Source organism: Flavobacterium calami, from assembly GCF_038290035.1.
Lineage (GTDB): Bacteria > Bacteroidota > Bacteroidia > Flavobacteriales > Flavobacteriaceae > Flavobacterium > Flavobacterium calami.
The window spans coordinates 140,607-198,277 of sequence record NZ_JBBYHS010000013.1; the positions used below are offsets into that span (position 1 = coordinate 140,607).

The 57,671-nt window shown below is 34.3% G+C and carries 44 protein-coding genes (1 of these 44 only partly in view); 24 read left to right on the forward strand and 20 right to left on the reverse strand.

All coding sequences use genetic code 11. From position 1 onward, the window contains the following. From AAEO57_RS13470 to AAEO57_RS13480, 3 genes are all read right to left on the reverse strand, one after another. Positions 1-1,197, reverse strand: the 5' portion of a protein-coding gene (locus AAEO57_RS13470) for an MFS transporter (protein WP_341693463.1). Its footprint begins 372 nt before the window's first position; only the first 1,197 of its 1,569 coding nucleotides appear in the window; its start codon is at positions 1,195-1,197; its stop codon lies beyond the left edge, outside the window. 191 nt (positions 1,198-1,388) lie between these two features. Then, the gene (locus AAEO57_RS13475) at positions 1,389-2,450 is read right to left on the reverse strand and encodes an HlyD family secretion protein (protein WP_341693465.1); all 1,062 of its coding nucleotides are present in this window, start codon (positions 2,448-2,450) and stop codon (positions 1,389-1,391) included. A gap of 5 nt (positions 2,451-2,455) precedes the next feature. After that, on the reverse strand, positions 2,456-3,793 hold the full coding sequence (locus AAEO57_RS13480) for a TolC family protein (protein ID WP_341693467.1): 1,338 nt from the start codon (positions 3,791-3,793) through the stop codon (positions 2,456-2,458). Positions 3,794-4,179: 386 nt separating this feature from the next. Here AAEO57_RS13480 and AAEO57_RS13485 point away from each other — a divergent pair, with 386 nt between their 5' ends. Continuing rightward, complete coding sequence (locus tag AAEO57_RS13485; protein ID WP_341693469.1) at positions 4,180-4,614, forward strand: PepSY-like domain-containing protein; 435 nt, start codon at positions 4,180-4,182, stop codon at positions 4,612-4,614. A 212-nt stretch (positions 4,615-4,826) separates the two neighbouring features. Here AAEO57_RS13485 and AAEO57_RS13490 read toward each other — a convergent pair whose 3' ends face one another. From AAEO57_RS13490 to AAEO57_RS13525, 8 genes are all read right to left on the reverse strand, one after another. Continuing rightward, positions 4,827-5,963 carry a peptidylprolyl isomerase gene (locus AAEO57_RS13490; protein ID WP_341693472.1) on the reverse strand — a complete coding sequence of 379 codons (1,137 nt, stop codon included), beginning with the start codon at positions 5,961-5,963 and terminating at the stop codon, positions 4,827-4,829. A 35-nt stretch (positions 5,964-5,998) separates the two neighbouring features. Further along, positions 5,999-7,075: a peptidylprolyl isomerase gene (locus AAEO57_RS13495; RefSeq protein WP_341693474.1), complete on the reverse strand. Its 1,077-nt coding sequence runs from the start codon at positions 7,073-7,075 to the stop codon at positions 5,999-6,001. A gap of 17 nt (positions 7,076-7,092) precedes the next feature. Beyond that, the gene (gene gldI / locus AAEO57_RS13500; RefSeq protein WP_341693476.1) at positions 7,093-7,731 is read right to left on the reverse strand and encodes a gliding motility-associated peptidyl-prolyl isomerase GldI; all 639 of its coding nucleotides are present in this window, start codon (positions 7,729-7,731) and stop codon (positions 7,093-7,095) included. A 6-nt stretch (positions 7,732-7,737) separates the two neighbouring features. Beyond that, positions 7,738-8,742, reverse strand: a complete 1,005-nt coding sequence (locus tag AAEO57_RS13505) for a DHH family phosphoesterase (RefSeq protein ID WP_341693477.1) — start codon at positions 8,740-8,742, stop codon at positions 7,738-7,740. A gap of 194 nt (positions 8,743-8,936) precedes the next feature. Further along, entirely contained in the window at positions 8,937-10,205 is a 1,269-nt protein-coding gene (locus AAEO57_RS13510) for a voltage-gated chloride channel family protein (protein ID WP_341693541.1), read from the reverse strand. Between the two features lie 138 nt (positions 10,206-10,343). After that, a complete protein-coding gene (locus AAEO57_RS13515) occupies positions 10,344-10,730 on the reverse strand; it encodes a RidA family protein (protein WP_341693478.1) in 387 nt (128 codons plus the stop codon). A 165-nt stretch (positions 10,731-10,895) separates the two neighbouring features. After that, positions 10,896-11,201: a chaperone modulator CbpM gene (locus AAEO57_RS13520; protein WP_341693479.1), complete on the reverse strand. Its 306-nt coding sequence runs from the start codon at positions 11,199-11,201 to the stop codon at positions 10,896-10,898. After that, positions 11,194-12,108 (reverse strand): DnaJ C-terminal domain-containing protein, encoded by a 915-nt coding sequence (locus tag AAEO57_RS13525; RefSeq protein ID WP_341693480.1) that lies wholly within the window; start codon positions 12,106-12,108, stop codon positions 11,194-11,196. The genes AAEO57_RS13520 and AAEO57_RS13525 overlap by 8 nt, the downstream gene beginning before the upstream one ends. 317 nt (positions 12,109-12,425) lie before the next feature. Between AAEO57_RS13525 and AAEO57_RS13530 the strand changes: the two genes are divergently transcribed. The 8 genes from AAEO57_RS13530 (at position 12,426) to yidC (ending at position 23,513) form a co-directional block, all read left to right on the forward strand. Further along, on the forward strand, positions 12,426-13,142 hold the full coding sequence (locus tag AAEO57_RS13530; RefSeq protein WP_341693481.1) for a hypothetical protein: 717 nt from the start codon (positions 12,426-12,428) through the stop codon (positions 13,140-13,142). A gap of 127 nt (positions 13,143-13,269) precedes the next feature. After that, positions 13,270-14,799: a glutamine-hydrolyzing GMP synthase gene (guaA, locus tag AAEO57_RS13535; RefSeq protein ID WP_341693482.1), complete on the forward strand. Its 1,530-nt coding sequence runs from the start codon at positions 13,270-13,272 to the stop codon at positions 14,797-14,799. A gap of 64 nt (positions 14,800-14,863) precedes the next feature. Beyond that, a complete protein-coding gene (locus AAEO57_RS13540; RefSeq protein ID WP_341693484.1) occupies positions 14,864-16,768 on the forward strand; it encodes a LysM peptidoglycan-binding domain-containing protein in 1,905 nt (634 codons plus the stop codon). Positions 16,769-16,863: 95 nt separating this feature from the next. Beyond that, positions 16,864-18,948 carry a PBP1 and LysM peptidoglycan-binding domain-containing protein gene (locus AAEO57_RS13545; RefSeq protein WP_341693486.1) on the forward strand — a complete coding sequence of 695 codons (2,085 nt, stop codon included), beginning with the start codon at positions 16,864-16,866 and terminating at the stop codon, positions 18,946-18,948. Then, positions 18,948-19,349, forward strand: a complete 402-nt coding sequence (locus AAEO57_RS13550; protein ID WP_341693488.1) for an OsmC family protein — start codon at positions 18,948-18,950, stop codon at positions 19,347-19,349. The genes AAEO57_RS13545 and AAEO57_RS13550 overlap by 1 nt, the downstream gene beginning before the upstream one ends. A gap of 81 nt (positions 19,350-19,430) precedes the next feature. Further along, entirely contained in the window at positions 19,431-19,667 is a 237-nt protein-coding gene (locus AAEO57_RS13555; protein ID WP_341693490.1) for a DUF3820 family protein, read from the forward strand. A 235-nt stretch (positions 19,668-19,902) separates the two neighbouring features. After that, a complete protein-coding gene (locus tag AAEO57_RS13560; RefSeq protein WP_341693492.1) occupies positions 19,903-21,516 on the forward strand; it encodes a CTP synthase in 1,614 nt (537 codons plus the stop codon). An 80-nt stretch (positions 21,517-21,596) separates the two neighbouring features. Further along, positions 21,597-23,513 carry a membrane protein insertase YidC gene (yidC, locus tag AAEO57_RS13565; protein ID WP_341693494.1) on the forward strand — a complete coding sequence of 639 codons (1,917 nt, stop codon included), beginning with the start codon at positions 21,597-21,599 and terminating at the stop codon, positions 23,511-23,513. A 76-nt stretch (positions 23,514-23,589) separates the two neighbouring features. Here the strand turns inward: yidC and AAEO57_RS13570 are convergent, their stop codons facing one another. After that, positions 23,590-24,720, reverse strand: coding sequence for a GTP cyclohydrolase (locus AAEO57_RS13570; RefSeq protein WP_341693495.1), 1,131 nt, complete (start codon positions 24,718-24,720; stop codon positions 23,590-23,592). A 63-nt stretch (positions 24,721-24,783) separates the two neighbouring features. Further along, a complete protein-coding gene (locus tag AAEO57_RS13575) occupies positions 24,784-25,707 on the reverse strand; it encodes a transporter (protein ID WP_423972148.1) in 924 nt (307 codons plus the stop codon). A 231-nt stretch (positions 25,708-25,938) separates the two neighbouring features. Here AAEO57_RS13575 and AAEO57_RS13580 point away from each other — a divergent pair, with 231 nt between their 5' ends. The 5 genes from AAEO57_RS13580 to AAEO57_RS13600 all read left to right on the forward strand — a co-directional run bounded on the left by AAEO57_RS13580 (position 25,939) and on the right by AAEO57_RS13600 (position 32,185). Next, on the forward strand, positions 25,939-26,232 hold the full coding sequence (locus tag AAEO57_RS13580; RefSeq protein ID WP_341693543.1) for a DUF4834 family protein: 294 nt from the start codon (positions 25,939-25,941) through the stop codon (positions 26,230-26,232). A 51-nt stretch (positions 26,233-26,283) separates the two neighbouring features. Beyond that, positions 26,284-28,755, forward strand: coding sequence for a YfhO family protein (locus AAEO57_RS13585; RefSeq protein ID WP_341693499.1), 2,472 nt, complete (start codon positions 26,284-26,286; stop codon positions 28,753-28,755). A gap of 52 nt (positions 28,756-28,807) precedes the next feature. After that, positions 28,808-30,094: a glycosyltransferase family 4 protein gene (locus AAEO57_RS13590; protein ID WP_341693501.1), complete on the forward strand. Its 1,287-nt coding sequence runs from the start codon at positions 28,808-28,810 to the stop codon at positions 30,092-30,094. A 46-nt stretch (positions 30,095-30,140) separates the two neighbouring features. Further along, positions 30,141-31,613 carry an oligosaccharide flippase family protein gene (locus AAEO57_RS13595; protein ID WP_341693502.1) on the forward strand — a complete coding sequence of 491 codons (1,473 nt, stop codon included), beginning with the start codon at positions 30,141-30,143 and terminating at the stop codon, positions 31,611-31,613. A gap of 272 nt (positions 31,614-31,885) precedes the next feature. Next, the gene (locus AAEO57_RS13600) at positions 31,886-32,185 is read left to right on the forward strand and encodes a hypothetical protein (protein WP_341693503.1); all 300 of its coding nucleotides are present in this window, start codon (positions 31,886-31,888) and stop codon (positions 32,183-32,185) included. Between the two features lie 80 nt (positions 32,186-32,265). Here the strand turns inward: AAEO57_RS13600 and uvrA are convergent, their stop codons facing one another. Then, positions 32,266-35,064, reverse strand: a complete 2,799-nt coding sequence (gene uvrA, locus AAEO57_RS13605; RefSeq protein WP_341693505.1) for an excinuclease ABC subunit UvrA — start codon at positions 35,062-35,064, stop codon at positions 32,266-32,268. 187 nt (positions 35,065-35,251) lie between these two features. On the opposite strand from uvrA, the gene AAEO57_RS13610 reads away from it, so the two are divergent. The 9 genes from AAEO57_RS13610 to AAEO57_RS13650 all read left to right on the forward strand — a co-directional run bounded on the left by AAEO57_RS13610 (position 35,252) and on the right by AAEO57_RS13650 (position 49,722). Then, positions 35,252-38,053 carry a triple tyrosine motif-containing protein gene (locus tag AAEO57_RS13610; protein WP_341693507.1) on the forward strand — a complete coding sequence of 934 codons (2,802 nt, stop codon included), beginning with the start codon at positions 35,252-35,254 and terminating at the stop codon, positions 38,051-38,053. A 241-nt stretch (positions 38,054-38,294) separates the two neighbouring features. Continuing rightward, on the forward strand, positions 38,295-41,381 hold the full coding sequence (locus AAEO57_RS13615; RefSeq protein ID WP_341693509.1) for a SusC/RagA family TonB-linked outer membrane protein: 3,087 nt from the start codon (positions 38,295-38,297) through the stop codon (positions 41,379-41,381). A gap of 11 nt (positions 41,382-41,392) precedes the next feature. Next, complete coding sequence (locus AAEO57_RS13620) at positions 41,393-42,898, forward strand: RagB/SusD family nutrient uptake outer membrane protein (RefSeq protein WP_341693511.1); 1,506 nt, start codon at positions 41,393-41,395, stop codon at positions 42,896-42,898. Between the two features lie 8 nt (positions 42,899-42,906). Further along, on the forward strand, positions 42,907-44,532 hold the full coding sequence (locus AAEO57_RS13625) for a hypothetical protein (RefSeq protein ID WP_341693513.1): 1,626 nt from the start codon (positions 42,907-42,909) through the stop codon (positions 44,530-44,532). 11 nt (positions 44,533-44,543) lie between these two features. Beyond that, positions 44,544-46,211: a family 16 glycosylhydrolase gene (locus AAEO57_RS13630; RefSeq protein WP_341693515.1), complete on the forward strand. Its 1,668-nt coding sequence runs from the start codon at positions 44,544-44,546 to the stop codon at positions 46,209-46,211. An 83-nt stretch (positions 46,212-46,294) separates the two neighbouring features. Continuing rightward, positions 46,295-47,053 carry a glycoside hydrolase family 16 protein gene (locus AAEO57_RS13635; RefSeq protein ID WP_341693517.1) on the forward strand — a complete coding sequence of 253 codons (759 nt, stop codon included), beginning with the start codon at positions 46,295-46,297 and terminating at the stop codon, positions 47,051-47,053. Positions 47,054-47,376: 323 nt separating this feature from the next. After that, positions 47,377-47,961 (forward strand): RNA polymerase sigma factor, encoded by a 585-nt coding sequence (locus tag AAEO57_RS13640; protein WP_341693519.1) that lies wholly within the window; start codon positions 47,377-47,379, stop codon positions 47,959-47,961. Positions 47,962-48,011: 50 nt separating this feature from the next. Beyond that, on the forward strand, positions 48,012-48,155 hold the full coding sequence (locus AAEO57_RS13645) for a hypothetical protein (RefSeq protein WP_341693521.1): 144 nt from the start codon (positions 48,012-48,014) through the stop codon (positions 48,153-48,155). A 502-nt stretch (positions 48,156-48,657) separates the two neighbouring features. Continuing rightward, positions 48,658-49,722, forward strand: coding sequence for a tetratricopeptide repeat protein (locus AAEO57_RS13650; protein ID WP_341693523.1), 1,065 nt, complete (start codon positions 48,658-48,660; stop codon positions 49,720-49,722). Positions 49,723-49,736: 14 nt separating this feature from the next. Here the strand turns inward: AAEO57_RS13650 and AAEO57_RS13655 are convergent, their stop codons facing one another. Next, on the reverse strand, positions 49,737-50,393 hold the full coding sequence (locus AAEO57_RS13655; RefSeq protein WP_341693525.1) for an endonuclease III domain-containing protein: 657 nt from the start codon (positions 50,391-50,393) through the stop codon (positions 49,737-49,739). Between the two features lie 314 nt (positions 50,394-50,707). Here AAEO57_RS13655 and bcp point away from each other — a divergent pair, with 314 nt between their 5' ends. Beyond that, positions 50,708-51,160, forward strand: coding sequence for a thioredoxin-dependent thiol peroxidase (gene bcp / locus AAEO57_RS13660; RefSeq protein ID WP_341693526.1), 453 nt, complete (start codon positions 50,708-50,710; stop codon positions 51,158-51,160). A 69-nt stretch (positions 51,161-51,229) separates the two neighbouring features. Here bcp and AAEO57_RS13665 read toward each other — a convergent pair whose 3' ends face one another. From AAEO57_RS13665 to AAEO57_RS13685, 5 genes are read right to left on the reverse strand one after another with little or no spacing between them, the layout of a single operon-like run. Further along, on the reverse strand, positions 51,230-53,950 hold the full coding sequence (locus AAEO57_RS13665; RefSeq protein ID WP_341693527.1) for a DNA gyrase/topoisomerase IV subunit A: 2,721 nt from the start codon (positions 53,948-53,950) through the stop codon (positions 51,230-51,232). Positions 53,951-53,977: 27 nt separating this feature from the next. Continuing rightward, on the reverse strand, positions 53,978-54,568 hold the full coding sequence (locus tag AAEO57_RS13670) for a hypothetical protein (RefSeq protein WP_341693529.1): 591 nt from the start codon (positions 54,566-54,568) through the stop codon (positions 53,978-53,980). Further along, positions 54,569-55,636 (reverse strand): PDDEXK nuclease domain-containing protein, encoded by a 1,068-nt coding sequence (locus AAEO57_RS13675; protein WP_341693531.1) that lies wholly within the window; start codon positions 55,634-55,636, stop codon positions 54,569-54,571. A 9-nt stretch (positions 55,637-55,645) separates the two neighbouring features. After that, positions 55,646-55,768 carry a hypothetical protein gene (locus tag AAEO57_RS13680; protein ID WP_280115297.1) on the reverse strand — a complete coding sequence of 41 codons (123 nt, stop codon included), beginning with the start codon at positions 55,766-55,768 and terminating at the stop codon, positions 55,646-55,648. Positions 55,769-55,772: 4 nt separating this feature from the next. Continuing rightward, a complete protein-coding gene (locus AAEO57_RS13685; protein WP_341693535.1) occupies positions 55,773-57,641 on the reverse strand; it encodes a DNA topoisomerase IV subunit B in 1,869 nt (622 codons plus the stop codon). Positions 57,642-57,671: the final 30 nt, after the last annotated feature.

Sequence of the window (57,671 nt, forward strand, 5' to 3'; positions counted from 1 at the left end):
GCTCATCATTCGGGAATCTCCTAAAGGTTTCGGTACTTTCTCAGAAATATAAAGCGAAGCGGCAGGATACAAAAAACCAATGGCCAGCCCTTTGAAAATAAAAGGTGCGAAAAAATTACTGGAATCAATTTCGGGATAAAACCTGAAATAAAGAATGATATGGTACAGTCCGTAACAGGCAAAACCTGTAATCCAAAGGGTTGCCAGATAAATTCGTTTGAACAAAAGATAAGTCGAGAGCGGGATGGCTATAAAAAGCCCAATCAGTATAGCCAAATGAGTCCGGGCGACATAAATACTGTCAAAACCCAGAATGTTGGTCATAAAGCCGGTTACAATGCTTCCGGTACCATTCATCATTCCGGTATAAAAAAACAGTAGCGACCCCAATACAACATTCGGAAACTTATATACATCAGGATTAATTAGCGGTTCTTTGGTAAACCTTACGTGAATCAGATAAATTCCAACTAAAACCAATAAAAAAGCAGCTGCCAAACTTATCTTTGAATCAGAAAGCCAGTTTCGGGTCTGACCTTCAGCACAAAGAAAAAGAATGACCGTCAAAAAGAACAATAAAATTAGCCATCCCCTCCAGTCAAACTGAAAAACCGTTTTCATAGGCGCAACATCTTTTCTGTAAAAAATCCACGCCAGTACTATAGCCAGTAAAAAATTGGCATTCAAAAAATAAATTCCAAAAGTCCAATTATGAATACTGGTCATTTGTGTCCCGAAATATTGGTACAATTGCTTGCTTCCCTGAAGGATAAACTGAACAATGCCATATAAAATGGCCATATTAAAAGCAGGATTGTATTTTAAAACAATCGGGATAATGGTTACAAATATTCCGATAATTGATAAAATTGCCAGCAAAGCACGCCAAATCGTAAACCACTCAATTGTGTCTGCAAACAACAAAGCCGTATTACAGATAATAGACAAAAAACTAACCCATAAAACCATTGTCCGCATCGGAATCTGTTTTCCTATTTTCAGCCCTAAAGGCAAAAATCCGAGCATTGCAAAAAACGGAATGTAAGTTGAGTACGTAAACGCAGTTGTAGATGCCCCAAAATGTCCTAAAAGCTGCGAATTGTCATAAGAAGTTACATTCAAAGCATTGAAAAAAGGAATCGTAAGGATATAAAGTCCTACGAGGGTAAATACACTTCCTTTTTTTATTAGTGCCATAATCAATTTTAATTTTAGGAGCAGAAAGATTAGGTGGTTCTCAGCCGGCATCGTTCCCGCTATTCGTTACAATCTTTTGTAGAGACGGGTTTAAAACCCATCTTTACAAAAGGATTTTCACTGCTATCGGGGCTGGAAGCAGGCATTTTGCTTTTTTGCAATCATTTAAAAAATGCATAAAATCATATTTTTTATTTTTCAATTTCAACCGTTACATTCATTCCGGGCTTTACCTCTGCCAGTTCTTTCGCAGAAGCGTCGAAATCAATTTTTACAGGGATACGCTGTGTGATTTTTACAAAATTTCCGGTAGCATTATCAGGTTCGACCATCGAAAATTTAGCTCCTGTTGCCGGCGAAAAACCAACTACTTTTCCTTTAAACTCTTTGCCGTCAAGTGCATCTATCGTAATTGTAGCTTCCTGTCCCATTTTTATTTTTCCGATTTGTGTTTCTTTAAAATTGGCGTTAACCCACATTTTCTGATTGAGAACCAGTGTTGCCACCACCTGATTGGTATTGATAAGTTCGCCTACAGAAATCGTTCTTTCTCCCGTATATCCATCGGCCATTGCGATGATTCGGGTGTAGGACAATTGTAATAAAGCGTTTTCCAGATCTGCTTTTTTTCGGGCTACAGTTGCATTTGCAGACTCCAGATTGGTATGGCTTTGTTTGGTAACCGATTTGCTGGCCAATAATCCTTTTTCGCCGGCATTCAGATAAGCTTTGGTAGACTGTAGCTTAGAAACCACCTGATCGTACTGATTACGTGTTACTGCAGAATCGGCATACATATTTTTGAATCGTTCGTAGTCTTTTTGAGCTTTGTCAAGATCGGCCATGTCTCCTGTCAGTTTATCTCTTGATGCAGCTTCGTTGGAAACTGCGGTAATAATAGATTGCTCCAGAGAGTGCAGATTTCCTTCGGCGACAGCCAGATCAGCTTCGGCCTGTTTTACTTTTATTCTGTATTCCTCATCCTCAAGAACCACCAGAGTATCTCCTTTATGAACAAATTGGTGCGAATCAAAATTAATAGCCTTAACATGCCCCGTTGCTCTGGCCGTTACACTACTGATGTACGATTCGACCTGAGCATTATTGGTTGTTTCATACCGATGGAAGTCAAAAAACAGGCTCAATACCCAAATGCCTCCGGCTGTAATGAAGACAAAAGAAAGGACAGAGAGTATCGTATTTCTTCTTTTTTCGCTTTTGGCAGCTTCGTTTGTGTTGGTATCTTCATTCATAAAAATTAAAGTTTACCCATTGCATATTGCAGGGAATAATATTGAATAATAGCATCTATATTGGCATTGTTCAGTGAGATTTTGGCTTCGTTGAGCTGCAATTCTGCATCCACTATATCACTGATTAGGGCAAAATCATTGTCATAACGGCTTTTTACAATTTTGTAATTACTTAGTGCCAGATCCACGTCTTTTTTGAAAGTGACAATATTCCTGACACTTTCGGTAAATCTCACGTATGCGGCTTTTACATCCTGATTAATTACATCTTTGGTGGCTTCGAGAGCAATGTTGCTTTTGTCTATCTGAAGTTTGTCGGCACCGGTTTTGTGTTTTAGATTATAAAAACTCGAAACATCCCAGCTAAGCGAAACACCTGCAGCCCAGTAATTAAGGATGTTATTCGAATAATCAGGCCATTGTGCCGGATATTGTGTATTAAAAAGCAGATTAGCATTGACAAAGGGCTTAAAACCGCTTTTGGTTATATCCAGAGAAGATTCGGCTATCCTAACATTGATTTCGGATCTTTTGATTTCGTAGCGGTTTTGATAAGCCTCATTGAGGCTTTCCTCTAAACTAACTTCTTCTTTCGGAATTAAAATACCGTCTAATACCGGTTTTAGTTTCGTATTTGTTGGCAATCCTGTTAAAATATCCAGATAGTTGCTGATTAACTCAATGGAATTGGAACTGCGGAAAACAGCCACTTCAAAATTTGATTTTTGCAATTCGGTTCTTAATAAATCACTTTTCAGATTCTGACCATTGGCTACCCTTGATTCTAATTGTTTGATTCGTAAATCGGTGTTGACAATATTTTGTTTGGTCACCTCAATTTGTTTATATAGTTTTTCAAGTGTAAAAAATTGCGTGGTGATAGTTTGTTTAATTTCAGATTCGGTCATTTTTGCTACCGATTCCTGCATATTGGCTATTAGTTTTTGCTTGTCAATCTGATTGTTGATGGCACCTCCGTAATACAAAGGCATACTTGCAAATACACTCGCAGAACCTTGCTGGTTATAATAATCGACAGTTACATTTTTTTCATAAAAGCCTTCATAAACTTTTGGATTACCAATATAATTATAGCCCATATTTAAGCCAATAGCAGGAGTTTTGGCAATTTTGGACTGGCTTAAGTTTTCATTGGCAACCGCAACATCTGTATTAGCAATTTTAAGCTGATTGTTGTTTTGAATCCCTAATTGAATAGCTTCGTTCAGGGTTATGATTCGTGCATCTGCAGGGATATTTTGCTGTGCATTTTTTTTTGCACAGATGAAGAAGGCTAAAAGAAAAATTAAAAAGTCTAATTTTTTGTATCGAAAATTAATCATTTGTCTATGTTTATTTAGGACCAAATACAATCAACTATAAAATTTCACCTTCTCAACCATGTTAAAATAACATTGTAAAAATGGCTTACGCTTATAAAATTACAAATAAAATGTTAAAATCTGATAAAATAGACATACTTATTATATTCTTTTTTAAAAATAATTATTTGAAAGTTAATCAGTTAAGTGATTTTGGTCTGTTTTCTTTGGGAATGTCTTCCAATAAAGAATTGTGCTAATTTTTCTGCTTTTGAAATATTGAAAACAGAAGTTTTTGTACTTGTTTACGGTATCAAAACAGGACTGTGAAAGGTTTCTTAAAGTCTGGTAATCAAAAGTTTTTATGTTGTAAATTAGTGATTATGAAATTTTTAATAAGATATATCATGAAAACAAAAATAAGTACTGTCGTATTATTACTTGGATTTGTAATAGCGACGAATGCACAAAAGAAGATAGAGGTTGCTGAATTGCCAAAACCAGCGCAGGAGTTTTTAAAAAAGTACTTCAGCGACTCAGCAGTTGAAAGTGCCAAAAAAGATGCAGAGCACGGCGAAAAAGGATACGAAGTAAAACTGAAGGATGGAACCGAAGTAGAATTTTGGAAAGATGGTTCTTATCGTGAGGTTGACGGAGGCGATAAACCAATTCCGACAGCATTTATTCCACAAAATATAAAAAATTATGTGGCAAAGCATTATCCAAACGAGAAAATTACCCACATTGACTACGGACATAAAGACCTTGATGTAGATTTAACTAATAAAATAGATCTTGAATTTACGAAGGAAGGTAAATTTATTAAAGGAGAAAAAGATTAAAAATTTATATAGGTAAGTTAAAATTAGTTGTCTGGCGGAGTCCATTCGACTTTGCTCAGGATAAACTTAGTCGAAGCCCTTTTTAATTTAAAAGCTTTTGATAAATCCCGGGTGAAACAGAAGATAACATCTTTTTTTTATCTTACTGGTACAAAAAAACAAAACTCCATTTATTTCTAATGGAGTTTTGTTTTTATAGATTTTAACAAACTTTATTGTTGTTTGGCAGAAGTTTCGATTTCAAAAACTAAAGTAGCATTTGGCGGAATCACACCTCCGGCACCTGCTTCGCCATAAGCTAAATTTGAAGGTAAAAAGAAGATTGCCTTATCTCCGTCTGTCATCATATCAAGCGCTTCAATGAATCCCGGGATCATTCCGTCTTTTTTGCCTACAGTAAAAGGAAAAGCTTTGTAGCCGCCCTGAGCATCTCTGTTGGCATTATATTTTCCGTATGCTTTTTCTACATTTGGCATACTGCTGTCAAAAAGATTTCCGTCTTCAAAATATCCTGCATAGTGAAAATAAATGGTAGATCCATCAGCTCCTTTTACACCAGTTCCTTTTTGTGTAATCACATATTTTAAACCAGATGCTGTTGTGGTAGCTTTTGCTTTAGTTGCTGCAAAATAAGCGGCTTTGTCTTTAACTATTTTTTGAGCTTCTAATTTTTTTGCTTCATCTTTTTTAGCATCGTCAGCGATAACTTTTAAGGCGTCGAATTTTTTGGCAGCAGCACCTTTACGGGTAATGGTAATTTTTGTCATAATATCGTCCTGAACAATTTTGTTTACATTGTCCATTCCGGAAACCACATGTCCAAAAATAGTATGCTTTCCGTTTAACCACGGAGTTTCTTTGTGAGTGATAAAAAACTGGCTTCCGTTGGTAGCTGGTCCGGAGTTGGCCATTGCCAAAATACCGCCTTTGTCAAAAATTAATTCTTTTACGAATTCATCTTTAAAAGAATAGCCAGGACCTCCTGTGCCATTTCCATCAGGGTCACCTCCCTGAATCATGAATTCGTTGATTACTCTGTGAAACTTTAAACCATCATAAAATGGTTTCCCTTTAAGTTTTTCTACTTTTACATTAGGGTTTTTACCTTCTGCCAAAGAAATAAAATTAGCAACAGTAACAGGAGCTTTTACATATTCTAAAGTTAAAACGATATCACCTTTTGTTGTTGAAATCGTAGCAAAAATACCCTCGTTCGGATTTGCCTTTGGAGCTGTTTTTTGCGCTGGTTTTGTTGCTGCAGTTTTAGGTTTGGCAACAGGCTTTTTTGTGGTTTGTGCCTGAATGTTAAATACTGCCAGGCAGCATAAAAATAGAAATTTAAATTTCATTGTGTTTAATTTTAATCAATTTGGTTAAAAAAAAATTATGGTTTTTCAAGTAACTGAACTTCGAAAATAATATTCGCATTTGGAGGAATAACACCACCAGCCCCAGTTTCTCCATAAGCTAAATGCGATGGAATAAAAAGTACTGCCTTGTCTCCAAAAGAAAGTTTTTCAATTCCTTCGATAAATCCGGGAATCAGACCAGATTTGCTTCCGGCAGTAAAAGGAATAGGCTGATACCCGTTTGCATCTGCTTTTTCCTGAATGAAGTTTCCAAATGTTTTGGCTACATCTGCTGAACTGGTATCAAATAAAGTTCCGTTTTCTAAGAAACCAGAATAAGGAATGTATACCTGAGTTCCGTTTGCTGGTTTTTTACCTGTTCCTTTTTCAATAATTACATATTCTAATCCAGAAGCTGTTTTGGTAGCTTTTGATTTTAAATCTGCATAATAAGCTACTTTTTCTTTTTCTGCTACTGCATATTTACTTCTTTCTTTGGCTATTTCAGCAAAATAATCATGAAACACTTTTACAGCATCAAACTTTTTAGCCTCTTCACCATTTCTGATAATAGTTACAGAAACAACTTTATCGTCCTGAAGTATTTTGTTTACTACTTCCTGATCTTTTGCATCAACTACATGACCAAAAATAGTATGCTTGTTATTTAGCCAGGGAGTTTCTACGTGTGTGATAAAAAACTGGCTGCTGTTTGTTCCGGGACCGTTATTAGCCATTGCCAAAAGACCCGGTTTGTCAAATTTTAAATCGCTAAATTCATCCTTAAATTTATATCCAGTATCTCCAGAGCCTGTTCCTTCCGGATCTCCGGTCTGAATCATGAAGTTTTCAATAACCCTGTGAAATTTTAATCCGTCAAAAAAAGGTTTCTTTTTCAGGTAATCTTTGGTTACAAATTCATTTTTTCCTTCTGCAAGGGTTATAAAATTAGCAACAGTTATAGGTGCTTTTTTGTAATCTAGTTCAACTATAATATGACCTTTGTTTGTTTCGATGTCGGCATACAAACCATCAGGCAGATTGCTGTGTTCGTTTTTGCAGGAGTAAAATGAGGTAACAGCTAACAATAATAATAAAATTCTTTTTTTCATTTTTAAAGATGTTGTTTTTATGGGGTTAAGGTATCTTTTTTAGTTTCATTTACTGGTTTTGATGCTGTTCCGGTCGGATTTTTTGGCGTATTTGCAGGAGCAGCTGCAGGATCCGGCACAAAATTCCGAAGCGTAACCGTACACATTAATGGCTGATTGGTTCCGATTTTGTTATTGTCTCCGTGATAACCATAAGCAATATGAGATGGAAACAGAAAGGTAACAGTTTCATTTTTATGCATTAGCTTAATACCGTCACGCAGTCCCATCATGATATCCTGTTTGTCTACATAATAGGTTTGAGGTCCCAGTTCTGCTTCAGAATATATGATTTTACCGTTAATGTCTTTTATTTCTAAATTAAAATAAGCAATGTCTCCTTTTTTAGGAGTTTGGATATCGGCAGTATTTTTTTCGTCATAGTAGAGCCAATATCCTTTTCGGGTTGCATAATACTTAACTTTGGGATTGTTTTTGATGATTTTTTTTATCACATCTTCTTCACTTGCAACAAGTTTTTTGTTTCTGTCAGCCGATTTTTTCATAAACGTTCCCGAAGCCTGAGAAACAGGTCTTCTGGCTTCTTCGTGTTGTTTGCAGCTGATAAATAAAACAGTAAAAAGCAAAGTACATACACTTAGTTTTAAATAGCTCATATGGGGTTATATTTTTAGTTTAGTTACTAAATCTTCAAATTTTCTCACTGTTTCTTCCATCGAAGTTTCAGATCTTCCGCCGGCTGCATTACTGTGACCGCCGCCATTGAAATGATCTCTCGCAAATTGGTTTACATCGAATCCGCCTTGGGAACGGAAGGATATTTTAATAATGCCTTCTTCTTTGTTTTCAATAAAAATAGCGGTAAAAACAATGCCTTTGATGCTTAATCCGTAATTAACGATCCCTTCCGTATCGCCTTTTACATAATTAAAAGAATCAAGCTCTTCCTGAGTCAGTGATGTATAAGAGGTTTTATGGTCTTCAAAAATTTTCATATTTTGAAGTGCCTGACCTAATAATTGCAAACGGCTGAATGAGCTATTGTCGAATAATAAAACCGGAATTTCAGTATTTTCGGCACCCAAATCAATTAATTCGGCGACTATACGGTGAGTATTTCCTGTGGTTTTAGGAAAACGAAATGAACCTGAATCGGTCAGTATTCCGGTATAAATGCAGGTTGCAATGGTTTTATCGATATCTTCTTTTTGGTTTAAGAACAAAATGAAGTTATAAATCATTTCACAGGTGGAACCAAAGGAAGTGTCGGAGTAAGTATAAGCTGCATAATCATGCGGTTTTTCATGATGATCGATCATGATAAACGGTGCAGTAAGTCTGGCTAAAGTGTGTTCCATTTCGCCGGTACGATGGAGGGCATTGAAATCAAGAGTAAAAACCAGTTCAGCTTCTTCTAATATTCTGGTGCAGTTTTCAGTATCTTTTTCGAAGACTTTTACGGTTTCAGAACCCGGCATCCACGCTAAGAAACCAGGAAAATCATTAGGACTGATTACGGTTGGCTGATGATTGTTCTTTACTAAAAAATGATATAATCCTAAGGTAGAACCCATAGCATCGCCATCTGGACCTCTGTGAGGGATTATTGCAATTTTCTTTGGGGTTGCGAGTAATAATTTTATCGCCTCAATATCTTGTATTTTCATAGTGTGCGAATTTACATTTTTTTAATGTAATGTTGAAAACATTTCACAGATTAACACACTTTTACCAATTATGAGTTGGGAGTTATTAATTATTAGTTTGAATTGTAAATTTTGAAGCTGAAATTATTGTTTGAAAGGTAATTAAGATGTGTTTTTTTTGAATAAAGTAAGGAACAAACTGATTTATAATTCGGTTAGAAGTTTTGGAATTCGGAATTTTTTGTTTTGAAATTTATCTTTTGATACAATTTATATTTCGGACCTTTTACAATTTGTGATTTATATATTCCAACAGAACCGGATGAAAAGTAAGCAACAGTACAGGCAATGGCAATAAATATTCCGGGCTGAAGTCCGAATAATTCGATTCCCATGATGGTACAGGCGATAGGGGTATGGGTTGCGCCCGAAAATACGGCTACAAAACCTATTCCTGCCAAAAGGGCAATCGGCATCGGAATTACAAGTGATAAAGCGCTTCCTAATGTTGCGCCGACAAAAAATAACGGGGTTACTTCACCGCCTTTAAAACCGGCTCCTAAAGTAAAACCTGTAAAAAGAATTTTTAGTAAAAAGTCATACCATTCATTTGGGGTGGAAAAGGAATCCACAATTACAGGAACACCAAGTCCTGAGAATTTTGTAAATCCGAAACCTGCAATGGCAATCGCTAAAACAATTCCGCCAATTACAGGACGTAGTGGTGGATATTTAATGTTTTTTGAAAATAAGGAACTCCAAAAATGGGTGCTTCTTGCAAATAATAAAGCGGCAAGACCTGATAAAATACCCAGAATGATGGTGTAAAATAAAGAAGAAAAATTGATTTCTGAAACAAAAGGAATGTTGTATTGGGTGTGTTTTACCTGCCAAAATTCAACTGTAAAATAGGCAATGTAGGCTGTTAAAAATGAAAGAATAACACTTTTGAAATTTATTTTACTAAAATATAAAACCTCTAAAGCAAAAATAGCTCCGGCCAAAGGTGTTCCGAAGACTGATGCGAAACCTGCGCTGATTCCAAGAATAATCAGAATCTTTCTTTCGGAATTATTTAATCTGAAAAAAATTGTGAACTGATCGGCAATAGCGCCACCCATTTGAACCGCAGTTCCTTCACGACCTGCAGATCCTCCGAATAAATGTGTAAGCAAGGTTCCTAAAAGTACTAAAGGAGCCATTTTGAACGGAATTGTTTTCTGAGGATTTTCATATTCTTCCAACAGTAAATTATTCCCTTTTGTGACAGATTCACCCCAGTAATAATAAATTAAACCAACTAAAAATCCACCGAAAGGCAAAAGCCATACAATCCAGTTGTAATGGATTCTAAATTGCGTAACCCACTCTAAAGAAACTAAAAAAAATGCCGAAGCAGATCCTGACAACAGACCAATTAATGTACAAATGAGAATCCATTTTGGAATGGAAAGCAGTAATTGTTTTGGATTTTGAAAAGTCATTAAACCAAGGGTGATGTTTTTAGCCACGAATTTCACGAATTTTCATGAATATTGAATGCTTTAGCACAGAAATAAATCTTTTTTTAATTCTGTAACTAAAAATTATTTGCGCAAAAAGGTGAAATTCGTGGCAAAATATTATTCCTGCACCACAGCTGTAAATTCAATTTCAACCAGATATTCAGGTGCAACTAATTTGCTGATTTCATAAAAACCGGTTGTTGGTTTTACGTCTTTAAAGAAAATAGCGTGTGCTCTTGCTACATCTTCAAAAGTAGAAATATTGGTAGTAAAAATTCGGGTTCTGATCACATCTTTCATTCCAACATTCAAATCTTCCAATACTTTTTCAATACGTTCCAGGATGTTATAAGTCTGCGCATAAGCATCGTCAGCTTTTACTTTTTCGCCGTCAACAATCGCTACTGTACCCGAAACTTCAATGATGTTGCCAATTCTTACGGCACGGCAATATCCCATTTTGTCTTCCCAAGGAGATCCTGTTAAGATGTTTTCTCTTTTCATTTTTTGTTTTTTATTGAATTTGTTTTGTGAAATTTTAAGTACAAATTCAGGTTAATTAAATACGCTGCAATTTATAAAATATGCCAGTCAAAAGAGCCAAAATTGTTTGAAATGATTCTGTAATTCATTCTTTTTTGTGATATTTTACATGAAAATAAAGAAGAGTTATTCTGTCTCATTTTGCTCAAAAAGCCTTAGTTTGTTTTTTGCTGTATTTAAATTTTGCTGTAAAACTTCAATTTTGTTTAATAAATGTGCAATGGCATCAATACCTTCCAGATTTATTTTGAGATCGTAATGCAGCCGAATCATTTTTTCTATAACAGGAAGTTGTTCAGGTTCTAAATATTCGTCTTCATCCTGAATGATAATTTCCACCAGTCCATAATTATTTAGCTCGGTTATAAACGTATTTTCAATTTCGTGGTACAGACAAAATTGCTTTATCTGAATTAAATTTTTGCTATTCATGACTTCCTATTTTAGATAATTGCTGAAATAATTCTTTTTCTTTTTGAGATAAACCGGTTGGGATTTTTAATTTGTAAGTGATGAATAAATCGCCAAATTGGTTTTCTTTTTTGTACACCGGAAAACCTTTTCCTTTTAGTTTGACTTTTGTTCCGGTTTGTGTTTCAGGAGAAACTTTTAGTTTGACTTTTCCGTCAAAAGTATTTACCTGAATTTCGCCTCCCAAAACAGCTGTGTACAAATCAAGTTCAGTTTCTGTATACAAATTGTTGCCTTCGCGTTTAAAGGCTGAATGATTTTCAATTTGAAACGTGATGTATAAATCTCCATTAGGGCCTCCGTTTGCGCCTGGTCCGCCATGTCCGGGTATTTTTATGATCTGACCGTTTTCTACTCCCGCCGGAATTGTAATCCGGATATTTTTTCCGTTAACTGTTAAGCTTTGTTTGTGAGTGGTATAAACAGAGGCTAAATCCAATTGCAGTTCTGCATTGAAATCCTGTCCTCTGTATTTAGCCTGACCTCTGCCGCTTCTTGCAGATCCGTACATGGAATTGAAGAAATCTGAGAAATCACTTTCTGAAAAATCACCGCCAAAACCAGAAAAATCCTGACTGCTTTGCTGTCCTGAATATCGCTGTTGCTGATTCGGATCATAACCAGCTTTTTCGAATTCATCAGCATGTTTCCAGTCTTTTCCGTACTTGTCGTATTTTTTACGGTTTTCAGCATTGCCCAAAACTTCATTGGCTTCATTTATTTCCTTGAATTTTTTCTCTGCTTCCTTTTCATTCGGATTCAGGTCAGGGTGATACTTTCTGGCTAGTTTCCGGTATGCTTTTTTAATTTCGGCCTCACTGGCTGATTTTGTAACGTCCAGTATTTTGTAATAATCTATATAATCCATCTTTATAAATTTTTAGATAAATAAGTTTATATTGAAGTTAAGAATAAGTTGTTAACTATCAAAGGGATGTGGTGATTTTGAAACAAAAAATGAAGTATTGTTTCTGAATTGGTTTGGATTTTGGAATTTTAGAATTGGAAATCATTTTTGAATAGAAGAAGAATAAGTGGCAGGTTTTTTGTGTCTAAAAATTAGCCTAATTTATTGTTATAAAAGTCATAAAGTTGTAGCTGCAAATTAAATTATGCTATTTTTGCGATACGATATTATTGATTTTATAAAATAATTTTAAAAGCCGATTCGATAATACTTTTTCAATGAAGCATATTTTATTTTTCATATTATTTTTTACAACTCTGACAGTTTCTGCTCAGGGAGAATTTAACTCAGGTTTCAGGTCTATTCCTGCTCCAAAGTTTAGCACTAAACCCAATAAAAAAACACCAATTTCGGAAGTAAAAGATCCACAGACTGAAAAATCAGATATCCCCAGTATTAAAACGCCTAATGTTTTTGATAATACCAGCATAACCCCAAAATCTAAATTTCAGATCGGGGAAGAAAAAAGCAAGTTTACTATGTCGACAGAGAGTGATTTTGCAAATCCCGGAGATCGTTATGTTCCTAAAATGGAAAAAGATTTAGATAAGGCCTTAAAAGAAGCAGGACTCAAAGAAGGCAGGGGAGAGCTGGTCAAGAAAAATATTTCTTTGGGTGAAATTAAAACCAAATCGGCTTATTTCATTGTAAAATTAAGGGATTTTGGTGCTATCGATGGTGATTTGGTTAAGATTTCTTCTAATGATCAGGTTATTCAAAATCAATTGTTTTTGGATAGTAATTACAAACAAATAAAAATTGTGCTTGTAAACGGTTTTAATAAACTTGATTTTGAAGCATTAAATATAGGCTCTTTGGGAGGGAATACTGCCGAAATTCAGGTCTATGATGATAAAGGAACTCTTGTAACCAATGATTACTGGAATAATCTTGCAGCGGGATTTAAAGCTACAATTATTGCAACGAAGGAGTAAGCTAAGTTGCTAAGATTCTGAGTTTTTTGTTATAAAGTTTAAAACTTAGCATCTTAGAACCAATCTCAGTACCGAAAAAAAATAAAATTCCATTTTTCAATTTCGAATTTAAAAAGTATTTTTGCGCATGCAACACAACGTACTTATTTTAGATTTCGGATCGCAATATACTCAGCTTATTGCGCGTAGAGTTCGCGAATTAAATATATTCTGCGAAATTTTTCCTTACAATCACATTCCAAGTGATTTATCAAGTTATAAAGCCGTAATTTTAGGAGGAAGCCCTTTCTCTGTTAGGGGAGAAGATGCACCACATCCTGATTTATCACAAATTAGAGGTAAAATGCCTTTGCTTGCCGTTTGTTACGGAGCACAATATTTGGCTCATTTCAGCGGAGGTGAAGTAGCAGCTTCCAATACAAGAGAATACGGAAGAGCCAACTTGTCTTATATTAAAGAAGGCGAAACTTTCTTTGAAGGAGTTTCAGAAAACAGCCAGGTTTGGATGAGCCACAGCGATAGTATCAAAGCGCTTCCAACAAATGCTGTAAAATTAGCGAGCACACATGATGTAGAATACGCCGCTTACAAAATTGAAGGCGAAACTACTTATGCAATTCAATACCACCCAGAAGTTTACCATTCAACAGATGGAAAAAAGATGTTGGAAAACTTCTTAGTGAAAATTGCTGAAGTTCCTCAAAACTTTACACCAAATGCTTTCGTTGACGAAATGGTAGCAGAATTAAAAGAGAAATTAGGAAATGATAAAGTCGTTCTTGGTTTGTCTGGAGGAGTAGATTCTACTGTAGCAGCAGTTTTATTACACAAAGCAATCGGACAAAATTTATACTGTATCTTCGTTAACAACGGACTTTTACGTAAAAACGAATTCCAAAGTGTATTAGACCAATACAAAGGAATGGGACTAAACGTTAAAGGTGTAGATGCCGGAGATCGTTTCCTTGGAGAATTAGCCGGAATTAGTGATCCTGAGACAAAACGTAAAACAATCGGTCGTGTGTTTATCGAAGTTTTTGATGATGAATCACACTTATTAGAAGACGTAAAATGGTTGGCACAAGGAACTATTTATCCAGATGTAATCGAATCTGTTTCGGTAAAAGGACCATCGGCAACTATTAAATCACATCACAACGTTGGTGGATTGCCAGATTATATGAAATTGAAAATTGTAGAACCACTTAGAATGTTGTTTAAAGACGAAGTTCGTAGAGTTGGAGCTACTTTAGGAATAGATCCAGAATTATTAGGAAGACACCCTTTCCCGGGACCTGGATTGTCAATCAGAATTTTAGGAGATATCACGCCGGAGAAGGTACAGATTTTGCAAGATGTTGATTCTGTATTTATCGAAGGATTAAAATCTTGGGGATTATACGATAAAGTCTGGCAGGCTGGAGCAATTTTGCTTCCTGTAAATAGTGTTGGTGTTATGGGCGATGAGCGTACTTATGAAAAAGTAGTAGCGCTTAGAGCGGTAGAATCAACTGATGGTATGACTGCTGACTGGGTTCACTTACCTTACGATTTCTTAATGAAAGTATCAAACGATATTATCAATAAAGTAAAAGGCGTGAATCGTGTTGTTTACGATATTAGTTCAAAACCACCTGCAACAATTGAGTGGGAATAGTAGCATAATTTAAAATTAAGGTCTTACATTTGTAAGGCCTTAATTTTTTAATAACCTACTATTTATGAGAGAACTTTTAACGATTTCTCTTGTGTTTGTTTTGTCTTTTAACAGAATAACTGCGCAAGATTCAATTATTGAACACAAAATTCAAAAGGGTGAAACTGCTTATTTTATTGTCCAAAAATATAAGGTTTCTGTAGACGAAATCTATAAACTCAATCCCGAATCGCAAAACGGAATCAAGGACAATCAAATTATAAAGATTCCGGTTCATTCTTCAGAAAAAGCAAAATCAGACCAACAAAGGACTCATATTGTTGGTGAAAAGGAAACGATTTACGGTTTATCAAAAAAATACAAAGTTTCGCAGGAAGCGATTCTGGAAGCCAATAAAGAAATTCTTGCGAGCGGACTTCAGGTTGGGCAGGAATTAATTATTCCGCAAAACTCAAATCTTTCTAAAACTGAAAATACAGCTGTTTCAAAAACGACGCATCTTGTTGTGGCAAAAGAATCTTTATTTAGTATTGCCAGACAATATAACGTTTCAGTTCAGGATCTGGAAAATACGAATAAAGATATTCTGTTTAATGGATTACAAATAGGACAAAACATTATAATTCCGAACAAAAGAAAAACTTTAGACGGAAGAGTTCGTGTTATTAATAAAGAAACTGTTTTTCATGTGGTTGAACCAAAAGAAACCAAATTTTCAATTTCAAAAAAATACGGAATTTCAATAGATCAGTTAGAATCTCAAAATCCCGAAATCGTAAACGGATTGATTGTTGGAAATAAACTGGCTATCAATACGAAAGGAGTTAAACCGGCAAACGAGACTGAAGAATTGATGCTGGCTTTGGCAGAAAAGCAAGTTGTGGTTGAAAAAACCAAAGCAAAAACGGTCGAAATAGAAGATTTGAAAGACAGACTTGTTGTTCAGAAAGAAATGAATCAGAAAATTATAAAAATTAATGATCTGAAGGTGAATCTGAATGATATGAATGGTTCTAAAGAAAATTCGGTTGAAAAATTGCGTCTGGTTTTAGAAGCCAATAAAAATGTGCAGGATGTTTTAATGGCAAAATTAGATTCATTGGTAAATACGATGAACAATGATTTGGTCGAATTAAAAAGAATGGATGTTTTAAACGTGGATGAATCAAAACGTCTGGAAAAACAGTCATACGAAAGCATTGGAAAAACGAGCGAACTATCATCTCAATTAAAAAAGGAACTGGCTGAAAACCGAAAAGCGTATGCAGGTTTAATGAATAAAGTCGAGAAAATCGCTGTTGAAGAAAATCAGGAATACAAGAAGAAAATCCGCGAAAGCGAAAAAAAGAATAATGTAACATCGATACAGCAAAGGCTTTCATTAGAAGAAATTAAACGTTACAAAATTGAACAGGAGCTTGGCGATGCCAAAAACCAACAGTTAATTTCAAAAATTGATTCGCTGGATACCCAAAAGCAAATTGAAGTAAAACGTCACATTAGTAAAGCCTCTTATTATAGTATGGAAGCAAGAAAATTTGACGACAAACTGGCTTTGGTAAAACTGAAAAAGTATCAGGATGAAGCAATTAAAAAATCAGGATCTGCAGAAACTTCAAAAGCAGTATCAGTGGAAGAAATGAAACGTGAACTAAAAGAAAATCCTTTTAAGAACGAAAAAAATATAAAAATTGAAGTTTTTGATAATCTAAAAGAAGTTCCAAATGGCTATTATCTGGTTTTAGGTATATTTACGGATGCAGTGCCAAGAGATCAATTGATTATGAAACTGATTGATTCGGGTGATTTTAATGCCAGTTTCTTTTTTAATATCAACAGTCTTTCTTATTATGTTTATTCAGATAAGTATAATAACATGGAAGAAGTTTTGTATCAATGCAAGAAAAAAGAAGAAAACGAGTTATATAAAAATGTAATTATTGCTAAGGCAGAAATCGATCTCAGGTAATAATTAGTAAAGAATTAACTTTCGGACTGATTTTTGTTTTAAGCAGAAATTAGTATCTTGTTCGCATTAAAGAATAATTGTTTTTAATATCTATTATGAAATATTTTTTCACCGTATTTTCTATTGTTTTTTTTATGACCTGTTCTGCTTTTTCTCAGGGAAAAGTGGTTAAATACACTGTTTCAGCAGGAGAAACAATCAATCAGATTGCTCAAAAATTTAAGGTTACACCTTACGATATTTATCAGCTAAATCCGGATGCCAGAACCTCATTGAAGCCTAATACGGTTTTATTGATTCCGAGTGTTAATGGAAAAGCAGACCTTATCAAAAAAGAGGAGTCTTCAGCTAAAAAGAGTGGAAATACCAAAGAAGTGATTCATGAAGTACAACCAAAAGAAACATTTTATAGTATAGGGAAAAAATATGGCGTTTCTGAAGACGATTTAAAGGCTGCGAATCCATTTTTAGAGAAAACAGGTGTTCAGATTGGTCAGAAACTGGTAATTCCTGCGAAAGGTTCCGCTGCAAAAAACACTTCTGCTTCCGATAAAAAAACGAAAGAAAAAGAATCTGAAAAATATGTTTATCATGATGTTGTGGCAAAAGAGACTAAATTTTCGATTGCCAAACAATACAAGACAACAGTTGAAGATTTAGAAAAAAGAAATCCTGAAATTGTTTCGAATTTGCCTGTTGGATACCGATTGACAATAAAAGGAACTGCACCAAAATCAGAAACTACAGCTTCAGTTGCAAATGCAGTAAAACCATCTGAAACAAAAAAAACTGCTCAAACTTCAAAAAAAGTGACCACTTATATGGAGTATCAGGTGAAGCCTAAAGAAACTTTTTACAGTTTAGGAAGAGTGTTTCATCTTACTCAGGAAGAGCTAACAGAATTAAACCCATCGCTTTCTGAAGGGGTAAAAGAAGGTATGGTTTTAAAAGTTCCTTCAGGTTATGTGGCTCCTGTGCCTATTGTTGTGAAAGAAGAATCAGGACAAACTGAAAAACCGGTAGAAAATAAAGGAGGAATTCAAATTCTTGAAAAAGTAAAATCAGAAACCGTTTCTGCTGATCCTGAAGTGGTTGAATTAAGTAAAAAGCGTGGTCAGAACGAACGCAAAAAGCTGGTTCTGTTATTGCCTTTCAATATTGCTAAGATGCAAAATGATACAGTGGGTTTTGCTAATCGCGTCAAAACGGATAAGTTTTTAAATATGACCCTGGATTTCTATTCAGGAGCCATGATGGCAATTGATTCGGCAAAAACGTTAAAACTGCCTATCGATATTTCGATTTATGATTCGCAGGAGACCAAAAACACTTCAAACATTCCGAGTCTGATTACGCAAAACAAACTTCAGGATGCCGACGCAATTATAGGGCCTTTTTATCAAACCAATGCTGAGACAACGGCTAATACGCTGCGTTTGCATAATATACCGGTAATTTCGCCATTATCAAAAGATTCAGCCAATCCGATTGATAATTTGTACCAGTCAATACCAACAAATGATGTCGTCAGAAATACGGTTTTTGATTATATGCGTTCTAAAAACGGTAATATTGTAGCTGTAGTTGATAAGAAAAAAGAATCGGTTATTAATTATATCAAGCAAAATCAAAAAGGGGTTGCTTTTGCTTCTTTAACTGAAACAGGAGGCTTGGATGTTGCCAGTCTGAAAAGCTTATTACTTCCAAACAGAATGAATTATGTGGTAATGGAAACCGCTAATACTGCAATGGTAAAATATACAATTAAGGCTTTGATTGATGCCCAAAAAACATGTCAGATACAATTAGTAATTTTAGAACCTAATAGTACCCTGGATACTGACGAAATTTATTTTGAAAATCTGGTGAAATTAAAATTAATGTATCCGTCTGTTACGCGTGAAAGTGATGAAGCAAAAGTTTTGATTTTTGAAAAAGAATACAAACTGAAAAACAAAGTAAATCCAAATACTTATGCAACCCGCGGTTTTGATGTGACTTTTGATACCATGATGCGTTTGGTTCAGGGGAAAACATATCAGGAAACAGCAGATTTAATGACCACAGAGCAGGTTGATAATAAATTTCAATATTATAAAAAAGAAGATGGCGGACACGCAAATAAAGGTGTCTACATTTTATATTACGATTCAGACTTAACTTTAAAAGTAGCAAATTAATGACATCCAAAGTAACCTATTTAGGAGATTTAAGAACAAAATCAATACATGTACAGTCAGGAAGCGAAATCATTTCTGATGCACCATTAGATAACAACGGAAAAGGAGAAGCATTTTCTCCAACAGATACAGTTGCAAACGCTTTAGCAAGCTGTATGTTTACCATTATGGGAATTAAAGCCCGTGATTTAAATGTAGATTTAGTTGATTCGACAGCTGAAGTAACTAAAATAATGAACGCTGAGCCACGAAGAATTGGAGCCATCGAAGTTATTTTTGAATTAATAAGCAATGCCGATGAAAAAAGCAAAACAATTTTAGAACGTGCTGCAATGACATGTCCAGTATTTTTGAGCCTTCACCCGGATATTGAAAAAAGAGTTACTTTCAACTGGAAATAAAAATACAATTACAGCATTTAAAGAAGCAAGGAAGAAGATAAAACAATATTCTTTTTTCTTGCTTCTTTTTTCTTTTAAAAAATGGAACAAGACAAAAAACTTCTTATAAAATTAGCCCATACCAAAATGCCTTTCGGAAAATACGAAGGACGCTTTTTGATTGATTTGCCTGAATATTATGTAGTCTGGTATCATAATAAAGGTTTTCCCAAAGGTGAATTAGGACAGCAGCTTCAGCTTATTTATGAATTAAAACTGAATGGACTGGAAGATTTAATCCGGAATATTAAAAAGCAATATCCGAAACCTTTTTCTTAGTTTTTTGGATTGTTGGATTTTTAGAATATTAGATTAAACTTTCATTATAATAGTTTGAAATGGATTAAAGCATGAGGATATTTTAATACAACTTAAAGTTTCTTTTTAATTTGAAAAACAAAAAAATCCAGTAATCTAAAATTCTAAAAATCTAAGAAGTCTAATATTCAAATTGTCTAATTAAATTTGTACTTTTGCCAAGTTTTTTACACAACTACTTACAAACAACTACAGAATGAATCAAACAAAATATATTTTTGTTACAGGAGGTGTGACCTCTTCATTAGGAAAAGGGATTATTGCGGCATCTTTGGCAAAATTGTTACAGGGAAGAGGATACCGTACTACTATTCAGAAATTTGATCCATACATTAACGTAGATCCGGGGACACTAAACCCGTATGAGCACGGAGAATGTTATGTGACAGATGATGGAGCTGAAACTGACTTAGACTTAGGACACTACGAGCGTTTCTTGAACGTTCCTACTTCTCAGGCTAATAACGTTACTACAGGAAGAGTTTATCTTTCTGTTATTGAAAAAGAAAGAAGAGGAGAATTTTTAGGAAAAACGGTTCAAGTTGTTCCTCATATCACAAACGAAATCAAAGACAGAATGCAATTGCTAGGAAAATCTGGCGATTATGATATTGTAATTACTGAAATTGGTGGTACTGTTGGTGATATCGAATCTCTACCTTATATAGAATCTGTTCGTCAATTGGTTTGGGAGTTAGGTGAAAATAACGGAATCGTGATTCACTTAACGTTAGTTCCATTCTTGGCAGCTGCAGGTGAATTGAAAACTAAGCCAACACAGCACTCTGTTAAAACTTTAATGGAAAGCGGTATTAAAGCAGATATTTTGGTTTGTAGAACGGAGCATGAATTGTCTCAGGAATTACGCCAGAAATTAGCTTTGTTCTGTAATGTGAAGAAAGAAGCGGTTATTCAGTCCATTGATGCTTCTACTATATATGAAGTTCCAAACTTAATGCTGGAAGAAGGATTAGACGTGGTAGCTCTAAAAAAATTAGATTTACCTAAAAAAGCATCTCCTGATCTTAAAACTTGGAATACTTTCTTAAAAAGATTAAAAAGCCCAAAACAAACTGTAAACATTGGTTTGATTGGTAAATATGTAGAAATGCAGGATTGTTACAAATCTATTTTAGAGGCGTTCATCCATGCAGGTGCTGCAAATGAAACAAAAGTAAATGTGATTTCAATTCACTCAGAACATATTAATATTGACAATGTTGCTGAGAAATTAGGGCCTTTGGACGGAGTTTTAGTTGCTCCGGGATTTGGTGAAAGGGGTATTGAAGGGAAAATTGAAGCAGTTCGTTATGCACGTGAAAATAATATTCCGTTTTTCGGAATTTGTTTGGGGATGCAAATGTCTGTAATTGAGTATTCCAGAAATGTTTTAGGTTACGCTGAAGCGAATTCTACAGAGATGAATGATAAAACAAAACATCCTGTGGTAAATTTGATGGAAGATCAAAAAACAGTTACAGATAAAGGCGGAACAATGCGACTTGGAGCCTGGAAATGTGAGATTAAACCAAATACGCTGGCAAATAGAATTTATGGCGAAAAAACGATTTCTGAGCGTCACCGTCACCGTTATGAGTTCAATAATAAGTATAAAGATGAATTAACTAAAGCAGGTTTAATTGCTTCAGGAGTAAATCCTGATACTGGATTGGTAGAAATTGTAGAATTAGAAAACCATCCGTTTTTTATTGGTGTACAATACCATCCTGAATACAAAAGTACAGTTGCAAATCCACATCCTATTTTTGTAAACTTTGTGGCTGCTGCTGTAAATTTTCATAAAAAATAATATTAATATTCTAAGAGGATGTAACTTTTGAGTCAAACTCACAACTAATATCCTTCAATGAATTACTTTTTTAAATAATAATGGAAGAAAAAAAATTAGACCTTAATTCGATCATTGGTTTCGTATTGATATTCGGAATTTTGATTTGGATCATGTATCAAAATCAGCCTTCTGAAAAAGAAATTGCTGCAGAAAAAGCCAAGAAAGAATTGGTAGCTAAACAAGAAGCTCAGGCAAAAGCTGATAAAGCTAAAACTGCGTCATTACCAGCTGCAGCTGTAACTCCTGGAGATACAGTTCAACTGGCTCAATTGCAAAAAACTTTGGGAGGATTTGCTTATTCTGCAACACTTCCTTCTGCAAAAGAAGCTTTCACTACAATCGAAAATGAAAAATTGAGATTGAAGATTGCTAACAAAGGGGGGTATATTGTTGAAGCTACCTTAAAAGGGTTTGAAAAATTTCAAAAGGGTTCAAAACAATTAGTAGAGCTAATTAAGAATAACAATTCTAATTTGAATATTCAGTTATTGACTACAGATAACAGAACTTTGAACTCTAAAGATTTATTTTTTGAACCTGCTTTGACTAAAACAGGAACAGATCAGGTTTTGACTATGCGTTTGAAAGCCGGAGCTAACGAATTTTTGGAATACAAATATGTATTAAAAGAAAATGATTATTTAGTTGGTTTCGATATTCGTTCTCAGGGATTAAACCGTGTTTTAAATTCTGCAAAACCTTTGGATTTACAATGGGATTTAAAAACATACAGAAACGAAAAAAGTGTTTCTTATGAAAACCGTTATGCTGAGATTTATTATGAACATGAAGATGGAAAAATAAATTACGCTGGTTTAGGAAGTCATGAAGAAGAAACAGTTGAAAAAGTTAGCTTTATTGCTTATAAGCAACATTTCTTTACCTCTATTTTAGTTACAGAAAAGCCTTTTGTAACTACTAAATTAGAATCTACTAATTTGGTTAATGATGAGAAAATTGATACTGTTTTTACGAAACAGTTTAAAGCAAATATTCCTTTAGCATTTTCTAATGGCGAGATTGATTATAAAATGCAATGGTATTTTGGTCCGGCAGATTATAAGGTGTTAAAATCTTACGATAAAAATTTTCAAAAAATTATTCCATTAGGCTGGGGAATCTTTGGATGGATTAACAAATTGATATTCGTTCCGCTGTTTGGATTCTTAAGTTCTACAATAGGATTATCATTAGGAATTGCAATTATTATCTTTACAATTATTATCAAATTGGCCATGTCGCCAATTACGTATAAATCATTCCTGTCTCAGGCTAAAATGAAAGTTTTAAGACCTGATATTACAGAGTTGGGAGAAAAATACAAAAAAGACCCAATGAAAAAACAACAGGAAACAATGAAATTGTACAACAAAGCAGGAGTAAACCCAATGGCAGGATGTATTCCGGCATTGATTCAGCTTCCTTTTATGTATGCTTCGTTTCAGTTTTTCCCCGCAGCATTTGAGCTAAGGCAAAAAAGTTTCCTTTGGGCAGACGATTTATCATCTTTTGATTCTGTTGTAAAATTACCTTTCCATATTCCATTGTATGGAGATCATATCAGTTTGTTCCCTATTTTGGCTGCTATTGCTATTTTCTTTTACATGAAAATGACTTCAGGTGACCAGCAGATGGCGGCTCCTCAGCAGGAAGGTATGCCGGATATGGCAAAAATGATGAAAATCATGATTTATGTTTCGCCGTTAATGATGTTAATTTTCTTCAATAGCTACGGAGCAGGATTGAGTTTGTATAACTTTATTTCAAATTTAATTACAATAGGAATTATGTTTGTGATTAAGAACTATATCGTGGATAGTGATAAAATTCACGCTCAGATTCAGGAAAACAAACAAAGAGAGCCTAAAAAACCAAGTAAATTCCAGCAGCGTCTTCAGGAAGTAATGGAGCAGCAGGAAGCAGCTAAAAAAGAAGCTCAGAAAAAGAAAAAATAAATTTTTAAGTGAAAATAAAAGGTCGGAATAATTAAATATTCCGACCTTTTTATTTGAAATTTTAGGATTTAAATCTTTATTTCCATTCAGATAATTCCTTACGGTAGGTTTTTCTCTGGCAATGAATTATCGGGTCAAAATTCTTCCATAAAAGATGGATTGCATTATTCTCAAGCAATTCAGGTGTTCTGATACAGGTTTTTATTCCTTTTTTAGAGAATGTTTTGTAATATTCATCAAAAATTATAGCTGTAACTCCTTTGTTTTGGTACTCAGGACGAATTCCGATAAGGTAGAAAACGACATCTTTGCTGTATTTTCGTGCTCTTAATAAATGCAGGAATCCAAAAGGGAAGAGTTTTCCTTTTGCTTTTTGTAAAGCTTCTGTAAAGCTGGGCATTACAATGCTAAAAGCAACTAATTTATCATCTTTATCAACAACAAATTTTATATATTCCGGATTGATAAAACCAATATATTTCTTTTTAAAATACTCCTTCTGAACTTCAGAAACCGCAACAAATGAAGCCAGTTTTTCGTATGATTCATTAAATAAATCAAACATTTCGTCGACATGTGGCATAATGTCTTTTGTTTTAGTGAAGGTTAGGGATTTAAGTCCGTATCTTTTTTTGATAAGTTCCTGTGCTTTTGTAAAAAGCTCTGGCTTAACATTTGAAAAAGGAAAAACACTTTCGATATATTGTTTTTCTACCTTAAAGCCTAACTGTTCAAAATGGGCAACATAATAAGCATGATTATACCACGTAATCATGGTCCCAACCTGGTCAAAACCTTCTGTTAAAACACCAACTTTGTCTAAATTTGAAAATCCCATAGGACCTTCTATATGTTCGAGGTTATTCTGTTTTCCTAACTCGTACACTTTCTCAAGTAAAGCTTTGGTTACTTCAATATCATCAATAACGTCGAACCAGCCAAAACGCACTTTTCTTTTATGCTGATTATTCACTTCTCCCCAGTTAATAATAGCTGTAATTCGTCCGGCAATTTCATTATTTTTATAAGCCAGATAGAAATAAGCTTCTGCATTTTCAAAAGCTGGATTTTTTGTTTTGTCAAATGACTCCAGTTCATCTGCGATAATAGGAGGAACCCAATAAGGATTGTTTTTATATAAAGAGAAAGGAAACTTAATATATTCTGTTAATTCTTTCTTTGTTTTGGCTTCTTTAATTGTAATCATTAAATTCTTTTTTTGTTTGAATATTTTCAGATAATCAGTGTGATTTCATTTGAAAAATAAAACTTACTCATATTTTGCTTTTCTTTTTCTTTCTTTTTCCTGATAATCAACTTCTTCTGTTTTTTCTTTTTCTTCTTCTAATTTTTGGTCTTTTTTAGACTTTTGGTCTTTCGGTTTTTTTGCTTTTTTTCCTACCCGTGTTAATTCATCTTTGTGTTTGGCATCATAACGTATTGATAAGCCAATTCCTCCATAAAGTATTGATGGGCTGTTTTTTAAGTTTTTACTGATGGAAGCGTCTATTTGAACATTTCGTGCAAAAAAATAGGCTGCACCGCCTCTTAAAATAAGGTCGCTGTACAAATCACTTTTGTAGCCTTGGTTTTCAATAAAACCAGACCATCTGTTGTTGATGCCTCTGGTTAGCGTTACAGCATAACCATAACCAGAATAATCAGTGCCAACATAATCTGCAATAATGTTTGAAACCAATACCCATCTGCCATCACCAAAATGATTTTGCGTAATTAGCATTAGTTTTGGAGCAATATTAAACTCAGTAGAATAAAAATAAAGGTTGTTTGAATTATAAGCGTATGGATTGTCTTTAAAAACAAAATTAGCACCTGCAAAAACAGAAACTGCAGGAATTAATTGATGCCAGGTAAATTTTTTATTAGCGTTGTAGCTATAAATATTAACGTCTCTTTTATTGTTTTTAAAGGGGTCGTAAATAAGGTATTTGGCACCTAAAGCGGTTTGCCTGAAATTACTTTTTTTGAAAGTTGTTGCCGGAGTTGTAAATTTTTCATTCTGATACTGAATGTCAGCAATAAATTCAAGTTGTTCTGCGAAAAGACCCCAGCGAAGTGTAAAATCGGTACCAAAACCGTCGGCTTCATAATTTTGGACGTCGTGTTTTTCAGTAATTCCGTAAAAACCAATTTCGGCCTGGATTACTGATTTTCCCACAGAGAATGCGGACATGGTTTCGCCTGGGCGGTTTGAGTTTATGATATCAGTGTGTTGAGCAAAAAAATATTGTGGAAATATAAATAGGCAAGCTATCAAAAAGTTTTTAATTTTTAACATAGATGTATTTTATTAATTAAAAAGCTATAACGCATTTCAAATGTACTATATTTTATTATTTATTTAAGATTGATATTTTAATTTTAAACATCGGATTTACTAATTTTGAAAAAAAATTATATGATTATGCAAGAAGCATCTTTTACAAATTTGTTTAAAACGATAATGTGGATTATTGCGTTTTATTATATTTTTAAATTTTTAGCTAAAATATTTTTGCCTGTATTGGTAAAAAAGGCAGTAGAAAAAGCAGGAGAAAATTTTCAGAGGCAACAACAATACAATCAATATAATCAGGGTAATGCCTGGCAGAATACCAATACCAATAAGGACGAAATAATTATTGATACTACGAATGCTAAAAAATCCCGCGAAACCAAAAAAGTGGGTGAGTATGTTGATTACGAAGAAATAGATTAGATTTGTATCCTGAAATATTCGGGATTCATCATTTAACCAAACTGCCCAAAATTGAAAATAGTAAATAAATTCTATCCGCACGCCCTTGTATTAATGGGCTTTATTCTCGTTTCGTTAATTTATTTTTATCCTGTTCTTCAGGGAAAACAAATCTTTCAGTCTGATATTGCCCAGTATACCGGAATGGCAAAAGAACAAAATGATTTTAGGGCTGCCGAACACACTGAACCTTACTGGACAAATTCTGCTTTTGGAGGGATGCCAACCTATCAGTTAGGGGCGAATTATCCTTACGATTTTGTAGGTAAAATTGATGATGTTTTGCGTTTTCTGCCTCGTCCTGCAGATTATCTTTTTCTATATTTCTTAGGCTTTTACGGATTATTATTAGTTCTGAAAACAGATCCTTTGAAAGCCTTTATTGGTGCGATTGCATTTGGTTTTTCAACTTATTTAATTATAATTCTTGGTGTTGGACATAATGCAAAAGCTCATGCAATAGCCTATATGCCATTGGTTATTGCTGGTATTATACTTGTCTTTCAGAAAAAATATATTTGGGGAGGTCTGCTCACTATGTTTGCGGTTGCATTAGAAGTAAATGCGAACCACTTTCAAATGACTTATTACCTGTTGATTTTTGTATTGATTCTTTCGGGGTATTTTACTTTTATTTTTATTAAAGAAAAACAATTTAAAGAACTGGGTATCGCAATTGGGGTTTTGGCTGTTGCCGGAATCTTTGCTATTGGTGCAAATGCGACCAATTTGATGGCAACAAGCGAATATGCTAAATTTAGTACACGAAGTAATAGCGAGTTGACTTTTAATCCTGATGGATCTAAAAAGACCAATGAAAATGCTTTAAGCCGCGAATATATTACAGAATATAGTTATGGAATTGCAGAAAGCTTTAATCTGATTGCCCCAAGGCTTTTTGGAGGTTCAAATCATGAAAATGTGGGAACTGACAGTCGTATGTATTCGTTTATGATTGAGCAGGGTGTTCCTTCTGTACAAGCGCAGGATTTCGTATCAGGAATGCCTACATATTGGGGAGATCAGCCTATTGTGGCAGCTCCTGCTTATATTGGAGTTGTGGTTTTCTTTTTGGGAGTTTTAGCATTGTTTATTGATGACAGAAAAATAAAATATGTATTTCTTGGAGGTGCTTTGTTTTCATTAGTACTCTCCTGGGGCAAGAATTTTTCTGTTTTGACAGACTTTTTTATTGATTATGTCCCAATGTATGATAAGTTTAGAGCAGTTTCTTCTATTCAGGTTATTCTTGAGCTATGTTTTCCTGTTTTAGCTGTTATGGGATTGCAATCTTTTTTTAAGGCAAAAGAAGAGCCGAAATTGCAGCAAAAAGCTTTGATGCAAACAGGTGTTTTTGGTTTAGGTGTAATTTTAATTTTGGTAGTAGCTAAAAGTTTTTTCCATTTTACAGGTAGCAGCGACAGTTATTACTTAGAAAGTTATGGTCCTGGTTTTGTCGATGCATTGAAAGAAGACAGAATGACATTGTACTGGGCTGATTTGCTGCGCTCTGGGTTTTTTATTGTAGTGACTTTTACAATTTTGTGGTTGTTTGTCAAAAATAAAATGGCTCAAAACACGGCCTTAATTATAGTTGGTCTCTTGATGATTTTTGATTTATTTTTTGTAGATAAAAAGTATGTTTCTGCAAAAGATTTTGTCAGCCCGGCAGAAATTGCAGCTCCGTTTCAGGAGACTCCTTCAGATGCAGAAATTTTAAAAGACACAACCCATTACAGAGTTTTCGAGATGGATGGAAACATGTCAAGTGCAAGGGCTTCTTATTTTCATCATTCGCTTGGGGGATACCATGCTGCAAAGCCAAGAAGAATTCAGCAGTTGTTTGATTACCAGATTGCTAATAAAGATAAAAAAATGAATCTGGAGGTGCTTAATATGCTAAATGTTAAGTATGTAATTCAGACAGATAAAGAAGGAAAAGCAATTCCTACGATAAATCCAGATACAAATGGAAATGCCTGGTTTGTGAGTACAGCAAAACTGGTAAATAAAGCAGATGATGTGATGAAAGCTTTGGATTATGTGGATACCAAAAAAGTGGCTGTTTTCAATGTACACGAGTACGAAGTCAAATTTAAAAGTGCCCGTTTAAAAAAACAATGGGATACGACAGGAACCATAAATGTGGTAAAATACAAACCAAATTACATCAAATACGAATCAGATAATCAAAAAGACGGTTTGGCTGTTTTCTCTGAAATTTATTATAAAAATGGCTGGAATGCTTATATTGATGGTAAATTAACGGATCACTTTCCGGTAGATTATGTTTTAAGAGGGATGGAAATTCCAGGCGGAAAACATACAATCGAATTTAAATTTGAACCTCAGGTGATCAAAACCGGAAGCACAATTACACTGGTTAGTTCAATTGGAATGTTACTGCTTTTAATTGGAGGTGTATATTTTGAAAAATTCTTTCGCAAAGATTCCCAAAGAAATCATGGAGATACTCAAAAATAATTAAAAAAATCTTTACGATACTTATTGGAGACTTTGTGAATCTCTTTGGAATATGGAACAAAAAAAGCTTTTAATAATTACCTATTACTTCCCGCCAGCAGGAGGCCCCGGTGTACAGCGCTGGCTAAAATTTGTAAAATACCTGCCTGAATTTGATGTGCAGCCAATTGTGTATGTTCCTGAAAATCCAACTTATCCGATTGTTGACGAAGGTTTGGTAAGCGAGATTTCAGATAAAGCAATTATTCTTAAAAACAAAATTTGGGAGCCTTATCAGCTGGCATCTGTTTTTTCAAAAAATAAAACAAAAAAAATCAGTTCGGGTATTTTTCCGCAAAAGAAGAAACAGACTTTTTTGGATAAAACTTTTTTATGGGTTCGAGGTAATCTTTTTATTCCGGATGCCCGCGTTTTTTGGGTGAAGCCTTCAGTTTCGTATTTAGAAAAATATATCACCGAAAATAATATTGATACTATTGTAACTTCCGGACCGCCACATAGTTTGCACTTGATAGGCTTAGAATTACAGCAGAAATTGAAAGTGAAATGGTTTGCCGATTTTCGTGATCCATGGACAACTATTGGGTATCATAAAGCCCTGCGTTTGTCTTCCTATGCTGAAAAAAAGCATAAAAAGTTAGAAGATATCGTACTTAATTCGGCTGATGAAATCATTGTAACCAGTAAAACAACTAAAAAAGAATTTCAGGCAATAACTGAAAAACCTATTTCGATTATTACAAATGGTTATGATATTGAAAATATTGAGAAGCAGGTTTTGGATACCAAATTCACTCTTGCTCATATCGGTTCTTTTTTATCAGACCGGAATCCAATGTTTTTATGGGAATGCCTGGTTGAATTGTTAAGAGAGATTCCTGATTTTAAATTGCATTTAGAAATTAAATTAATTGGTGCAGTAAGTCAGGAGGTACTGGATTCAATTGCAGAATTTAAACTAAATGATTATTTGAATCTTCTGGGTTATGTATCGCATCATGAAGCAATCGCACATCAAAAAAAGTCACAGGTTTTGCTTTTAATCGAAATAAATTCTGAAGACACTAAGAGCATTATTCCGGGAAAATTATTTGAATACATGGTGTCAAATCGTCCAATAATTGCAATTGGCCCTCAAGGTTCAGACTTCGCGGATATTATAAAAGAAACAAATACAGGAGTATTTTTTGATTATTCTGAAAAAGCGAAATTAAAAAGTGTAATTTTGGACTTTTATAATCAGTTTTTGGCTGGAAATTTACAGGCTCATGGAGTTGGTTTACAGCAATATTCAAGAAAAAACCTGACCAAACAATTAGCACAATTGATAAAGGGATAAGTTTCAAAGCCAAAATAACCAAAAATTCTACAATTTACACTCAAATATGGGTATTGTCTTAAATCAGTCTTTCAAAAACACAATAATTACATATATAGGTTTCGGTATAGGAGCTATTAATACACTTTATTTGTATCCTATTTATTTAGGAGCAACTTATTATGCATTAACTAATTATATTCTTTCTGCGGCCAACGTTATCATGCCGCTGTTTGCTATCGGTATGCAAAATACACTGGTAAAGTTTTATTCGCAATATGAAACAGAAGAGGAAAGGGAGCAGTTTTTGTCATTTACAGCCTTGTTTCCTATATTAATGTGTATTCCTTTGGGAATCATCGGAATCTTTTTCTTTGATGATATAACTGAATTTGTTTCTAAGGAAAATCCGGTGGTAAAAGAATTCATGCTTTTAATTCCGTTTATCGGAATTTGCATGGCGTATTTTGAAATTTTTTATGCCTGGGCAAGGGTGCACATGCATTCTGTTTTTGGTAATTTTATTAAAGAAGTAGGTTTAAGGGTATTTTCAAGTTTTGCTTTAATTGGACTTTATTTCAAATGGATATCACTTGTTCAGTTCGTATACCTTACCGCAATAATCTATTTTGTTGCTTTTTTAGTGACCATGTTTTATGCGTTTTACATCAAAAGGCCTAATTTTCAGATTAGTATTCCTGAAAATGTAAAAAGTGTAATGGAGTATACTTTTTATATTATTTTGTCAGGAAGTGTGGCTAACCTGCTGTTGGACGGAGACAAACTGATGCTCAATCAATACATGGAAATCAAGAATATAGCTTATTATTCGGTTGCGACTTATATTGCTTTGGTCATTTCGGTTCCGAGTCGGGCCATGCATCAGATTGTGTATCCAATTACGGCAAAACTAATGCACGAAAATAAGCATGACGAACTGAATGTTTTATATAAGAAAACATCCATAAATCTTCAAATTGTGGGAGGATTTGTAATGTTATGCATTTTTGTAAATATAGATCAGCTTTATCAAATTGTTCCTGCTGAATATAGAGGAGGAATCCCGGTCGTTTTTATGATTGGTTTGTCTAAATATTTTGATTTGATTTTAGGAAATAATAATGCAATCATATTTAATACAAAATATTACCGAATGGTTTTATTTTTAGGCTTAGGTTTAGTTGTTCTGACTTTTATTTTGAATGTAATTTTTATTCCGCTTTATGGGATTATGGGGTCTGCTTTTGCTACTTTACTGTCTATAACTTTTTACAGTCTTGCAAAATTACTTTTTGTGGTTAAAAAGCTTCATCTTTACCCGTTTACCAAACAGAATATATACTCGCTGGCGGTCACTACAGCTTTATTTCTTGGGTTTTATTTTTGGGAATTTCCGGTTTATCCTTTAATCGGAATCGCTTTAAAATCAATTTTGGTGACTGTTCTATATCTGTACCTCAATTATAAATTTAGGATTTCTTCTGATATCAATCAGGTTATAGACAGTCTTTTCAAAAAAATCGGAATCAAATTTAATTAGTTGAGAAATAATTAAACAACTTTTTGCAGGCTAAAGTAATTTAGATAAAAGGGATAATCAATTGATTATATTGTTTTTGTATTTAAATTTAACAGTTGTTTATTTTGTATTTTATAAGATAAAAACTACCTTTATGTTCTCATATTATTAGCAAATTCTCTTTTATATTGAAAAATCGTTTGTAAATCACTAAAAGTGGGTATTGTTAGCAGTATTGGGTTTATGTAATTTTGTTAAAAAAATTAAGTCAGATTAATTTTAATTTAATAATTATGAAAAACAATCAATTCAGCCGGGAAGAAAGTTTGCAAGTATTCTCTAATATGATTTCAAAGAAAGTTCATAATGGATTTGTACTTGAAGAACGCAATGACAAAATGCTTTTTGCGGTGCTTTCAAAAGGAGGAAAAGCTGTAGATCATGGATTTAATTTTATAATTTTTTGTTTAACATTAGGACTGTGGTCAGTAGCATGGTTGTATCTTACAGTTGAAGCGTCTAAACAAAAAAAGATTTTAGTTGCTATAGATGAAGATGGCGTTCCTTTTGAAGAAAGATGTTTAGTTGCTTAGCAATTAGATGATTAAAAAAAATAGCCACGAGTTATCTCTTATTACAATTGAGTAAAAAGAAATAATTCGTGGCTACTTATTTAGTTTAGTTTTTCTTTTAAATAAATTCCAGTAACAGATTCCTTAATATTAGCAATTTCTTCTGGAGTTCCTGTTGCTAATAAGTGACCACCGTTTTCACCTCCTTCAGGTCCTAAATCAATAATCCAGTCTGCACATTTTATAAGATCAAGATTGTGTTCAATTACGATTATGGAGTGTCCTTTTTCGATAAGAGCATCAAATGAAGCCAACAGTTTTTTAATGTCATGAAAATGCAGACCCGTTGTAGGTTCATCAAAAACAAATAAAGCTTTGTCTTTTGTGGCTCCTTTTACTAAAAATGAAGCCAGTTTGATACGCTGGGCTTCTCCGCCAGATAACGTAGAAGAAGATTGCCCTAATTGTACATATCCTAAACCAACATCCTGTAGTGGTTGTAATTTTTGGGTAATTTTTGTCTGTTTGTTTTTTTCGAAAAAAGTTATGGCGTCATCAATAGTCATTGTCAGAATATCATTGATGTTTTTTTTATCAAAATTAATTTCCAGGATTTCTTTTTTAAATCGTTTTCCTCCACAGGTTTCACATGGTAAAGAAACATCGGCCATAAAAACCATTTCAACGTTTATCGAGCCTTCTCCTTTGCAAGTTTCGCATCGGCCTCCATCTACATTAAAAGAAAAATGTTTGGCCTGGTATCCTCTTATTTTAGATAATTTTTCTTTTGCATACAAATCACGGATATCATCATAAGCTTTGATATAAGTTACAGGATTAGATCTGGAACTTCTTCCAATCGGATTCTGGTCAACGTACTCAATGTGTTTTATCTGAGAAAAAGAACCTTTGATATCAGTAAACTGACCTGCTTTTTCAGAGGCGCTTTCCAGCTTTTTCTGCATCGCCGGAAATAATATTTTTTTTATTAAGGTACTTTTTCCACTTCCGGAAACTCCCGTGACTACAGTTAAGACGTCTAAAGGGAAGGTTACATTTACATTTTTTAAATTGTTTTCCCTTGCACCAATGATATCAATATGATTCTTGAACTTGCGTCTTTTTTTAGGTACAGAAATTTCTAAATCGCCATTTAAATATTTAGCTGTCAGAGATTCCGATTTTAAAATTTCCTCGTAAGTTCCCTGCGCTACCAAATTTCCTCCAAAAGTTCCGGCTTCCGGGCCAATATCAATAATCATATCGGCCGCTTTCATGATATCTTCGTCATGTTCAACCACTATAACGGTATTGCCTAAATCACGAAGAGAAAGCAAAACTTTGATTAATCGTTCAGAATCTTTAGGATGTAAACCGATACTAGGTTCATCCAGAATATACATAGATCCGACTAAACTGCTTCCCAAAGAAGTAGCCAGATTGATACGTTGCGATTCTCCTCCCGAAAGTGTAGATGAGTTTCTGTTTAATGTTAAATAATCTAATCCAACTTCTGTCAAAAACGACAAACGATTGTTGATTTCAACCATCAAACGTTTTGCGATTTGCTGTTCGTAAACATTCAAATCAATGTTTTTGAAAAAAGTAACCAAATGTTTGATTGGTAAGTCAACCAGTTCCGAAACGGTTTTATCATTAATTTTTACATAAGAAGCTTCTTCACGCAGACGTCTTCCGCGGCAGGCGTGACATTTGGTTTTTCCGCGGTAACGGGATAGCATGACGCGATTTTGTATTTTATAATTTTTTTCTTCAAGTTCTTTAAAAAAATCGTTTAATCCCTGAAAATACTGATTTCCTTTCCAGATCAGGTCTTTTTGTTCTTCCGTCAGCTCAAAATAAGGTTTGTGAATAGGGAAATCAAATTTATAGGCATGTTTTACCAGTTCATCTTTGTACCAGCTCATACTGTCCCCTCGCCAGGGATAAATAGCGTTTTCAAAAACAGACAGGGAGGTGTTCGGGACAACCAGATCAGCATCGATGCCAATAATATTTCCGTAGCCTTCGCAAACAGGGCATGCCCCGTATGGATTGTTAAAACTGAATAAATGTACGTTTGGTTCTAAAAATGTAATACCGTCTAATTCGAAATTATTAGAATATGAAAATTTTTTGTCTGAATTTAATTCCTGTAAATAACAAATTCCTTTCCCTTCAAAAAAAGCTGTTTGTACGGCGTCGGCAAGGCGATTGTAGAATTCTTCTTCCTCTTTGACTACAATTCGGTCAATGATTAATAAAATATCTTTATTGTCTAATTTATGGATATCTGTTGGTGTAAATTCATCCAAACGAACCATTTCGTTATCTACTAAAATACGAGCAAATCCTTGCTGTAAAAGAACTTTAAGTTTGTCTTCGAGCTGGCGCCCTTCTTCAAGATGAATTGGGGATAACAATAGCCATTTGCTATCCGGTTCAAAACTTTTTACATCTGAAACTACATCTGAAACTGTATTTTTTTTGACTTCTCTGCCTGAAACCGGAGAATACGTGCGTCCAATTCTGGCATATAAAAGTTTTATGTAATCATAAATTTCAGTAGAAGTACCAACAGTAGAGCGTGCATTTGTGGTATTTACTTTCTGTTCAATTGCAATTGCCGGAGCAATTCCTTTGATATATTCAACTTTTGGTTTGTCCAGTCTTCCCAAAAACTGACGGGCGTATGATGATAAACTTTCAACATAACGACGTTGTCCCTCTGCGTATAAAGTATCAAACGCCAGACTTGATTTTCCTGATCCGGAAAGCCCTGTTATGACTACAAGTTTGTTTCGGGGAATAGCAACATCTACATTTTTTAAATTATGTACCTGTGCTCCTTTTATAATAATATTATGTTTTGGGTCGAGTGTCGAAAGATCAATTTGCATAAAAAAGTCAATTTCTACAAAAGTAATCAATTTTGAATTGAGTTTTGTTAATGCAATTGTTCCAAATCTTTGCAGGGTTGCCTTAAGTAAAGGTTTTGGTTATAGCTTATTTTTATATTAAAATTTGCTGTTTTGATATAAAATAAGCTATTTTAGAACTGCTTTTTAACTAATACCGCCTTTAAATTTGAAAACCAAAATTACTCTTCTTTGTTTTTTGTTAATTTTTATCCTGCAGGCACAGGAATTACCGCCAATTGTAAAATATTCACCAGCTATTTATGGTGCAGGGAATCAAACCTGGATGATTTCGCAGGACGACCAAAATGTAATGTATTTTGCCAATAACGAAGGACTTTTAGAATATAACGGAACAAATTGGGAGTTGTATCCAACCCCAAATGAGACCATAATGCGCTCTGTAAAAGTAATAGACAATAAGATTTATACAGGCTGTTATATGAATTTTGGTTACTGGGTAAAGCAATCAAACGGAAAATTAAAATATACTTCGCTAAGTGATAGAATTAAAAATAAAATTCTGGATGATGAGCAGTTCTGGAATATTTTAAAGTACGATCACTGGATTTTGTTTCAGTCTCTAAACAGAATTTATATTTATGATACAAAAACAAAAAACTTCAGGATTATCTCTCCAAAAAACGGGGTTGTAAAATCATTTAGTACCCAAAATTCAATTTATTATCAGACATTAAATGAAGGTGTTTTTGAAATAGAGAGAGGCAAAGGAAAATTAATTTCGGATAATCTAGTTCTTAAAAAAAATACAATTGTAAATATATTTAATACTGATGAAGGTTTGCTGATTCAGACACAATTAAAAGGGTTTTATAAACTGATTGGAACAACTTTGACACCTTTTGCGACAGATGTGGATTCGCAGATAAAATCAGGTTTTGTTTACAGCAGTCAGCGTCTTCAAAATGGGGGGTATGCTTTGGGTATGGTATCTAACGGAATTTTTATTTTATCAGATAACGGAAAACTGAATTACCATATTTCGCAAAGTAAAGGGCTGAGTAATAACACGGCTTTGTCTTTGTTTGAAGATAAAGATCAGAATGTTTGGGCTGGGCTTGATAACGGAATTAACTGCATTAATCTGCAGACTCCGGTACATAGTTTTACGGATGATACCGGAGCCTTAGGAACTGTTTATGCTTCAATTGTGCATAACGGAATCCTTTATGTGGGAACTAATCAGGGGCTGTTTTGTAAAAAATACCAAAGTAATACTGATTTTCAATTTATCAATGGAACAAAAGGTCAGGTATGGTCATTGTTTGAATATGATAATACGCTTTTTTGCGGGCATGATTCGGGAACGTTTCTAATAGAGCAAACATCCGCCAGAAGTATTTTTTCAGGTTCAGGTACATGGAAGTTTGAATCAGTGCCAAATAAAAAAAATATATTGCTTCAGGGAAATTATTACGGAATTTCGGTTTTGGAAAAAAGCGATAATCAATGGAAGTTTCGAAATAAAATAGAAGGGTTTAATTATTCGTCACGTTATTTTGAAATTGCTCCAAACCAAGAAGTCTATGTCAGCCATGAATACAAAGGAATTTTTAGGTTTAAACCGGATCATTCATTTTTAAAAGCAAAAGAGTTTTATGCTTATCCGTCTCCGCAAAAAGGAAAAAATGCAAGTCTGACCAAGTTTAATAACGCTGTTTACTATGCTTTTAAAGGCGGGATTTTTAAATTAAATCCTGTTACAAAACAATTCGAAAAAGATAAACTATTGAGCTCTATTTTTGAAAAAGACGAATATACTTCAGGAAAATTAATTGTAGATCAGTCTAATAAAATATGGCTGTTTTCTAAAAACTACATTCATTATTTTTCAGCAAGTAAACTGAGTAATCAGTTAAAACAAAATGTGATTCCGATTCCGTCTTCTTTAACCAATTCGATGCTGGGTTTTGAAAATATCACCCAAATATCCAAATCAACGTATTTAATAGGTACTACAGATGGATATTATACACTGAATATTGATGATTTAAGTTTTAAAAACTATACGGTTTCTATTTCGGAGATTTCGATAAACAAACAAAACCAAACTTTAAAGAACGTTGTTTTGGGTAGTGAGGGAAGATTTAAATCGAATGAAAACAATATTACTTTAAATTACACTGTTCCGGAATATAATAAATACATCAATTCAGAATATCAGTATTTATTAGAAGGTTTTCAAAATGAATGGAGCGAATGGAGTACAAAATCATCTATTAATTTTAAAAATCTGTCTTCAGGTAAATATACTTTTAAAGTTCGTGCAAAATACGCCAATACACCTTTGAAAAACACCGCTGTTTATACTTTTGTAGTTTTAAAACCCTGGTATCTTACTAATCTGGCTTGTTTTATTTATTTGCTCATTCTTATTGTTATTGGTTATTTTATAAACAAGGCCTATCGAAATTATTATCGAAAGCAGGAACAGAAATTAATTGAAGAAAATAATCTTTTGCTGGAAATTAAAGAACTTGAAAATGAACAGCAATTAATGAAACTCCGAAATGAGCAGCTGTCGCAGGATGTTGATAATAAAAATCGTGAATTGGCGGTTTCTACCATGAGCCTGAATAGTAAAAATGAACTTCTGGCTTTTATTAAAGAAGATTTGAAGAAAACATCTCAGAAGGATAATAAAAATATTAAGTCGGTAATCAGGACTATTAATGATAATATTACCGAAGAAGATTCCTGGAAAGTTTTTAAAGAAGCTTTTGATAATGCAGATAAAGATTTCCTGAAAAGAATAAAACAAATTCACCCTTTGTTAACTCCGAATGATTTGCGATTGTGTGCCTACCTGAGACTGAATCTTTCTTCAAAAGAAATAGCTCCTTTATTTAATATTTCAGTAAGAAGTGTGGAGATAAAAAGATATCGTTTACGCAAAAAAATGGATTTGCAGCATGAAATTGGTCTGGTCGAATATATTCTGGCTGTATAGTACAGTAAAAATCAATCAAAAATACCTATACAACACCACAACATTGACTTTGTATTGTGTTTTTTACACTTAAAATGTTAAAGAAATTAACATTTGTACTTTGTGTTTAAATAAAGGTGTTTTTTAATTTATGTTTAATTTATTGCGTGTTTTTTTATGATGTATGTTTTTTGTTGAGGTTAATTTTGAGGTATTCTTAAATGGATATGATAATTTTAGCTTCAATAAAAACTAACTAATTATGAAACCAAAATTATTGTTAACAGTATTGTTGCTGTTTACTTCTTTTGCCTTTGCGCAAACCCTGGATGTAAACGGGACAGTACTTGATGCATCAGGTTTATCCCTGCCTGGTGTAAATGTAAAAGCAAAAGGTTCGTCACAAAGTACCACAACAGATTTCGACGGATCTTTTAAATTGTCAGGTGTCCCAAAAGGAACCTTAATTGTTTTAAGTTATATAGGTTTTCGAACTCAGGAAGTTGTTGTTTCGGGAAATAAAATTACGGTGAAAATGAGTGATGATGCAAAATCACTTGATGAAGTAGTAGTCATTGGTTACGGAAGCCAGAAAAAGAGAGAAGTAACCGGTGCAGTATCTGTTGTAGACAGTAAAACGCTGGATATTTTAAAACCTGCACGTATAGAACAGGCTTTACAGGGAACAGTTTCGGGAGTAAATGTTACAACACAATCCGGATCTCCGGGAGCAAAATTGGATATTAGAATCCGTGGTATTGCTACAAATGGACAAAACGGTCCAGTTACTATTATCGATGGTTATGTAGGAGATATGAGTCTGTTAAGTCCAAGTGATATTGAAACGATTACGGTTTTAAAAGATGCTCAGGCGGCTATTTACGGTACTATAGGTGCAAACGGAATCATTTTGGTGACTACTAAAATGGGGAAGAAGAATTCCAAAACAAGATTCTCTTTTAATACCTATACAGGATTTCAGGAAACATCCAGAAAATTACCCACTTTAAATGCTACAGAATACGCCTTATTGTTAAACGAAAGTTTTGCTAACGGCGGCAGGCAGCTTCCTTATCCAAACGTAAGCGGTTTAGGAAAAGGAACAGACTGGCAGGATGAAGTTTTCAGTAAAGCGGTGCCTATTATTAATCATGACCTGTCTGTTTCCGGTGGTTCAGAAAAGATTACGTATTCAATTTCCGGTTCACATTTAGATCAGGAAGGAATTGTTGGCGGAGATAAAGCAGGCTTTCTAAGAAATACAGCAAGATTAGCATTGGGAGCGGATTTGACTGATAAACTGAAAGTTAAAACAAATGTTATCTATACTTATTTTAGAAGAAAATTACTAAATGAAAATGGTTTAGGATCTGTACTGTTTAATGCACTGAATGTGCCTGCTACATTTGCTCCAAAAGATGAAAACGGTGATTTCACCAAAATACCGACGACATTAGGAAATGAAATTATTAATCCGTTGGCACAGATTGACAATACCTATAATGATTACAATTATAAAAAAATCAACGGAAATTTCGGATTGGATTATAAACTCTTCAACGGATTTGTTTTATCAGGCGCAATAGGTTTTAATACTTCGAACAGTGAATCAAAATCATTTGCTAAGCAAGTACTATATTGGGAAAATCCAAGTGATAAGGTATTTGATGTAGTAAGAAGTTCCGTAACACAACAAACAGTAAATGATAACAACTATTCTTTTGACCTTTTTGGAACCTATACAAGAAAAGTAGCTGAAAACCATAATTTTGTAGGGACTATTGGGACTACTATTTTTAAAGAATGGGGGAATTCTGCCAACGCAACAGGTTTTGACGTACCCAATAACTCTTGGGAATATGCGGATCTTTCTTTAACAAAAGGAATTCCTGTAGCATTAAACACAGGCGGCTACGTTTATGACCAAAGAAGACTTTCCTATTTTGGAAGATTACAATATGATTATAAAGGTAAATACCTGTTTTCTGCCATGCTCAGACGTGATTCGTCTACGAAATTCGGACCGGGGAATAAAGTTGGGTACTTTCCTTCTTTTACCGCAGGTTGGGTAATATCAGATGAAAACTTTTTCGGAGAATCAAAAACGATCAATTTCTTAAAATTTAGAGCCAGTTACGGTACTTTAGGGAATGACCAGATTCCAAACTATGGTTATCTGGGGCTTTTAACCGGTGAAGCAACTTATGTTTTTGATGGGAGTTTATCAAGCGGAACCGCAACAGGTCAAATACCTAATCCTGATTTGAAATGGGAAGAGGCAAAAAAGTTTGATGTTGGTTTTGATTTGAAATTATTTAAGGATAAAGTTTCGATAGTAACAGACTATTTTATTGACACCAGGAAAGACTTATTGATACCAAATATTCCGGTTTCGGGAATTACGGGTATTGGTGCTCCAGGTGCAAGTCCTCCCACGATGAATGCAGGTACAGTTAGAAATTCAGGAATTGAATTTGCGATTGATTATAAAGAAAAATTCTCGGACAACTTTAGTATGAGTTTAGGTTATAATGTAACATTTATCAAAAATGAAGTGCTGGAAGTAAATAACGGAACAGGTTTTATTGAAGGAGGAGCTTTTTCTATCGGACAGGTGCCTTCAAGAATGGAAGAAGCGTTACCAGGGCAAAAGAAACTGCCAATAGGTTATTTCTACGGATATAAAACGGATGGAATTTTTCAAAATCAGGCAGAAGTTGAAGCTCATCCTTCTCAATTAGCATTAGGAGCAGAAGCCGCTCCGGGAGATCTTAGGTTTGTGGATGTTAATGGTGACGGGGTAATTGATACAAAAGATAAAACAAATATAGGAGACCCTATTCCTGATGCAACCATGGGCTTCAATTTACAATTGAATTATAAAAACCTTGATTTTGCGGCTTACACATTTGCTTCGGTTGGAAATGAAATGGTACGCAATTACGAAAGAACAAATGCGTATGCCAATCGTTTAGATTATGTTTTAGATCGATGGACAGGTGAAGGAACGGGTAATTCTGTACCAAGGGTAACCACCAGTGCAACGGCAAATAATAATTTTTCTGATTATTTTGTAGAAGATGCGTCTTATCTAAGAATTCAAAATATTCAGTTAGGTTATACACTTGATCCTAAAATTTCTCAAAAAGCAGGAATTACAAAGCTAAGACTTTATGCAGGGGTAAATAATCTGTACACTTTTACCAAATACAAAGGTTTTGATCCGGGGGCTTCATTTGGACCAACCAATCAGGACGGAGTTTCTCAATCGCCTATTGGTGCCGGAATCGACTATGGATTCTATCCAGTTCCAAGAACTTATTTATTGGGCTTAAACGTTAATTTTTAATTGCAATTAAAATGAAAAAATATTTATTTACAATCATTATAACACTAACTCTTTTTTCGACAGTGAGTATTTCCTGTTCGGATGAGTTTGTAGATCCTAAGCCGGCATATTCGATAGATTCAGAAAATTATTTTAATTCAAAGGCAGATTATGAGCAGGCATTAATTGCTGCTTACGATTTGCTTCAGTCTTCTTATGCAAATGTTTTACTGGGAGAAATTGCTTCTGATAATACTTTGTGCGGTGGAGAAAGTCCTATAGATGTAATCGGATGGCAGCAAATTGACGATATGATTCACACCGAGACAAACAGCAATCTTAGGGATATTTGGAACTGGATGTTTGCAGGTGTTCAAAGAGCCAATTACATACTTGAGTTTCAAAATAAAACCGATTTTGAAGGGAAAACCCAGCTTTTAGCAGAAACCCATTTTCTTAGAGCATACTATCAATTTGAATTAGTAAAATGGTTTGGTGGTATTCCTATGAAAGGAGATGCCAGGTTTAGGATTGGAGATGAAAAAACAATTCCGCGTTCATCAGTTCCGGAAGTGTATGCTGCTATTGAAGCCGATTTGATTTTTGCAGTTGCCAATTTATCTCCAACGGCATCACAAAAAGGCCGTGTTACAAAAGGAGCGGCACAGGCATTATTAGGCAAGGCTTATTTGTATCAAAATAAATTTGCATTGGCAGCAACAACTTTAGAAAGTTTAATAAGTACTTCTCCATATTCTTTAGAAACAGATTATAATAAATTATTCGAAAATGAAGGTGAAAACGGACCAGAATCTGTTTTTGAAGTGCAATATACAGATGTTGAAGGTGCTGGTTTTACCTGCTTGCAATGCAGCGAAGGAAATGTAGCTGTAGGTTTTAGCGGAGTACGCGGCTATGACGGACCTCTTTTTACTTCCGGGTTTAGTTTTAATATTCCGACTCAGGAAAGTGCAGATGCTTTTGAAATTGGTGACAGACGCAAAGACGTAGCTATTTTGGATATTGCTGCCTGGGCTGCTGCTAATGCTTCTTATAATAATGGTAAGGGAATCAAATACGGAAAAGGAAATGAGGACACAGGATTTTTTAACCGAAAATATTTGCCAAGAAAAAGAAGCAGTAATGCCGCAGGAGATTTGAATTTAACGAATCCGAATAATTACAGAGCCATTCGTTATGCTGATGTTTTATTAATGGCTGCTGAAGCTTACAATAGAGGAGGTATTGATGATGGAAAAGCAAGAGGTTATCTGAATGAGGTAAGAAAACGTGCATTTGGAGATTCAAATCATAATATTTCTGCTTCAGGAGCTGCATTGACCGATTTTATTCTGGCTGAAAGAAGACTGGAGTTCTTTGGAGAAGGACATCGTTTCTTTGATTTGGTAAGAACAGGAAAAGCAGTTGGAACAATACCTGGTTTTGAAAAGGATAAAAACGAATTATTTCCGATTCCGATCGAAGAAATTCAATTTGCAAACGGAAACTGGAAACAAAATCCGGGCTATACTAAATAACATCAATTATGAAAAAAATACATTTTATTATAAGTTTTTTCGCTTTGACAATTTTATTAGGTTGTGCAAACGATAACAGCGATATTGATCTGGATGGTATAGCCTTACCGGAGAATATATCGGCTTTGACCACTGTAACACAGGATAATTCAGGTAAAGTTACTTTTTTGCCTAAAGGAGAAGGAGTTACCCAGTATAAAATAAACTATGGAGACGGTTCTGCTGAGTCAGATTACTTTTCTCCGGGCGGAACTGTTAGTCATATTTATAAAGAGGGGGTTTACAATGCTAAAATCATAGCAATGGGACTAAATGGAGAAAGTACAGAAACAGATCAGCAGGTTGTAGTTTCTTTTAAAGCCCCTCAAAATTTGCAGGTAGTTATAACGAATGATTTATCGGTATCTAAAAAAATAACGGTTAAGGCAACTGCAGATTTTGCTTTGTTTTATGAGGTGTATTTTGGAGAAACAGGAAAACCAGATCCAATTTCGGCAAATAACGGTGAATCGATTTCATATACGTACAAAGAGGCTGGTGTGTATACAATTAGAGTAGTTTCAAAAAGTGCTGCTGTTAAAACAACAGAATATACAGCCCAGGTTACAGCTACACTCGTTCTTAACCCGACAACTTCTGCACCAACTCCACCAAACAGGCAGGCTGCAGATGTAATTTCTATTTATGGTTCTAAATATACGAATGTAGCAGGAACTAATTATTTTCCGGATTGGGGGCAGGCAGGACAAGGCAGCAGCTGGACAGAATTTGATCTGAATGGAGATAAAATGCTGAATTATATTAAACTAAGTTATCAGGGAATTGCATTGGCAGATGGTACATCAATAGATGTTTCCGGTATGGAATTTTTGCACATGGATGTCTGGACTGCAGATTTACAGAAAATTGAAACGTCATTGATTAATGTTGGCCCTTCAGAAAAACCTGTAACAAAAGATCTTACAGCAAATCAGTGGACAAGTATTGATATTCCGATTTCAGCATTTACAAGCCAGGGATTATCGGTTGATAAAATTTTCCAGTTAAAACTGGTTGGAACTCCATGGGCGGGAGGTACTGTATTTGTAGATAATATTTATTTCTACAAAACAGCTGCTCAATCTGTGCAATTACCTTTAGATTTTGAATCATCGGCCATAACGTATGCCTGGGGAGGTTTTGGAGATGCAGGTTTTGGACCAATTCCGGTTGCTGTTGTGGCAAATCCAAGTAAAACAGGGACGAATTTGTCAGACAAAGTGGTTAAAATAGAAAAACCGTCCGGGGCTCAGGTTTGGGCAGGTGCGAGTCTGAATTTAGAAAACACAATCGATTTTACTAAAGGAACTACTGTGAAAATAAATGTTTGGTCTCCTAAAGCAGGGGCTGATATTTTATACAAAATGGAAGTTTCAACATCGCCAAAAGACGGAAATGGAAATCCAACTGTTTTTTTCGAGGCGCATGCAACAACTACAACGGCCAATGCATGGCAGGTACTAACTTTCGATTTGACAACAGCACCGGGTTTTAATACGGCCAATAAATACGACAGGGTAATTTTATTCCCTGACTTCGGACAAATGGGAACAGGTTCTACTTATTACTTTGATGACATAAAACAATCCAATTAAATTAAGAAATCATGAGCAAAAAAATAATCATAAAAATAGTATTCATATTTGCGATTGTCCTGATGATGGGTTGTCAGAAAGATGATTACGCATTTGGCTCCATAGAGGCGCCAGCCAATTTTCAGGTAACTGCGGAGATTGTAGGAAAAACGGCTGCTGCTCCAAACGGAGACGGATCAGGAACAGTAAAATTGACAGCAACTGCAGATAATGCTATTTCTTATAAATATGTATTTAGTGACGGAACTTCAGAAAATGCACCTGGAGGTAAATTTACAAAGCGATTTACCAAAACAGGAGTTAACACCTATACCATTACAGTTATCGCTACAGGCAGGGGAGGTATTGCTTCAAATGTTACACTGGATGTTGAGGTGTTGAGTAATTTTAGTGATGACGAAGCGGTAGAGTTTTTAACTGGCGGGACTTCTAAAAAATGGTATTGGTCGGCTTCAGAACCGGGACATTTGGGAGTAGGTCAAAATGATGCTGATGCGACTAAAAATTATTATGCCAATTATTATCAGGCAGGTCCATTTGAAAAGGCAGGCTCACCGGCCAGCAGTTGTTTGTATGAAAACGTATTGACTTTTTCTTTAGATGGAGAACAATTGAAATACGAGTTGAATAATGGTGGCTCGACCTTCTTTAATGCTGCATTTGCAAGTGTTGCAGGCGGAAGCTCACCTGATGATGCATGTCTGGCATACAATGCAGGCGGCGTAAAAACGGTATCGTTAAGTCCTTCAGAATCAGTTGTGACTAAAAACCCTAACCATGCAACTCAAACAAGAGGTACAATGTTAAACTTTTCGGATGGAGGTTTTATGGGCTACTATATTGGTCAGAGCTCTTACGAAATTTTATCTATTACGGCTAACCGAATGGTGGTAAGAGCTGTTATGGGAGGAAATCCTGCTTTGGCATGGTATCATATCTTCACCACTACGAAACCTTCTCAGGTTCCTGACACAGATGTTGATTATACTAATTTAGTCTGGTCGGATGAATTTAATACAGATGGTACTCCAGATACAGCAAAATGGGGGTATAATTTAGGAACCGGAGATAATGGCTGGGGAAATAATGAAAAACAAAATTATACCAATTCTGCCACCAATGTAATTGTTCAGGGCGGGAGTCTTAAGATTACAGCCAAAAAAGAAGCTTCGGGGGGTCAGGCTTATTCATCTGCAAGATTAGTAAGTGACAGTAAATTCAAGTTTACTTACGGAAAAATAGAAGTAAGGGCTAAACTTCCTACAGGAGCAGGAACCTGGCCTGCGATCTGGATGTTAGGGCAAAATTATGCAACAAAACCATGGCCTGCCTGTGGGGAAATTGATATAATGGAACATGTTGGCAACAATCAAAATGTTGTACTTGGGACATTTCATTATCCTGGACGTTCAGGTGGAAATGCAGATTCAGGCAGTAAGACAATTGCAAATGTTTCTACTGAATTCCATGTATACAAAGCAGTCTGGAGCCCGGCATCGATAAAAATATATGCCGATGACACTCTCATTCATTCCATTACAAATACAGCTTCTTTGCCGTTTAACAGTGATTTCTTTTTAATATTAAATGTGGCGATGGGAGGAAATCTTGGAGGAAATATTGATCCGGCGTTTACACAATCTTCAATGGAGATTGACTATGTAAGGGTTTATCAATAAATAAATTAATTAGTAAAATGAAATTGGAAGGCCGGTTTTGCTGGTCTTCTAATTGAATATTTTTTAAATAAAATAAATAATACATGAAAAAAGCAGTAGTGCTGTTTCTGGTCAGTAGTTTTTGCATGGCTCAGCAGGTAAAAAGAAAACTGATTTGGGAGGAGAATTTTAATAAAAAGAGTTTGAATGAATCGGTGTGGAATTATGAACTTGGCGATGGATGTCCCAATCTCTGCGGCTGGGGAAATAATGAAAGGCAAATTTATACCAAAACCAATCATGAAATAAAAGATGGTAATGTGGTTATTGAAGGCCGAAAAGAAGGAGAAAAATATACTTCAACAAAAATCACAACAAAAGGAAAAAAAGAATTTCTGTATGGCAGAATTGAAGCAAGGGCGAAGTTGCCTGTCGGTCACGGTTTATGGCCGGCTTTTTGGATGTTGGGTGCTAATATTGATGAGGTAAAATGGCCTAAGACAGGCGAAATTGATATTTTAGAATATATTGGAAGAGATCCGCACATGGTTTATACCACTCTGCATACACAGGACAGTCACGGAAACACAATTAATACGAAAAGAACCGAATTTCCAAACATAGAAGAAGGATATCACGTTTATGCAATTGAGTGGAATAAAGATAAAATTGATTTTTTTGTTGATGATATTCTCGTTTATACTTTTAATCCCGAAGTTAAAAATGATGACATCTGGCCGTTTAATAAGCCATTTTACATCATTGTCAATCTCGCTATTGGCGGAAATTTTGGAGGCCCGGCTGTTGATGATAGTATTTTGCCCCAAAAATTTTATGTAGACTATATTCGTATTTATCAATAAAATAAAACAATTACTATTAAAAAAAGAAGAGCTAACTTGTTTGTGTCAAATCATTTAAACAAGTTGGTCTTCTTTTTTAAAGTGTTAAAAAAGGTACTATTTGTTTGGTTTTTGGTAGTGCTTTATCGACAAAAGTTAATTTTAAGGAATAATTTTTACTATTTTATTATTAATTATTGTTCTATCGTTTGCTTTTTAAAATAAATATTTGTTAAATTTGGACTGATAATTAACATAACACAAAAAAAGAGAAGCCTATACAATAAAATTACTTTTTAGAAAAATTACTCCAAATTTCAAAAACAAAACTAAAAAGTAGTACTATGGCTGATCTGCATATTCCAGACGCTCTATTAGTGAAAAATTATGTTGAAGGCAATGAAAACGCCCTGGCAACATTAATAAAAAGACACGAGTCTAAGATATATGGATTTATATATTCTAAGATAGCTGATAGAGATATTTCAAATGATATTTTTCAGGATACTTTCATTAAAGTTATAAAGACTTTAAAATCCAATTCATATAACGAAGAAGGTAAATTTTTACCTTGGGTAATGCGTATTTCTCATAATTTGATTGTAGATCACTTTCGTAAGACCAAAAAAATGCCAATGTACAGAGAAACAGAAGAGTTTTCGATTTTTTCGATTATGTCTGATGATTCTTTGACAATAGAAGGTAAAATGATTGTAGATCAGGTCGAAGTTGATCTGAAAAAACTAATTGAAGAACTACCTCAAGACCAAAAAGAAGTGTTGGTAATGCGTATGTATCAGGATATGAGTTTCAAAGAAATTTCAGAACTGACAGGTGTTAGTATCAATACAGCATTAGGCAGAATGCGCTATGCTTTAATGAATTTGAGAAAAATTATTGATAAACATCAAATAATTTTGACCAACTAATACTATTTTGAGTATTAGTTCGTTATACTGGTATAAAACATTTTCATAGTATGGCGAAAATTTACTCAAAAAAAGCATTAGCTTCAAAAGACTTAAAGCCAAAAAAAGAAGTAGTTTCTTTTTTATTAAGTTATTCACAAGCTTTAAAAGTTGTGAAAACTGAAAATAAAAGTTTTGAGATTATAGCTAATTAAACAGCCCCACTACTTTGTCGGATGTTTATTTCGAAAGAAAAACCAAATGGTCGTTTTGGTTGAAAGCTCACTATTCGTATGCAAATACAAATAGTGAGTTTTTTTATACAATAATTTTATTTTTTAGATAAAAACGGATCGCCAATCTTAAATTAATTAACAGGATTTGCGGTTAAAATTTTTAATTAATTAAAGGAATTATACTTTAATTATGATTTTTATTATTACGGTGTTAAAGTTTAGTGCTTTGTTAGTTTGGCTGATTTTTATATTTAGTTTATTGAAAAAAAGCTTTTATTTTGTGCATATCAATAAATTCAAATTTGTTGAATTGAAAATTGTCAGAAGAAAAGAAAATAATAATAAAAATGAATATTTTAATCCATTAACTTTAATAATCTATGAAGAATAACTACAATAATTTATTTTGTTTTGTTTGGCTCTTTTAAATGTGAATTACACTTAAATTATCAATTTATTTAACAATCAAACTAAACAAAAAATGAAAAATAATATTAAAATACTATCCTTTCTGTTATTGATTAATGTTAGTGTCTTTGCACAAAAAGATCAAATAAAAGAAGCTCAGTCCTTTTATGACAAAGGTAAAATTGAGGAATCTATAACAATTTTAAAAAAAATAGAATACCTTATTGTAAACGCTCCTGACGTAACCAAATCTGACTTTTTTTACTTAAAGGGAAATAGCTACAAAGATTTAGCGACTAAAAATATAGATCCGGCAAATAATTATACTTTAGCATCAGGCGCATATCAGGATGTACTTTTATACGAAAACGATTCACGTCATTACAAATATGCTTTGAAGGCAGATTTAGCTTTAAAAGATATTAAATCAAAGCTCGTTAAGGGGGCAATTAGTGACTTCAAAGAAGGTAAATACAAAGAAAGTGCTGATAAGAGTTATGAAGTTTACTTATTTGATAAAAAAGATACATTGAACTTATACAATGCAGCAGCGGCTTCACTTTCAGGTAAAGATTATGTTTCAGCTATTAAGTATTATGGGGAACTTAAAAAAAAGAATTATACAGGAACAGGAACTATTTTTTATGCAACTCATAAAAAGACAAAAGAAGAAGACGCTTTTGTTTCTTTAGGTGCGCGTGATTTGGCGGTTAGTGAAGGTGTTTACGAGAAACCCAGAAATTTCTTTCCTCCTTCTAAAAGAGAAGAAGTTTTGATTAATCTGGCTTTTTCATATTTAGAAAGAAATGATTTTGCTAATGCAGAAAAAAACTATATGGATGCTTTGCAGTTAAATCCTAATTGTATTAATTGTTGCATTAACCTTGTTTTTGTCAAAATGGAATTGAAAAAGGCGTTGTTGGATCAGATGAATGCATTGGGAAATACTCCAAAAGAAGTAAAGCAATACGAAGAATTAAATGCTAAAAAAGATGAAATTGTAAAAAGTGCAATTCCGTACCTTAAAAAAGCTTTACTTATCGAACCAGGCAACGAAGAAGCAAAAAAATCACTTTTGGGGATATACAGAGCTCTGGAAATGACTAATGAATATAATGCTTTAAAAAATAGTAAATAATATATCAGGAGCTGCTAAATTTTCTTTTTAGCAGCTTCTTCTATCACAGATTTTTTTCCAATAGTTCTGGTAATAATATCTTTTTCGAGACTCCAGCTTCTTGCAGGTGAATATTCCCGACCGTACCAGATAATTTGTAAATGCAGGTCATTCCATAATTCTCTGGGAAAAAGCCTTTTTGCATCTTTTTCCGTCTGAACTACATTTTTTCCATTTGATAAATTCCATCTGTACATCAGCCTGTGAATATGGGTATCAACAGGAAAAGCCGGAACTCCAAATGCCTGCGACATCACAACACTAGCTGTTTTATGACCAACAGCCGGTAAAGCCTCAAGCGCTTCAAAACTCTGCGGAACTTCTCCGTTATGCTTTTCAATTAAAATCTCCGATAGGCCGTGAATTCCCTTAGATTTCATGGGCGATAAACCGCAAGGACGAATAATTTCCTTAATTTCTTCAATCGACATTTTTACCATATCATACGGATTATCAGCCTTTGCAAAAAGCAGTGGAGTAATTTGATTCACACGTACATCTGTACATTGTGCCGAAAGTAAAACGGCTATCAATAAAGTATAAGGGTCTTTGTGGTCAAGCGGTACAGGTATAACAGGGTAGAGGTCTTTTAACGTATTTATAACAAATTGTACTCGGGCTTCTTTATTCATTTCCGTATTTTTAATGTCGTAAAAATAGCATAATTTTGATGATGTGCCTAATCCGGCTTTACGTTTCAACTCCTCATTGTCAAAGTAACATTTTTGAGCATTAACAAGAGCTTCCTCCGGTCGCTTTCTTAATGCAAAAAATGTAAACTTTCACAGTTCCGGGGTTTTCACTTCAATCCGGGGCATTTTTTAATTATGAATTATGAATTATGAATTATGAATTATGAATTATGAATTATGAATTATTTTATATTTATAACTCGAAATACAATCTCAAATTCTAAGTAGTCCAATAATCTAATAATCTAAAAAAAATGACAACATTACAAAAAGGAGATAAAGCACCAAATTTTTCAGGAATTGACCAAGATGGGAAAGCACATACACTGGCAGATTATGCCGGAAAAAAACTAGTGGTTTTCTTTTATCCAAAAGCCAGTACGCCAGGCTGCACTGCAGAAGCCTGTGATTTAAGGGATAATTTTGAACGTTTTAAAGCCAATAATTACGAGCTTTTAGGTGTAAGCGCTGACAATCAGAAAGCACAATTGAAGTTCAAAGACAAATACGAATTTCCTTTTCCGCTTTTAGCAGATGAAGATAAATCAGTAATCAACGCATTTGGCGTTTGGGGACCAAAGAAATTCATGGGAAAAGAATATGACGGAATCCACAGAACGACTTTTGTAATTGATGAAAACGGAGTTATCGATGAGGTTATTTCGCAGGTAAAAACAAAAGAACATGCAGCTCAAATTCTGAAATAATAAAAGTTAAAATCTAATAAAAATGCCCTTTTCGAAAAGGGCATTTTTGTAAATTTCTATTTGAAAATATTATTCTAAAACCAAACCAATCTGACCGTCGTCATCTAATTCAGTTTCTACTGGTTCATCTTCTGAGATTTCAGGTTTTTCAGGAACCTCTTCAACTGGTTCTTCATAAGGAAGCGGTTCTAACAAATTGACTTGTCTTAACTTGTCAGTCGTCAGTTGATTTCCTAATGCTTTAAAACCTTTTACAGCTATAAAGTCCTCTACATCAATATGCAGATCCTCTTTTTGGACTCCTTTCACCTTCGCAAAAACCAATTGCGCTACAGGGCGATAATCTGTAGATACAATTTCTAATTGTGAATTAGGGTGATCCGTGATAAAGCTGTCTTCTTTACCTTCATTCTCCACAAGGAAACGCTTTAAGAAATAACGCTCTTTTTCACCATCATAATAAATCGCAGAAATTGGCTTTTTCGGCTTCCATTTTTCCAGAACAATCATATCTTCTTCAAAATGAGTTGATAACTCCGGAATAATCACTTTTAATTTTCCGGATTGACTAATCACCAAAATTTTGTCTGTTGGTTTGAACTCACCCAGTAATTCTCCTCTTCCGTCCACATTTAGACGTTTTACTGTGTCATCAAACCAAACTTTTCTTGGAAGAAGAGTTGAGATTCCTTTTTCCTTCAATTCAATTTTCTTGATAGGATATTTGGTTACTAAATTTCCTTTAGAGCTACGCCCTTTGATTGCTAATTTTGCAAAATCAATATCGAATTTGAGTTTTTTGATTGTTCCAATCTGGCGGAGCAATATGGTTACGACTTCAGCTTCTCCATTTGGATTGTGCGAAAAATAAACAACCTGAGAACCTTTGGTTCCATTTGTTAAATCATACGCTTTATCTCTGGTGACTCCGGTAACATTGAAACGTTTTATGTAAGATGGGCCGGATTTTCCATCTCGGTAAATCATATTGTAAATGGTTCGTTTATCACTCTTATCAAAAACGGCAACATGTATAATATCTTTTCCAACAAACGTTTTGGCATCCACTTTTGTAATCATCATGGTTCCGTCTCGTAAAAAAACAATGACATCATCAATATCAGAACAATCACCGACGTATTCGTCTTTCTTTAAGCTGGTTCCTACGAAACCTTCTTCACGGTTTACGTATAATTTTGTGTTTCGTAAAACAACTTTTGTAGCTTCAACATTATCAAAAACACGAAGTTCGGTCTGGCGTTCGCGTCCTTTTCCGTATTTCTCTTTTAATTTGGTAAAGTAAGCAATCGCGAAATCTGTTAAATGCTCCAGATTATGCTCTACTTCTTTCATTTCGTCTTCTAACTTAGCGATTAAGTCATCCGCTTTATCAGAGTCGAAACGCGTAATACGAATCATCGGGATTTGTGTCAAACGCTGTAAATCATCGTCATTGATTTCTCTGACGAATGATTTTTTGAAAGGCTCAAAACGATCGTATAAATATTTGTATAATGACTCTCTGTCTCCGTATAATTTGAAGTCGATATACATTTCTTCACGAATGAATATTTTCTCCAAAGTAGAAAAGTGCCACTTATTTTTTAATTCTTCTAACTGAATTTCTAATTCCTGACGAAGTAAATCAACTGTTCTGTGTGTTGAAATTTTTAACATTTCAGAAACCCCGATAAACAAAGGTTTGTTGTCTTCAATAACACATCCTAAAGGTGCAACAGAGGTTTCGCAGGCTGTAAATGCAAACAAAGCATCAATGGTTTTATCCGGTGAAACACCCGGGAAAAGATGAATTAAAATCTCAACATCGGCAGCCGTATTGTCTTCAATTTTCTTAATTTTGATTTTACCTTTTTCATTGGCTTTCAAAATACTGTCAATCAAACTCGAAGTATTGGTAGAAAACGGAATCTGAGTAATCACCAAAGTATTTTTGTCTAATTGTGAAATTTTAGCACGTACACGCACACGTCCGCCACGCATTCCGTCATTGTAATTCGAAACGTCGGCAATACCCTGCGTCATAAAATCGGGATAAAGCGTAAAAGGTTTCCCTTTTAAGATTTTAATCGAAGCATCAATTAATTCGTTGAAGTTATGAGGTAAAACTTTCGTTGACAAACCTACCGCAATACCTTCAGCTCCCTGCGCCAAAAGCAATGGGAATTTTACAGGAAGATTAATTGGTTCTGCCTTTCTACCGTCATACGATAATCCCCACTCAGTGATTTTTGGAGAATATAAAACCTCCAAAGCAAATTTTGACAAACGAGCCTCGATATAACGGGGAGCAGCAGCACCGTCACCAGTCAAAATATTTCCCCAGTTCCCCTGACAGTCAATCAATAAATCTTTTTGGCCAATTTGTACCATAGCATCACCAATACTCGCATCTCCGTGTGGGTGATACTGCATGGTGTGCCCAACAACATTGGCAACTTTATTGTAACGACCATCGTCCAGCTCTTTTAGAGAGTGCATAATACGACGCTGAACAGGCTTGAATCCGTCTTCGATAGCAGGAACAGCACGTTCCAGAATTACGTACGAAGCGTAATCCAGAAACCAGTCTTTGTACATACCTGTTACTTTGGTAATAACGTCTTCGCCTTCTTCTTCCTGATTTTCGTAAAAATGCTGCCCTTCAAAATGTTTAGCATCTACGTCGATAATCTCATCGTCATCTCCATTTTGATTGTCATCAATCTGGTTTTCATCCTGAGTATTTTCGTCGTCGTTTGGAATTATGTTATCGTCTTCTTCGTCTTTCATTTTATATGCTGAATTATTTCAGTATTTCTATTTAATCGCTTTGATTGCTAAATTTTTTTCTACGAATGCTTCTTCTTTCGCTATTGCTTTTGGATCATCATTTTCTACAAAAAGTGTAATTCCAAATTTTTTAAATAAGTTACTCATATCATAATAACAATAGCTTTGAAAATCTTCTAAATTATCTGAAACTCTTGAGCTTTCACATTCTAAGCAAAACTCATTATAACCAATAATTCTGTTTTTATTATCTCTAAACAGAATCATGTGTCTAGGATTATAGCAAGCTGACTCAATTTGATCAAGTGAACAGCTATCACTTATCATTAAATTCAAAAGCTCTTTTTCCTGAATTTTATTTAAAACAACTCTTCCCTGTATCATTGTACTGTCGAAAGTTAATTTATATTTATCTACTAATACTTTGTGAATTGGAAATTCTCCTTTAAATTTAGTATCCCAATAATTTCTATTATAATAAGAAATCAGTTCAATCTTAGAATAATTCTTTATTGGAAACTCTCTTTTATTAATTACTTTACTAAATGTTTCATCTGTATCATTCTTTTTACAAGAAATTAAAAGTAAGGTTACGATCAAAAATATAATTTTCTTCATTTATCGCTCTCTATTATTTTGAAGAAGTTCTTTCAAAACCTCAACACTTGGTAAAACGGTTTTATATTTACTCGCAAAAATCTGTTCATTATTTTCGGGTAAGGTATATTTTACCACAGCTTCACTTTTGTTTTGGCAAAGAACAATTCCAATGGTTTTGTTCTCATCTTCTAGACGCATTTCCCTATCATAATAGTTAACATACATTTGCATCTGACCTAAATCCTGATGTTTTAATTCTCCAATTTTAAGATCAATAAGAACAAAACATTTTAATATTCTGTTGTAAAAAACTAAGTCAATTCTGAAATGTTTGTCATCAAAAGTTATCCTTTGTTGTCTTCCAACGAAAGTAAAACCGTGTCCTAATTCTAATAAGAAATGTTCCAGCTTATTGATGATTTCTTCTTCTAACTGCGATTCTGAATATTGATGTAATTCTGGTAATCCTAAAAATTCAAGTATATAAGGATCTTTAATTAAATCTTTCGGTTTTTCAATTATTTGGCCTTTTTGTGAAATTTCCAGAACTCCTTCTTTATCTCGGCTTAAAGCTAATCTAGTATATAATGCTGAATCATATTGGCGTTTTAATTCTCTTACACTCCAATTGTATTTTTCAGATTCTATTTCGTAAAAACGTCTTTCCTTTTCATCATCTATTCTCATTAAAAAAGTATAATGAGACCATGTCAGTTTAAAGCGAAGTAAAGATGAAGGATCTTCTGCTACGAGTGAAAGTTGCTGTGAATCTTTATTTTCCAATTTCGTAGACAGTGTCGACGAAATTGAATATATCTTATAAAATTTTCTCATTCGGTCAAGATTTTCTACAGAAAATCCTTTACCAAATTCTTTCATAAGTTGCTTAGATAGACCTTTTAAAAGTTTTTTACCATATTCAGCTCTGTCTTTTCCATTTTGCTCTTCTTCAACTATAATTTTCCCTATCTCAAAATAAGTATAAACCATTGTTGAATTTACGGTACGCAAAACCTGTTGTCGGGCATTATGCAATAACTCCGCAACTTGTTGAAAAAGGACTTTGTTTTGAAGATCGTTTGACAATATTATTTTTTATTTAACCTGAATATTTTCAATAGTATTCTGACTCTTTTTATAATTTTTAATTAAAACATAAGTGATTGCAAAACTTACAATAAACACTAGTGCTGCATAAATTAATTTCTTCTTTTCCATTTTTTTATATTTCCTCAACGGCGTCCAATTCAACTTTTAGATTTTTTATAATAAAATCTTGTCTGTCAGGTGTGTTTTTACCCATATAGAAAGACAATAATTGCTCAATCGAAGTATGTTTATCCATCATAACCGGGTCAAGGCGGATTGTGTCTCCAATAAAGTTCTTGAACTCATCTGGCGAAATCTCTCCTAAACCTTTAAATCGGGTGATTTCCGGCTTTGGTTTAAGTTTTTCTATCGCATCTTTTCTTTCTTCTTCAGAGTAACAATAAATCGTTTCTTTTTTGTTACGAACCCTGAAAAGCGGTGTTTGTAAAATATACAAATGACCTTCTTTGATTAATTCAGGGAAAAACTGAAGGAAAAATGTAATCAGAAGCAAACGAATGTGCATTCCGTCGACATCAGCATCGGTTGCAATTACGATGTTGTTGTAACGTAATTTTTCTAATCCGTCTTCAATATCAAGTGCCGCTTGCAGTAAGTTGAATTCTTCGTTTTCATACACGATTTTTTTACTCATTCCGTATGAATTCAAAGGCTTACCACGCAAACTGAAAACCGCTTGTGTATTCACGTCACGCGATTTTGTAATAGATCCGGAAGCCGAATCTCCCTCGGTAATAAAAAGCGTACTTTCTAAGTTTCTTGGGTTTTTAGTATCCGGAAGATGCGCACGGCAGTCTCTTAATTTTTTATTGTGAAGATTGGCTTTTTTTGCACGATCTGTCGCCAGTTTTCTAATTCCTGATAATTCTTTACGCTCGCGTTCTGCCTGAAGAATTTTACGTAATAAAGCTTCTGCAGTTGTTGGATTTTTATGCAAATAATTATCCAGTTTTGTTTTGATGAAATCGTTAACAAAGGTACGAACAGAAACTGCAGGAGTTCCGTCATCAGAACCCATATCTGTAGAACCTAATTTTGTTTTGGTCTGAGACTCAAAAACCGGTTCCATTACTTTAATACTAATCGCACTCACAATCGATTTACGAACGTCTGATGCTTCGAAGTTTTTATTGTAGAACTCACGAATCGTTTTGACAACAGCTTCACGATAAGCAGCTAAGTGCGTTCCTCCCTGTGTGGTATTCTGACCGTTCACAAAAGAGTGATATTCTTCACTGTACTGCGTTTTACTGTGTGTCAGCGCGACTTCAATATCATGATCTTTCAAATGAATAATTGGATATTCTAAATCTTCTTCACTGATCGTTTCCTCTAATAAATCGCGAAGCCCGTTTTCTGAATAGTATTTTTCTCCATTAAAAATAATTGTCAGACCATTGTTTAAGTAACAATAGTTTTTGACCATTTTTACCACATATTCCATTCGGAATTTATAGTTTTTGAAAATCGTTTCGTCTGGCGTAAAAACAACTTTTGTTCCTTTTCGTTTTGTGGTTTCGATTACGTCTTCTTCTAAAACCAGATTTCCGCCGGAAAATTCAGCTGCTTTTTGTTTTTCATCACGAACCGATTCTACACGAAAAAAAGTCGAAAGTGCATTTACAGCCTTCGTTCCGACACCATTCAGACCAACCGATTTCTGGAAAGCTTTTGTGTCGTATTTTCCTCCTGTGTTCATTTTCGAAACAACATCGACCACTTTTCCTAACGGAATTCCACGTCCGTAATCACGAACCGTTACGGTTTTGTCTTTAATGCTTACCTCAATAGTTTTTCCTGAGCCCATTACGAACTCGTCGATACAGTTGTCTAAAACCTCTTTTAAAAGAATGTAAATACCATCGTCAGGTGCAGATCCGTCTCCGAGTTTTCCGATGTACATTCCCGGACGCATACGGATATGTTCTTTCCAATCGAGTGATCGGATATTATCTTCGGTATATTGATTTTGCTCTAGCATAAATGAAGTTTGGATTTTTGGCTAATGTAC

Coding starts and splice junctions, on each gene's coding strand:
- AAEO57_RS13475 (WP_341693465.1), bottom strand. CDS start 2,450: ATGAATGAAGATACCAACACAAACGAAGCTGCCAAAAGCGAAAAAAGA.
- AAEO57_RS13480 (WP_341693467.1), bottom strand. CDS start 3,793: ATGATTAATTTTCGATACAAAAAATTAGACTTTTTAATTTTTCTTTTA.
- AAEO57_RS13485 (WP_341693469.1), top strand. CDS start 4,180: ATGAAAACAAAAATAAGTACTGTCGTATTATTACTTGGATTTGTAATA.
- AAEO57_RS13490 (WP_341693472.1), bottom strand. CDS start 5,963: ATGAAATTTAAATTTCTATTTTTATGCTGCCTGGCAGTATTTAACATT.
- AAEO57_RS13495 (WP_341693474.1), bottom strand. CDS start 7,075: ATGAAAAAAAGAATTTTATTATTATTGTTAGCTGTTACCTCATTTTAC.
- gldI (WP_341693476.1), bottom strand. CDS start 7,731: ATGAGCTATTTAAAACTAAGTGTATGTACTTTGCTTTTTACTGTTTTA.
- AAEO57_RS13505 (WP_341693477.1), bottom strand. CDS start 8,742: ATGAAAATACAAGATATTGAGGCGATAAAATTATTACTCGCAACCCCA.
- AAEO57_RS13510 (WP_341693541.1), bottom strand. CDS start 10,205: ATGACTTTTCAAAATCCAAAACAATTACTGCTTTCCATTCCAAAATGG.
- AAEO57_RS13515 (WP_341693478.1), bottom strand. CDS start 10,730: ATGAAAAGAGAAAACATCTTAACAGGATCTCCTTGGGAAGACAAAATG.
- AAEO57_RS13520 (WP_341693479.1), bottom strand. CDS start 11,201: ATGAATAGCAAAAATTTAATTCAGATAAAGCAATTTTGTCTGTACCAC.
- AAEO57_RS13525 (WP_341693480.1), bottom strand. CDS start 12,108: ATGGATTATATAGATTATTACAAAATACTGGACGTTACAAAATCAGCC.
- AAEO57_RS13530 (WP_341693481.1), top strand. CDS start 12,426: ATGAAGCATATTTTATTTTTCATATTATTTTTTACAACTCTGACAGTT.
- guaA (WP_341693482.1), top strand. CDS start 13,270: ATGCAACACAACGTACTTATTTTAGATTTCGGATCGCAATATACTCAG.
- AAEO57_RS13540 (WP_341693484.1), top strand. CDS start 14,864: ATGAGAGAACTTTTAACGATTTCTCTTGTGTTTGTTTTGTCTTTTAAC.
- AAEO57_RS13545 (WP_341693486.1), top strand. CDS start 16,864: ATGAAATATTTTTTCACCGTATTTTCTATTGTTTTTTTTATGACCTGT.
- AAEO57_RS13550 (WP_341693488.1), top strand. CDS start 18,948: ATGACATCCAAAGTAACCTATTTAGGAGATTTAAGAACAAAATCAATA.
- AAEO57_RS13555 (WP_341693490.1), top strand. CDS start 19,431: ATGGAACAAGACAAAAAACTTCTTATAAAATTAGCCCATACCAAAATG.
- AAEO57_RS13560 (WP_341693492.1), top strand. CDS start 19,903: ATGAATCAAACAAAATATATTTTTGTTACAGGAGGTGTGACCTCTTCA.
- yidC (WP_341693494.1), top strand. CDS start 21,597: ATGGAAGAAAAAAAATTAGACCTTAATTCGATCATTGGTTTCGTATTG.
- AAEO57_RS13570 (WP_341693495.1), bottom strand. CDS start 24,720: ATGATTACAATTAAAGAAGCCAAAACAAAGAAAGAATTAACAGAATAT.
- AAEO57_RS13575 (WP_423972148.1), bottom strand. CDS start 25,707: ATGTCCGCATTCTCTGTGGGAAAATCAGTAATCCAGGCCGAAATTGGT.
- AAEO57_RS13580 (WP_341693543.1), top strand. CDS start 25,939: ATGCAAGAAGCATCTTTTACAAATTTGTTTAAAACGATAATGTGGATT.
- AAEO57_RS13590 (WP_341693501.1), top strand. CDS start 28,808: ATGGAACAAAAAAAGCTTTTAATAATTACCTATTACTTCCCGCCAGCA.
- AAEO57_RS13595 (WP_341693502.1), top strand. CDS start 30,141: ATGGGTATTGTCTTAAATCAGTCTTTCAAAAACACAATAATTACATAT.
- AAEO57_RS13600 (WP_341693503.1), top strand. CDS start 31,886: ATGAAAAACAATCAATTCAGCCGGGAAGAAAGTTTGCAAGTATTCTCT.
- uvrA (WP_341693505.1), bottom strand. CDS start 35,064: ATGCAAATTGATCTTTCGACACTCGACCCAAAACATAATATTATTATA.
- AAEO57_RS13615 (WP_341693509.1), top strand. CDS start 38,295: ATGAAACCAAAATTATTGTTAACAGTATTGTTGCTGTTTACTTCTTTT.
- AAEO57_RS13620 (WP_341693511.1), top strand. CDS start 41,393: ATGAAAAAATATTTATTTACAATCATTATAACACTAACTCTTTTTTCG.
- AAEO57_RS13625 (WP_341693513.1), top strand. CDS start 42,907: ATGAAAAAAATACATTTTATTATAAGTTTTTTCGCTTTGACAATTTTA.
- AAEO57_RS13630 (WP_341693515.1), top strand. CDS start 44,544: ATGAGCAAAAAAATAATCATAAAAATAGTATTCATATTTGCGATTGTC.
- AAEO57_RS13635 (WP_341693517.1), top strand. CDS start 46,295: ATGAAAAAAGCAGTAGTGCTGTTTCTGGTCAGTAGTTTTTGCATGGCT.
- AAEO57_RS13640 (WP_341693519.1), top strand. CDS start 47,377: ATGGCTGATCTGCATATTCCAGACGCTCTATTAGTGAAAAATTATGTT.
- AAEO57_RS13645 (WP_341693521.1), top strand. CDS start 48,012: ATGGCGAAAATTTACTCAAAAAAAGCATTAGCTTCAAAAGACTTAAAG.
- AAEO57_RS13650 (WP_341693523.1), top strand. CDS start 48,658: ATGAAAAATAATATTAAAATACTATCCTTTCTGTTATTGATTAATGTT.
- AAEO57_RS13655 (WP_341693525.1), bottom strand. CDS start 50,393: ATGAATAAAGAAGCCCGAGTACAATTTGTTATAAATACGTTAAAAGAC.
- bcp (WP_341693526.1), top strand. CDS start 50,708: ATGACAACATTACAAAAAGGAGATAAAGCACCAAATTTTTCAGGAATT.
- AAEO57_RS13665 (WP_341693527.1), bottom strand. CDS start 53,950: ATGAAAGACGAAGAAGACGATAACATAATTCCAAACGACGACGAAAAT.
- AAEO57_RS13670 (WP_341693529.1), bottom strand. CDS start 54,568: ATGAAGAAAATTATATTTTTGATCGTAACCTTACTTTTAATTTCTTGT.
- AAEO57_RS13680 (WP_280115297.1), bottom strand. CDS start 55,768: ATGGAAAAGAAGAAATTAATTTATGCAGCACTAGTGTTTATTGTAAGT.
- AAEO57_RS13685 (WP_341693535.1), bottom strand. CDS start 57,641: ATGCTAGAGCAAAATCAATATACCGAAGATAATATCCGATCACTCGAT.